Origin of the sequence: Pedobacter sp. GSP4 (assembly GCF_051857575.1) — a bacterium.
GTDB lineage: Bacteria > Bacteroidota > Bacteroidia > Sphingobacteriales > Sphingobacteriaceae > Pedobacter.
This window is the reverse complement of the sequence record NZ_JBPZIR010000015.1, coordinates 1-44,715: the sequence shown is the minus strand read 5'-3', so window position 1 is coordinate 44,715 and position 44,715 is coordinate 1. Positions and strand designations below refer to the sequence as shown.

At 40.3% G+C, this 44,715-nt stretch carries 33 protein-coding genes; 14 read left to right on the top strand and 19 right to left on the bottom strand.

Features of this window, described 5'->3' with window-relative positions:
• From ACS5PU_RS24235 to proS, 5 genes are all read right to left on the bottom strand, one after another.
• Positions 1 to 7,341: PKD-like domain-containing protein (locus ACS5PU_RS24235; protein ID WP_439461738.1), on the bottom strand; the 7,341-nt coding region annotated here is incomplete at its 3' end.
• Positions 7,342 to 7,908: 567 nt separating this feature from the next.
• On the bottom strand, positions 7,909 to 8,523 hold the full coding sequence (locus tag ACS5PU_RS24230) for a Crp/Fnr family transcriptional regulator (protein WP_439461737.1): 615 nt from the start codon (positions 8,521 to 8,523) through the stop codon (positions 7,909 to 7,911).
• 115 nt (positions 8,524 to 8,638) lie between these two features.
• The gene (locus ACS5PU_RS24225; protein ID WP_439461736.1) at positions 8,639 to 9,490 is read right to left on the bottom strand and encodes a TIGR02757 family protein; all 852 of its coding nucleotides are present in this window, start codon (positions 9,488 to 9,490) and stop codon (positions 8,639 to 8,641) included.
• 297 nt (positions 9,491 to 9,787) lie between these two features.
• Positions 9,788 to 10,927: a cystathionine gamma-synthase gene (locus ACS5PU_RS24220; RefSeq protein WP_439461735.1), complete on the bottom strand. Its 1,140-nt coding sequence runs from the start codon at positions 10,925 to 10,927 to the stop codon at positions 9,788 to 9,790.
• Positions 10,928 to 11,110: 183 nt separating this feature from the next.
• Complete coding sequence (gene proS / locus ACS5PU_RS24215; protein ID WP_439461734.1) at positions 11,111 to 12,583, bottom strand: proline--tRNA ligase; 1,473 nt, start codon at positions 12,581 to 12,583, stop codon at positions 11,111 to 11,113.
• 189 nt (positions 12,584 to 12,772) lie between these two features.
• Here proS and ACS5PU_RS24210 point away from each other — a divergent pair, with 189 nt between their 5' ends.
• A complete protein-coding gene (locus tag ACS5PU_RS24210; protein ID WP_439461733.1) occupies positions 12,773 to 13,738 on the top strand; it encodes a hypothetical protein in 966 nt (321 codons plus the stop codon).
• 18 nt (positions 13,739 to 13,756) lie between these two features.
• Positions 13,757 to 15,286 (top strand): OmpP1/FadL family transporter, encoded by a 1,530-nt coding sequence (locus tag ACS5PU_RS24205; RefSeq protein ID WP_439461732.1) that lies wholly within the window; start codon positions 13,757 to 13,759, stop codon positions 15,284 to 15,286.
• Between the two features lie 496 nt (positions 15,287 to 15,782).
• On the opposite strand, the gene ACS5PU_RS24200 is transcribed toward ACS5PU_RS24205, so the two are convergent.
• The 5 genes from ACS5PU_RS24200 to ACS5PU_RS24180 all read right to left on the bottom strand — a co-directional run bounded on the left by ACS5PU_RS24200 (position 15,783) and on the right by ACS5PU_RS24180 (position 25,426).
• Complete coding sequence (locus ACS5PU_RS24200; RefSeq protein WP_439461731.1) at positions 15,783 to 17,180, bottom strand: SusD/RagB family nutrient-binding outer membrane lipoprotein; 1,398 nt, start codon at positions 17,178 to 17,180, stop codon at positions 15,783 to 15,785.
• A 25-nt stretch (positions 17,181 to 17,205) separates the two neighbouring features.
• On the bottom strand, positions 17,206 to 20,214 hold the full coding sequence (locus tag ACS5PU_RS24195; RefSeq protein ID WP_439461730.1) for a SusC/RagA family TonB-linked outer membrane protein: 3,009 nt from the start codon (positions 20,212 to 20,214) through the stop codon (positions 17,206 to 17,208).
• A 226-nt stretch (positions 20,215 to 20,440) separates the two neighbouring features.
• A complete protein-coding gene (locus ACS5PU_RS24190) occupies positions 20,441 to 22,864 on the bottom strand; it encodes a hypothetical protein (protein WP_439461729.1) in 2,424 nt (807 codons plus the stop codon).
• 46 nt (positions 22,865 to 22,910) lie between these two features.
• Positions 22,911 to 24,746 carry a UbiD family decarboxylase gene (locus ACS5PU_RS24185; RefSeq protein WP_439461728.1) on the bottom strand — a complete coding sequence of 612 codons (1,836 nt, stop codon included), beginning with the start codon at positions 24,744 to 24,746 and terminating at the stop codon, positions 22,911 to 22,913.
• Between the two features lie 200 nt (positions 24,747 to 24,946).
• Complete coding sequence (locus ACS5PU_RS24180; protein WP_439461727.1) at positions 24,947 to 25,426, bottom strand: Dps family protein; 480 nt, start codon at positions 25,424 to 25,426, stop codon at positions 24,947 to 24,949.
• Positions 25,427 to 25,711: 285 nt separating this feature from the next.
• Between ACS5PU_RS24180 and ACS5PU_RS24175 the strand changes: the two genes are divergently transcribed.
• The gene (locus tag ACS5PU_RS24175; RefSeq protein WP_439461726.1) at positions 25,712 to 27,226 is read left to right on the top strand and encodes a LysM peptidoglycan-binding domain-containing protein; all 1,515 of its coding nucleotides are present in this window, start codon (positions 25,712 to 25,714) and stop codon (positions 27,224 to 27,226) included.
• 2 nt (positions 27,227 to 27,228) lie between these two features.
• On the top strand, positions 27,229 to 27,873 hold the full coding sequence (locus ACS5PU_RS24170) for a uridine kinase family protein (protein ID WP_439461739.1): 645 nt from the start codon (positions 27,229 to 27,231) through the stop codon (positions 27,871 to 27,873).
• Between the two features lie 169 nt (positions 27,874 to 28,042).
• Here ACS5PU_RS24170 and ACS5PU_RS24165 read toward each other — a convergent pair whose 3' ends face one another.
• From ACS5PU_RS24165 to ACS5PU_RS24145, 5 genes are all read right to left on the bottom strand, one after another.
• Positions 28,043 to 28,702, bottom strand: a complete 660-nt coding sequence (locus ACS5PU_RS24165) for a CoA transferase subunit B (RefSeq protein ID WP_439461725.1) — start codon at positions 28,700 to 28,702, stop codon at positions 28,043 to 28,045.
• Between the two features lie 53 nt (positions 28,703 to 28,755).
• The gene (locus tag ACS5PU_RS24160; RefSeq protein WP_439461724.1) at positions 28,756 to 29,463 is read right to left on the bottom strand and encodes a CoA transferase subunit A; all 708 of its coding nucleotides are present in this window, start codon (positions 29,461 to 29,463) and stop codon (positions 28,756 to 28,758) included.
• A 295-nt stretch (positions 29,464 to 29,758) separates the two neighbouring features.
• Complete coding sequence (locus tag ACS5PU_RS24155) at positions 29,759 to 30,850, bottom strand: PQQ-dependent sugar dehydrogenase (RefSeq protein ID WP_439461723.1); 1,092 nt, start codon at positions 30,848 to 30,850, stop codon at positions 29,759 to 29,761.
• Positions 30,851 to 31,102: 252 nt separating this feature from the next.
• Positions 31,103 to 33,481 carry an endonuclease MutS2 gene (locus ACS5PU_RS24150; RefSeq protein WP_439461722.1) on the bottom strand — a complete coding sequence of 793 codons (2,379 nt, stop codon included), beginning with the start codon at positions 33,479 to 33,481 and terminating at the stop codon, positions 31,103 to 31,105.
• A 1-nt stretch (position 33,482) separates the two neighbouring features.
• Positions 33,483 to 34,016 (bottom strand): DUF4296 domain-containing protein, encoded by a 534-nt coding sequence (locus ACS5PU_RS24145; RefSeq protein WP_439461721.1) that lies wholly within the window; start codon positions 34,014 to 34,016, stop codon positions 33,483 to 33,485.
• A gap of 93 nt (positions 34,017 to 34,109) precedes the next feature.
• Between ACS5PU_RS24145 and ACS5PU_RS24140 the strand changes: the two genes are divergently transcribed.
• From ACS5PU_RS24140 to ACS5PU_RS24125, 4 genes are all read left to right on the top strand, one after another.
• Complete coding sequence (locus tag ACS5PU_RS24140; protein WP_439461720.1) at positions 34,110 to 34,811, top strand: YggS family pyridoxal phosphate-dependent enzyme; 702 nt, start codon at positions 34,110 to 34,112, stop codon at positions 34,809 to 34,811.
• Between the two features lies 1 nt (position 34,812).
• On the top strand, positions 34,813 to 35,280 hold the full coding sequence (locus ACS5PU_RS24135; RefSeq protein ID WP_439461719.1) for a GNAT family N-acetyltransferase: 468 nt from the start codon (positions 34,813 to 34,815) through the stop codon (positions 35,278 to 35,280).
• A gap of 1 nt (position 35,281) precedes the next feature.
• On the top strand, positions 35,282 to 36,544 hold the full coding sequence (locus tag ACS5PU_RS24130) for an aspartate kinase (protein ID WP_439461718.1): 1,263 nt from the start codon (positions 35,282 to 35,284) through the stop codon (positions 36,542 to 36,544).
• Between the two features lie 95 nt (positions 36,545 to 36,639).
• Entirely contained in the window at positions 36,640 to 37,827 is a 1,188-nt protein-coding gene (locus ACS5PU_RS24125; RefSeq protein ID WP_439461717.1) for a class I SAM-dependent methyltransferase, read from the top strand.
• Between the two features lie 233 nt (positions 37,828 to 38,060).
• Here ACS5PU_RS24125 and ACS5PU_RS24120 read toward each other — a convergent pair whose 3' ends face one another.
• The 4 genes from ACS5PU_RS24120 to ACS5PU_RS24105 form a co-directional block, all read right to left on the bottom strand.
• Positions 38,061 to 38,258 carry a cold-shock protein gene (locus ACS5PU_RS24120; RefSeq protein WP_029276380.1) on the bottom strand — a complete coding sequence of 66 codons (198 nt, stop codon included), beginning with the start codon at positions 38,256 to 38,258 and terminating at the stop codon, positions 38,061 to 38,063.
• Between the two features lie 207 nt (positions 38,259 to 38,465).
• Positions 38,466 to 39,101, bottom strand: a complete 636-nt coding sequence (locus ACS5PU_RS24115) for a peroxiredoxin (protein ID WP_439461716.1) — start codon at positions 39,099 to 39,101, stop codon at positions 38,466 to 38,468.
• 155 nt (positions 39,102 to 39,256) lie between these two features.
• The gene (locus ACS5PU_RS24110) at positions 39,257 to 40,354 is read right to left on the bottom strand and encodes a S1C family serine protease (RefSeq protein WP_439461715.1); all 1,098 of its coding nucleotides are present in this window, start codon (positions 40,352 to 40,354) and stop codon (positions 39,257 to 39,259) included.
• Between the two features lie 8 nt (positions 40,355 to 40,362).
• Positions 40,363 to 40,929, bottom strand: a complete 567-nt coding sequence (locus tag ACS5PU_RS24105) for an RNA polymerase sigma factor (protein WP_439461714.1) — start codon at positions 40,927 to 40,929, stop codon at positions 40,363 to 40,365.
• A 203-nt stretch (positions 40,930 to 41,132) separates the two neighbouring features.
• On the opposite strand from ACS5PU_RS24105, the gene ACS5PU_RS24100 reads away from it, so the two are divergent.
• The 6 genes from ACS5PU_RS24100 to ACS5PU_RS24075 all read left to right on the top strand — a co-directional run bounded on the left by ACS5PU_RS24100 (position 41,133) and on the right by ACS5PU_RS24075 (position 44,516).
• Positions 41,133 to 41,351, top strand: coding sequence for a hypothetical protein (locus ACS5PU_RS24100; RefSeq protein WP_215127991.1), 219 nt, complete (start codon positions 41,133 to 41,135; stop codon positions 41,349 to 41,351).
• Between the two features lie 142 nt (positions 41,352 to 41,493).
• On the top strand, positions 41,494 to 41,712 hold the full coding sequence (locus ACS5PU_RS24095) for a hypothetical protein (protein ID WP_439461713.1): 219 nt from the start codon (positions 41,494 to 41,496) through the stop codon (positions 41,710 to 41,712).
• A 130-nt stretch (positions 41,713 to 41,842) separates the two neighbouring features.
• Positions 41,843 to 42,064, top strand: coding sequence for a hypothetical protein (locus ACS5PU_RS24090; protein ID WP_439461712.1), 222 nt, complete (start codon positions 41,843 to 41,845; stop codon positions 42,062 to 42,064).
• A gap of 143 nt (positions 42,065 to 42,207) precedes the next feature.
• The gene (locus tag ACS5PU_RS24085; protein ID WP_439461711.1) at positions 42,208 to 42,405 is read left to right on the top strand and encodes a hypothetical protein; all 198 of its coding nucleotides are present in this window, start codon (positions 42,208 to 42,210) and stop codon (positions 42,403 to 42,405) included.
• A 125-nt stretch (positions 42,406 to 42,530) separates the two neighbouring features.
• Positions 42,531 to 43,877: an adenylosuccinate lyase gene (purB, locus tag ACS5PU_RS24080; protein WP_439461710.1), complete on the top strand. Its 1,347-nt coding sequence runs from the start codon at positions 42,531 to 42,533 to the stop codon at positions 43,875 to 43,877.
• An 87-nt stretch (positions 43,878 to 43,964) separates the two neighbouring features.
• The gene (locus ACS5PU_RS24075) at positions 43,965 to 44,516 is read left to right on the top strand and encodes a NifU family protein (protein ID WP_439461709.1); all 552 of its coding nucleotides are present in this window, start codon (positions 43,965 to 43,967) and stop codon (positions 44,514 to 44,516) included.
• The last annotated feature ends 199 nt before the right edge of the window (positions 44,517 to 44,715 follow it).

The following is a 44,715-nucleotide window of genomic DNA, read 5'->3' as shown; positions in this document are numbered from 1 at the left end:
AGCGGTAGAAATTTTGCTTGCATCAAGCTTATCGGTAATGGTATAAGTCAGGGTGTAAACGCCTGCAGGGGTGTTCGCGGCAACACTTACCGCGCCTGTTGCAGGGTCAAGCGTTACCTTGCCATTGCTGTCGTTGGTTCCATTGGTGATGGTCACATCATTTAATGTCGGCGCTGTTGCAGTTCCGTTGTAAGTATCGTTGCTTAAAACATTCGCCACAGCCGTTCCGCCCGTTACCGAGTTCGCTGAACCGGCATCGTCTTTGGCCAAAATCGTACCGGAAGCAACGGTTACTTTTACCGTAGCGGTTGAAGTTTTTGAAGCATCCAGTTTATCGGTGATGGTATAAGTTAAGGTGTAAACACCTGCCGGGGTATTCGCGGCCACGCTTACCGCACCTGTTGCAGGGTTAAGCGTTACCTTTCCGTTGATGTCGTTGGTGCCATTGGTGATGGTTATATCTGCCAAAGTTGGAGCAGTAGTGGTTCCATTATAGGTATCGTTCGAAAGTACATTCGCCACAGCCGTTCCGCCGGTTACCGAGTTCGCTGAACCGACATCGTCTTTCGCCAAGATCGCGCCAGAAGCCACAGTCACTTTTACCGTAGCGGTAGAAGTTTTCGAAGCATCCAGTTTGTCGGTAATGGTATACGTTAAGGTGTAAATACCCGCCGGGGTATTCGCGGCCACGCTTACCGCGCCTGTTGCAGGGTTAAGCGTTACCTTTCCATTGCTGTCGTTGGTTCCATTAGTGATGGTGACATCTGCCAAGGTTGGAGCAGCAGTGGTTCCATTGTAAGTATCATTCGAAAGTACATTCGCTACAGCCGTTCCGCCGCTTACCGAGTTTGCTGAACCGGCATCATCTTTCGCTAAAATTGCGCCCGAAGCCACGGTTACTTTTACCGTAGCGGTAGAAGTTTTGCTTGCATCCAGTTTATCGGTAATCGTGTAAGTCAAAGTGTAAACACCTGCCGGGGTGTTCGCGGCCACGCTTACCGCACCTGTTGCAGGGTTGAGCGTTACCTTTCCGTTGCTGTCGTTGGTGCCATTGGTGATGGTTACATCGGCCAAGGTTGGAGCAGCAGTGGTTCCATTATAGGTATCGTTCGAAAGTACGTTCGCTACCGCTGTTCCACCTGTTACCGAGTTCGCTGAACCGGCATCGTCTTTCGCCAAAATTGCGCCAGAAGCAACCGTTACTTTTACCGTAGCGGTAGAAGTTTTCGATGCATCCAGTTTGTCGGTAATGGTATAAGTCAAGGTGTAAACACCAGCCGGGGTATTTGCCGCAACGCTCACCGCGCCTGTTGCAGGGTTGAGCGTTACCTTTCCGTTGCTGTCGTTGGTGCCATTGGTGATGGTCACATCGGCCAAAGTTGGAGCAGCCGTGGTTCCATTATAGGTATCGTTGCTTAAAACATTCACTACAGCCGTTCCACCAGTCACAGAGTTTGCTGAACCGGCATCGTCTTTGGCCAATATAGCCCCAGAAGCCACAGTCACTTTTACCGTAGCGGTAGAAGTTTTGCTTGCATCCAGTTTATCGGTGATGGTATAGGTTAAAGTGTAAACACCTGCAGGGGTATTCGCGGCCACGCTTACCGCGCCTGTTGCAGGGTTAAGCATTACCTTGCCATTGCTGTCGTTGGTGCCATTGGTGATGGTGACATCGTTTAATGTCGGTGCTGTTGCAGTTCCATTGTAAGTATCGTTCGAAAGTACATTCGCTACAGCCGTTCCACCTGTTACCGAGTTCGCTGAACCGGCATCGTCTTTCGCCAAAATTGCGCCACTAACCAAGTGAATTGTAACCGTTGCTTGTTTTACGTTGCCTGGGTTTGCTTTATCCTCTATTTGATAAATCAAAGTATAATCTCCAACAGGTGTACCTGCCAAAACGTTTACTTTACCCGTAGCAGGATCGATAGATATGTTTGGATTTGAGCTCGATATTTGACTAATCGTTACATTAGCTAAAGTAGCTTGGTTACCGTTTAACTTATCGTTAACCAAAACATTATTAACTGCAACACCACCACTTACCCCATTTAAAGTACCTTGATCATCAACCGCATATACACCTGTATAGGTTACTGTTTGCGTATCATTGCTCTCTGTTGTTCCCGAAACATCAGAAACATTGCCGTTCAGTGGATTTTTGCCATTAACTGTAGCTGTATTGGTAACTGATCCAGCAGCTTTTTCTGTAGCAGAAATTGTATATGATGCCGTAGCTGTTGTGCTCGCTCCCGGTGCCAGTGTTGTAGCCGCTAAAGTAATTGCTCCAGTAACTTTACTATCGGTTACAACCAGATTGCTCAAAGTAACATTACCTGTATTTTTAACGGTAAATAAGTAATTGATCGAGTTTCCGTTAATATTCAGTGTTGATGTTTTTACCAAAGCAACCGAAGGACTTACAACTAGATTTACATCAGCTATTGCTGTTTTTGCAGTTGGAAGCTCTGTGGTTTTAACACTTGCGGTGTTACTAATTTTTCCTGAGTTATTGCTTGGGTTACCATTGTTATTTAAATCAGACTGCAGTACAGTATAAGATCCACTGTAAGTCCAGGTTTCTCCTTTTTCTAAAATATTATCAGTATTTCCAGTTTTTACAGGATTACTTAAGTTCCCTCCAACCAGCGGATCGTTAACCACCACATTATTTTGGTTGGCATTTCCAGTATTTGCTACGGTTACCGTATAGGTGATTACATTTCCGGCTTTATTAACAGAAGTTACATCTGCAGCTTTGGTTATCGATAGCGATGAACAAACAGGAACATTAACCGTTACGGTAAAAGGATTTCCTACGCACGAACCTGCTACAGTTGCCTTTGGCGTTACTGTATAAACAATGTTTTGTGCGCTATTACTGGTATTGATTAAAGTTTGATTGATGGTATTGCCTGATCCATTGGCTGCACCTGTTACGTTTGTATTGGAATTTACAGTCCAGGTAAATGAAGAAGCAACTGAATTTCCTCCATTAGCTGTATTGTTTATATTATCAGACTGAAGGTTATAGGCGAAATTCCCTATACAATCTAAAGTCTTTGTGTCGTTAAATCCTTTCGGCGTTTGATAGATCGTTACCGTAATCTGTGCGCGTGTTGCACTCTCGCAGCTATTTAAAGTCTGGCTTGCATAATAGGTTCCGTTGGTTAAGGCTGTAGCCGGTGCCAAAGCTGTTCCGCCAGTAGCCTGTGTATACCATTTAACTGATGTTCCGGTGGCTACCAAGTTGGCTACAGTTGCATTGGCAATTTCGCAAAAAGTTTGATTGCTCGCAGTTGGTGCAGGTGTAGCGCTTATCGTTACCGTAATCTGCGCGCGTGTTGCACTCTCGCAGCTGTTTAAAGTCTGGCTTGCATAATAGGTTCCGTTGGTTAAGGCTGTGGCCGGTGCCAAAGCTGTTCCGCCGGTAGCCTGTGTATACCATTTAACTGATGTTCCTGTAGCTACTAGATTGGCTACAGTTGCATTGGCAATTTCGCAAAAAGTCTGGTTGCTTGCAGTTGGTGCAGCGGTAGCGGTTATGGTTACCGTAATCTGTGCACGTGTTGCACTTTCGCAGCTGTTTAAAGTCTGACTTGCATAATAGGTTCCATTGGTTAAGGCTGTGGCAGGTGCTAAAGCTGTTCCGCCGGTGGCCTGTGTATACCATTTAACTGATGTTCCGGTGGCTACTAAGTTGGCTACAGTTGCATTGGCGATCTGGCAGAAAGTCTGATTACTCGCAGTTGGTGCAGCGGTAGCGGTTATGGTTACCGTAATCTGTGCACGTGTTGCACTTTCGCAGCCATTTAAAGTCTGGCTTGCATAATAGGTTCCGTTGGTTAAGGCTGTGGCTGGTGCTAAAGCTGTTCCGCCGGTGGCCTGTGTATACCATTTAACTGATGTTCCGGTGGCCACTAAGTTGGCTACGGTTGCATTGGCAATTTCGCAGAAAGTTTGGTTGCTCGCAGTTGGCGCAGGTGTAGCTGTTCTAACTAATATATTAAAGGTAAATGTTGCACCACTGCAACCGTTATAAACTGGTGTTACGGTATACGTAACCGTAGCATCAGCACCAGAAGTATTAATCAAAGTTTGCGAAATTGGTGCCGCAACTGCACTGGCCTGGTTGGAGAAGCCCGATGCTGTTCCGTTACTTAAAGCCGCTGTCCAAGTATAAGTGGTACCGCTTACATTGCTGTTCGGTGTTACACTAAATGCAGTTGAAGAACAAATGGTCTGACCAGATGCTGAAGCCGTTAAAGGCGGCACCAAATATACGGTAATGGTAAAAGGATTACCAGCACAAGAAGCGTAAGTTGGTGTAACCGTATAAGTAGCCGTTTGTAAACTTGTACCCGAATTATTTAAGCTTTGGTTTACCGAAAGCTGATCCGTACCGGAAGTTCCACCAGTAACATCAGCCGATGATACTACAGGAGCAGACCAGGTGTAGGTTGTTCCGTTAGGCACATCAACCGGACCAAAATTAAAACTGCCCGATTTACAGAAATAGTAAGTTTGGTTCGCTATTACCGGACGTGGCGTTACCATTACGGTTGCCGTGCCAGAAATGGCATTGGTACATCCATTGCCCGAAACAATTGCCCTGTAAATCGTAGTAACCGGAATGTTGGTATAATTTAAGGTTGTGGTGGTATTCGCAATCGAAGTCCAGCTGATGCCATTATCTGTTGAAGATTCCCAACGCACTACTGTTGCCGGAGCCCCTGTTAATGTAAGCGTTCCGTTCGAACCAGAACATACTGTAGATCCTCCTGTAATGGTACCGGTAGAATTGATGGTTACGGTATGTGTTGCCGTTTGTGCACCACAAGGACTGGCAGCCGTTGCCGTTATTGTAGCAGTGCCATTATAAATGGCCGACCAGGTTACCGCACCTGTTGAGCTATTAATTACACCAGCATTAGATGGACTTAGTGCATAAGTAATTCCTGTAGTATTGCTTGCAGTTGCCGAATAAGTTTGCACACTGTATCCCTGGCAGCGTGTTGAGGTTGCGCCTAATGCAAAAACAGGCGTTGTAGCTGCAGGGCTAACCACTATCGAACCTTTAGCATTAATGATTGTGGTAGATGGGAGCGCATAAACTGCCCTCACCGTATAATTATAAGTTCCTGCTGTTGTTACCGTTCCTGGATTAATGGTTAAAATGGTGTTCCCTCCACTTGTTGCAGTACCATAGGTTAATCCTGAAATACCTAAACCAGTTACGGTTACTGTTGGTGTACCTGTAATCAGATACTGGATTGCGACGGTGCTGCCCCCCACACAGATAGACTGCGCATCGGTTCCTGCCCCCGAGGTTAAGGCGATATCAACTGGATTAACACTAGCTGAGCCCGTGTTGTTTGATAATACCGGATCAGCCTGTGGACCAGTTACTGTTGCAGTATTAGTATACGATCCGGAACTGTTCAGATTTGCCTTGATGGTTAGGGTAACTGTTTGGCCTGAAGATAAATTTCCGATAGACCATAAACCTGTACTTGGATTATATGAAGTTCCGGCAGCGGCAACGCTTGATACATAAGTATAGCCCGATGGTAAAACATCTGTTGCTGAAACACCAATAGCATTACCTGTTCCAGTAACCTGCCCTGACGCAACATCCGAATTCTTAACCGTAATGGTGAAGTTTACTGTTCCCCCCTTTGCAGGCGATGCATTATCTACCGTTTTGTTAAGGATCAGATCAATATTACATAAAGCAATAGTTACCGGGAGTGATTGCGAACTCATCCCACAATCTAAAGTTGAAGTAATGGTATAAGAACCAGAAACCGTAGCGCGGTAAGTAGATGAATTAGCACCAGAAATTGCCACTCCATTTAAATACCATTGAAATGGAGCCACACTGTTAGGATCGGCACTTAACAGAGCCGAAGCACAATCTGCCTGTGCATATGTTGGTTTTAATGCTTTTTCAGGAAATGGTGAAAGAAAATTCGACATCGAAAATCCTCCGCCCGATTGAACCATAGCTACTGTTAAGCGGCTATTGCTACTAATAAAAAATGAATTTGGATTGCCAATGTTGCTGTTATCAAAATCAATGGCATATGCACCAGTGCTTCCCAATTGCCTGCGTACCCCTACCCCTGGAATAGTTTCAATATCTGTACTGGTAAAAGCAGGAGAACCACCATTGGTGGTTAAATAAATTTTATCTGTAGGACTTTTGGTAACTACATAGGCAAAATAAGGTAAGTCGGTTAAATTATTGGCCCTAAATTTCGCTGTTTCTGCTTTTAACGAACCACCACAGGCACTCAAAGGTGCTAAAGTAGCAATATCGACCTCGCAATTGTTCGCTGTACCAGAATAGGCAACCACATTTTTCGTTGCTACAATCCTCGATCCAGAAAAAGGATCCCCTACTTGAACATTACCTGTACCTGTGCCTGTCGAAATACCATTTGGAAACGTAACAAAACTTCCTTCAGCAATTAAATTATAGTTATTGGTTGATTGAAGTACCCCACTATGGTCGAAGTTCATCACCGTTACAGTAGTGTTGGCTTCTGTAGCAATAATTGTTGTTTGCTCAGCAGTATTATTTCCTTTCCCCCTGATTACCACATACTCATTACCTAAAGAACTAACAGGTGGAACAGGATTGTAAGCCCCATCACCGCAAGCCTCAGGTGCATCTACGTTTACCCCGGTATTCATTACAGCTGGCCCTGATGTTTCAACCAAACTGCCCAATGTTGCCTGTAAGATATAACTCTGACCTGCATTTAATGTAGTAATAGCTGTGCCATTAAGTTTAACGGTAGTATTATTTTCTATAGCCAGAACACTGTAAACCGGGCGCTTGGTAGAAACCGTTGTAGCAACACCATTTAAATCACCATCCCGATAGTAACCTACCCTAAAAGCATTACCAACAGCAGCATCTCCAAAACTGAATAACGATGCATTTCCTTTGATGTACTGATCATTTGTATTACTTGCTGCGCCCGTTGGAACATCATCAGAAGCTACGTTTCTTACGTTTACGGCAATAGGATTATTACCGGTTACAATTATACCCGCTCCGTTAAGTATCGTATTTAAGCTATTTTTGGTTAAACCTACCGGATCGCCCACAAATCTGTAAACAGCCGGGTTTCCAGGTGTTGGAGTTAAGGTTGTAATCACAGTACCATCACTCTTGCTTATTGTAGCAGAAGTACCAGCTGTATTGGTAGAAACTATAATTTCATTTGCGCTGCTCCAATATTGCCATGGCGCTGGGGCAATGTAATGCGTTTTGTATGTTTGGGCAGTAGCGGTTGCAAAAGATGCGACTAAAAATAATGACAGTATCATTAGTTTAAGAATAGCTTCTTTCCTGTAATTTGAGAGTAGGCGTTGTATAAGTTTAATCATTTTTCCAATCGGAAGTAATAGGGTAATTACTGCATATTAATAACCTCATTCGATGAGCACAAAATCTGACCAAAACGGTTGTTTCTTAAAGAGAATTTCTCCTTTGATGCAATAAAACCTGCTACTTATTAAGCTGATCTAAAACAATTTGAAGAGATAGACACTGTAAAAACGTTAATTTTACGGGTGGCAAAGGGATGCTTTATTCACTGTTAATCTTATACCTCAATCACAAAAATCCGGGATTAAAAATTATACATAAACAGTAAAAACCTGTATTATCAATACTACAAAGTAACTAAAAAAAGAAAACATAAAAGTTATACTTCAAAGCAGGAGAGCCCAATGGGAGTACTTTTTTGATAATAATCAACAACTATCTGTTCACAAGTATCATTAATACTACAGAATTAAAACCAAAATGGAAAAATAATGAATAAAAAGAACAGGCTTAAGATTTAGTGGAATCTTAAGCCTGCAAAACGAAAAAATATTTTAAAAAAGAAATTAAATCTTTGCCCTGATCCTACTGAGCGTTTCGAGCCTGATGGCTAAAAAAGAGGCTATGTGCTTTAGCGACACCCTGTTAATCAGATCAGGGAATGAAACCAGAAACCTTTTATATCTTTTCTCTGCTGATGAGATACGGCATAAATAGGCACGCTCTTCGGCCGAGCGGTAATATTGCTCCATCATTTTCCGGCCAACAATGTTTGCTTCGGCAAAGTTCTCGTACAGATATTCAGACAGCACATGCGGAATGGCAATTAAATCTACATCCTCCAATGCCTGCAGATACTCTTCTGAGTCTCCATCTATCCATAGATTCATGATGGTACCCACTACCTCATTCTCTTTCGCAATCCAGGTCGTAATTTCGCTATTACCATCTTTGATAAAACCTCTAACCACACCCTTCACAATCAAAAAAAGGAATTTGTTACGGTCTACTGGAGATACCAGGTACTTATTTTTCTTGTAACTGATTGGAAATGTATGCTGATTGATACGCTTTTCTATTTCATCGTTGAGCGGATGAAATTTCTTAAAAATTGAGACTAAGGGCGAAAAGTTATTGTATTTCTTCCACCTGTCTTCATCAGATAAATTGACTGCGATCATAGAAATTACTGTTGGGATAGACAGAATCCTACTGAATCTAGTAGAATATTAACGTAAGTATAGGAAGATAGAATTAAAAAATAAAGTTTTTTTTAGCTTTTCTCTATTTTACGCGCTAAAATTCTTTTTCTACTCCTAGGCCGAATAAAGCGAAGTCATATTTAACAGGATCAGCTGGGTCGAACTGCTTTAAATTTTCGGTCAGCTCAACAGCCGTTAGCCAATCTGTCTGCTTCCGATTGATTAAACCAAGCAAACGCCCTACCCTATCCACATGCACATCGCACGGACAGATGAGATCTTTTGGCTGGAGCGTGTTCCAGATCCCAAAATCAACACCTTTAGCATCCGATCTCACCATCCACCTTAAAAACATATTGAGCCTTTTGCAGGTAGATTTCTGCTTAGGAGAGGAAATGTGCTTTTTGGTACGGCTAGGAAAATCAGTAATGGAGAAGAAATAAGCTCTAAAATGGTTTAAGGCCTCTTCAATCGAAAAATGAAGCTGTTGCGAAAGGCAGGCTGCCGAGGCGTAGCCTACTTCCCCTACATTTGAAACAACTTCCAGATAATCGGAACGGAAAACATCATTTTGGGGGATAAATGCCTGCTCCAAACTCTCAAAAGCACTGTAATGCATTTTAAAAAAAGCAATAAAATACAGTAGGTCCGTATCGTTAAATGTACGGTGCTTAAAATTTAACAAACGCCTCAAATCATCATCGCTATGGTTAAGCACAAAATCGTAAGGGGCATTATCCATCCTTTCCAACAGTTCCCTGCACTTATTGATAATGGTTTTACGCTGTCCCCAGGCCAAAACAGCTGCAAAGAAACCCGCTATCTCTATGTCCTGCTTCTGATCAAAAAGATGTGGAATACAAACCGGATCGTTGGCAATAAAATTGGGTTGATTGTATTGCTCTACTTTGTGATCGAGAAAATTCTTTAGTTCTAAAAATTGCATGGTATTTAATCTGTAGAGGTGATATTAAGGTCTCGATTTTGTTTGTCGCATTGAGCCTGTCGAAGCGCATTTATAAATTCCTTTGACAGGCTACCATTGACAGATACCTATAGAAAAAATCCGTTATCTCGATCCGATAGCTATCGGATGGAGCGCAGAGGAATGGAGAGAACTATTAAGAAAGATTTCTCGACTGCGTTGCACTCCGCTCGAAATGACGATCTCAGAGCGGCTGTCAATCATATCGATTTTTATAAAATAAATATGATTGACAATCTATTAATTGCTATTATTTTTTTAAGCCAGTGCATTTTCCAGATCTTCCAAAAGATCGTCGATATCCTCTACCCCAACACTTAAACGGAGCAGGTTATCGGTTACACCAACTTTTTCTCTTTCTTCTTTCGGAATAGAGCCATGCGTCATGGTAGCGGGGTGGTTAATCAACGATTCTACCCCACCTAAAGATTCGGCAAGGGTAAACACTTTAAAATTCGATGAAATCCTAAAAGTTTCGGCCAAATCAGCTCCTTTTAAGGTAATCGAAATCATCCCACCAAAACCGCGCATCTGTTTCTTGGCCACATCATGGTTAGGATGATCTTCAAAGCCAGGCCAATAAATTTTATCAACCTTAGGATGCTTTTTTAAATAATGCGCTATCCGTTCTCCATTCTCACAATGTGCCTTCATTCTCAGGTGAAGCGTTTTAATCCCCCTCAACACCAAAAAGGCATCTTGTGGCCCTGGTGTTGCACCGCAGGCATTGTATATAAACCAAAGATCTTTATATAAAGTTTCATTGCTGGTTACCAGCGCACCCATTACCACATCAGAGTGGCCACCAATGTATTTGGTTACCGAGTGCATCACAATATCCGCGCCCAGATCAATTGGGTTTTGCAGGTATGGCGAAGCAAAAGTATTATCAACCGATAAAATCAAATTCTTTTCCTTGGTAATTTTCGCTATCCCCTCAATATCAATAATCTGCATGGTTGGGTTGGTAGGTGTTTCTATCCAAACCAATTTGGTTTTATCATTAATGTAAGGCAATATATTTTCCGGCTTCGAAAGATCCAAAAAATGGAACTTAATGCCGTATTTGGTAAAAATTTTGGTAAAAATACGGTAAGAACCTCCGTAAAGATCGTTTCCAGTAATCACTTCATCGCCAGGTTGCAACAGCTTCAGCACAGCATCGGTAGCGCCCATGCCGCTCGAAAAAGCCAGACCGTATTTAGCATTCTCCAATGCGGCCAAGCAATCTTCCAAAGCCTTACGCGTAGGATTTGTGCCCCTCGAGTATTCATAGCCCTTATTATCACCAGGCGATTTTTGCCAGTAGGTAGAGGTTTGGTAAATCGGTGTCATTACGGCACCTGTAGTTGGATCAGGCTCTTGACCTGCATGTATAGCTTTGGTTGCGAATTTCATTTTATAGTATCAAGGTATAAAGGACCAAGTATCGAGATAAGATTCCAGAAGATCTATATCTCTGATACTATTTTACATTAATATTTAAATCGTTAGCGGGCAGCATGCTAAAAACTACGCTAACTTATTTTAAAAGCGGTTGCAAGTAGACTCAAGACTCCCAACTTTCGCCTCAAGACTAACCTAATAAGCTCTTGCAAACAACACCCTCTGTGTAGAGGGCTTGCCCGAATAAATACAAACGCCATCTTCCAGTTTATTATCCAATGGGATACAACGGATGGTGGCTTTGGTTTCTTCTTTTATCTTTTGCTCTGTTTCTGGTGTTCCATCCCAATGTGCCGAAATAAAACCAGCCTTAGTATCTAACAGGTCCTGAAACTCTTGGTAAGAATTGGCTTCGGTAATGTGTTCATCGCGATAGGCCAATGCTTTATTGAACATGCTTTTTTGGATATCTTCCAATAGCTTAACAATGTAAATATCTAAACCTTCCTGAGGTACGGTCTGTTTAACTTTGGTATCCCTACGGGCAATTTCTACGGTTTTATTTTCTAAATCACGTCCACCAATGGCAATACGTACCGGCACACCTTTCAACTCGTAATCTGCAAATTTAAAACCTGGACGCTGTGTATCTCTATCATCATATTTTACAGAGATGCCCATTCCTTTTAAGCGCATGGTCAATTCATTTACATAAGCCGAAATCCTGGCCAGGTCTTCATCGCTTTTATAAATCGGAACAATAACCACTTGTATAGGTGCCAATTTTGGTGGAATAATCAATCCAGAATCATCACTGTGTGCCATAATTAAGGCACCCATTAAGCGGGTAGATACCCCCCACGATGTAGCCCAAACGTGATCTAGCTTACCATCTTTACCGGTAAATTTCACGTCAAAAGCTTTGGCAAAATTCTGACCTAGAAAGTGAGATGTTCCAGCCTGTAGGGCTTTACCATCCTGCATTAAGGCTTCAATGCAATAGGTATCTAACGCACCAGCAAATCTTTCATTCGGCGATTTACGTCCCCTGATTACCGGAACAGCCAACCAGTTTTCGGCAAAATCGGCATAAATATGCAGCATGCGTTCTGTTTCCTCAATGGCCTCTTCCGCTGTAGCGTGTGCAGTATGTCCTTCTTGCCACAAAAACTCTGCGGTACGCAAAAACAACCTGGTACGCATTTCCCAACGCACCACATTGGCCCATTGGTTTATCAAAATCGGTAAATCACGGTACGATTGGATCCATCCTTTGTAAGTGTTCCAGATGATGGTTTCGGAAGTTGGCCTTACAATTAATTCTTCTTCTAACTTTGCCGTTTCATCAACCACAATGTTTCCGTTGCCATCATTTTTAAGTCGGTAGTGTGTTACAACAGCACATTCTGTCGCAAAACCCTCAACATGAGAAGCTTCCTTAGAGAAAAATGACTTTGGGATGAATAACGGGAAGTAAGCATTTTGGTGCCCGGTATCCTTAAACATTTTATCTAAAACGGCCTGCATTTTTTCCCAAATTGCATAGCCATTGGGCTTGATAACCATACATCCGCGTACAGCAGAGTGCTCTGCTAAATCTGCTTTTAAAACAATATCGTTATACCATTGGGAATAATCTGCTTCTCTGCTTGTAATTTCTTTGCTCATGTTATGTATTTGGAACGTAATTTGTGTGTTAAAAAGTGTAAAATTAGACGGCAAATTTATAAATTTATGCCTACAAACGATTAACAAATACGATCAATTATTTTATATCGGTTTTGTGACTAAATAAATAGTTATTTTTGCAGTCATTTTATTATATTCGTATAACACACACAACTAAATATAAGCACAATGAAACCAATTAAATTTTTACCCATTGTACTGATTGCTGCCGCTGGGTTGGCAGCATCATGCTCTACATCAAAATTGGCTCAAAATGCGTCAACAGATGATGTTTACAACTCTGTAGCTAGAGCTAGGGAAGTTGAAATTCCTGTACCAACGCAACAACAAGCCAGGGCTCAGGGCCAAGGCCAGGGTCAACAAGAATACGATGAATATTACGGTACCAGTAATCCCTACTACGATATGGATTACTCATCCAGGATAAACCGTTTTTATAATGGTTACAGCTGGCAGGGCTACTATGATCCATATTTCGATAATTACTACTACGGCAGCAGCTATGGCCCATCAAACTACTTAGGCATGGGCTTAGGCTGGAGCAATGGTTATGGCTTAGGCTGGGGCGGCGGTTATTATGGCGGCGGCTGGGGTTACGGAAGTATCTGGAACAATCCTTTTTACTACGGAAACTTTGGTTACGGCTGGAACAATCCATGGGGTTGGAACGCTTGGGGACCTAATTCTTACTACGACCGTTATGGTTGGGGCGGTGGATACTACGGCGGTGGCTGGGGTGTTGGCGGCGGATACTATGGTGGCGGCGTTTACACCAACAGAGGTAGCTACAGAGCAAGACCTGGAAGCGATGACAGAGGTGTACCTAGAAATGTAGCCCCTGGAAGCAATCCGAACTATGGCAGACCAAGCAGAAGCGGTTATGCAGGTAATAACAACGGTGCGGTAGGTTCAACCAACAATACTTATGGTGGCCGTCCAACAAGAAGCAGCAATACTCAGGGCAATTCACCTACTTACAATACCCCTTCTCCACAAATGAGCCGTCCAACAAGAAGTGAAGCTCCAGCTCCATCTTACAGCCCACCATCAAACGGTGGCGGTAGTTCTGGTGGTGGTAGTTCATCAGGCGGTGGCGGTGGTGGTTCTAGACCATCAAGAGCAGGAAGAGGTTAATCAATTTAAACACACAAGATGAAAAAATATATTTTAGCTTCACTAGTGGCTACAGTAGCCACTATGGGAACGGCTTACGCCCAAAGTTACGCACCTGATGCTTACCGTTTTTCGCAAACCAATTACGGTACTTCGGCAAGGTTTAAGGGAATGGGCGGTGCACAAATCGGAGTTGGTGGCGATATCGGCTCTATTAATGCAAACCCTGCAGGCTTGGGCTTATTCACCAAATCAGAATTTAGCATCACACCCGAATTTAATAGTGTATCAAATCAAAGCAGTTTTCTTGGAAATAATATTGAAGCAAAAAAGAGCCAGATTAACCTCAATAACCTAGGTGTTGTTTTTTACAGTCCGGCAGCCAGATTAAAAGGAAGTGATGTTAGCAAGGGATTGGTAAGTACGGTTTTTGGTTTAAGCTATACCCGCAATAATGATTTCTTAAACAATATCAGTTACAACGGAACAAATACCAATAGTTCTATCCGCGATGCTTATGTAGACCAGGCCAACAGTTCGGGCATTAACAATACCGTTGCGGGCGATGCTTACAACAGTTACCTGATCAATAAAAATGCTACAAATTATCCAAACGGGTTTTCGGCCGAACCTTACACAGGCACCAGCTTTAAACAAGATTGGAACGAAGCACGCCTAGGTTCAACATCTGAATTCAATGTGGCTGGAGCACTTAACTTCGGCAACAAGGTATATATTGGTGCAACGGCCAGCTTTGTTAACGTAAAATACACTAGCGATGCCAGCTTTACCGAATCGGGTGTGGTAAACACTTTTGATGATGGCTTAACACCTCCTCAGTATACCGGTAATGAGAATTACTCGCTTACCCATTTCAGAAATCAGGAAACAAAAGGTGGTGGCTTTAATTTAAAACTGGGTATGATTTTTAGACCGGTTAATGAATTAAGGATTGGATTAAACTTCCAAACGCCAACCTGGATGAATCTTGAAGATAATACTTCGGAAACATTGCAGGCAGCACTATCCGGAAATGCAACCAATTCATCTTCATCATCTAATAATCCTAGCAGATACTACACTTTTAGCTATAACCTACGCACACCGCTTAAAGCATCTGCTGGATTGAGCTACGTAATTGCGGGTACTGCCTTAATTTCAGCTGATGTGGATTACGTAGACTATTCATCTATGCGTTTCTCTGCCGATAACAATTCGGATATTTCAACCATTAACAGTTCTAACGATTTTATTAAAAACTCTTACAAAGAAACGGTAAACTATCGTGTTGGAGCGGAGGTTAAAGTGAGCAACGAGATTAGTTTAAGAGGCGGTTACGGTGTAAACGGGAGTGGTATTAAAGGCGGAGACAACAAATTCTACCAAGGTCAATACTACACTGGCGGAATTGGCTATAGGGTAGACAATTACTATTTCGATTTAGCTTATCAGAACTATAAAACCAATTTCAACTCAAGTCCTTACGAATTGAATGATTACACTGAGCCTGTAGCCGATGTTAAAAGCAACAGAAACAATGTTTTCTTAACTTTTGGCGTAAGGTTTTAATAGCGCATTATATTACAATTTTAAAGCACCAGTTTCTACATTGAAGCTGGTGCTTTTTTATGTTCTTCATGCTTATTTAATTCTTATTGTTTCATCACTAAGGATTATAAATCCTTAGCTCATTAGTCGGGCTAGCAGAAACCATCTAATCTAAAACCAAGCGTCATTCTCACGCAGGTGGGAATCGTAAAGCAATATGCTCGTCAATCGGGATTACAAATCCCGACCAGCAGACCAGCAGAAACCATCTAATCTAGAACCAAGCGTCATTCTCGCGCAGGCAGGAATCGTTATGCAATATGCTCGTCAATCAGGGTTACAAATCCCGACTAGCAAACTAGCAGAAACCATCTAATCTAAAACCAAGCGTCATTCTCGCGCAGGCAGGAATCGTTATGCAATATGCTCGTCAATCGGGGTTACAAATCCCGAAAGCCTTAAACAAAAAGGGTACCCACAATCGGGTACCCTAATCATTATTAACCTGTACTAATTTTTAATTCACATCCCACCATAACCTATCGGTAATTTTAGCCTTTTGTTGCGGCTGTGGGTTTGCTGTAATTTCGGTATTGGGATAAAGCACCCTTCTCGGAATTTCAGATAGTGCATTTTTAACCTTGGTTAAGGCCGGAAATCCGGTACGGCGCCAATCAGTATAATTCTCGGCATTAAGAAAGTTCGAGATTGATTTTTCTTCCATAATTAAACGCAGTGCATTTGCAGCCGTAAGCGTCCCCCTCGAAGTGATATAAGTATTCACATCGGTGGTTCCCACCCCTACTTTCGCCATGTGCTGCTTAATACCATCCTGATAAAAAGGTTGTGCAGCTGCGAAACCAGAAACTGCCAGCGTAGCTTCGGCTTTTATAAATAAGGCTTCGGTATAGTTTACCAGGTAATTATTGGCGTTGGCACCAGCATAAAAATCGGAAGGAATAGAATAAGCCTCCAAACTTCCAATTTCATCTAAACCAATCTGCCGGCCTGTATACAAACCTGTTTGCTTAGCGGGTTTAACCATTTTGCTCAGCCTTGGATCGTTTCTGGTGGTAAAGGCATCTACAAAGGTATTGGCCAGTACAAATGTGGTACCCGGCAAAAAGTTCTGCTGCCACGGATTTTCAGCTCCCGCAGCACCGCTGAATGCAATTTTAGCATCATCTGCGTTGCTTTGCATACCATTGTTCAATGCCGTTAAAGCCAATTGGGCCTGTGCCGAGGCCGTATTGCCAGGCGCCTTGCTCAAATGCAGGTAATAGCGTGCTTTTAAAGTATAAGCCAGTTTTCGCCACTTGGCCATATCGCCAGCGTAAATGTAATCATCGCTTCCGGGCTTAAGACCGCCATTTTTAGCAATATCGGCTATTCCATCATCCAATAAAGCCTGAATCTGAACATAAATCTGCTGCTGGCTGTCGTAAGCCGGTGTAGGCTGTGCCACGCCTAAAAAAGCCTGACTGTAAGGCAGGTCTCCCCAGGCATCAGTTGCATAACCCAAAGTATAAGCCGTTAAGATTTTTGCAATGGCCCCATAATTAAAGTTGCCATTGGCAGTAGCTTTGATCTTTAATAAATTAAGGTTGTTCAATGTTCTTACGTACACATTATTCCAATCGCCATCCATGTCTACATTGTACATCAGGTAGGTGCCAAAATTTGGCGCCACCTGGTTAAGTGCCATTACCTGTAGATATTGCTGTAGCACCACACTTAAATTCCCATCGCCCGATGCGTTGATGTTCTGTGAAATCAGCATTTGGATAGGCGGAAGCATCAGCGATTCTTTAACATCGATCGGTCTGTTTGGATCTTCATTTACATCCAGGTATTTTTTGCATCCGGCCAATGCCACCATTAGGGCAAAGCCTAAAATAAAATATATCTTTTTCATGTTATTGCTTTCTAATTGTTAGGGGCTATAAGGTCAGTTTCAAACTAAAATCAACCGATCTTGATGTAGGTGTAGAGAACGAATAAATTCCTTGCGAGCCATTTGACGAACCAAACGAGCTTACTTCCGGATCGCCACCCGTGAAGTGCGGTGCATAAATCCAAAGGTTACGGCCCGCTACCTGAAACCCAATGGTTTTAAAAGGAGTTTTTTGCAACCAGGCAGGCTTGACGTTATAACCGAGGCTAACATTACGCAATTTCACATAAGTACCATCCTGGATTACCGATTCGAGCACGCTGTTGGCACGTTGGTAATAAGCTTGTCCTGTAACTGAAACCGTATTAGGTAAACCTGTTGTTGCATTTACACCTTCAACCACACGTGGCCCGCGGTCTTCGGTAACCTTTGGTGTACCATAGAAATAACCATAGCCATCTACATTATTTTGGATATCGCCACCCTTTTTCATATCGAAAGAGAAACTGAGCGTAAACTGTTTATACCTGAAATTATTAACAATGCCTCCCATCCAATCCGGATTAATGTCTCCGATAATACCTTGCTCATCGGCGGCAAAAGGAAGGCCTCCATCATCAGTAAGCAATTGTCCGGCTGCATTTCTGGCATAGCGGGTACCATAAATCACGCCGTAAGGCTGATTAACAAAAATAAAGGTAAAGCCATTACCAACTTGGTTGAGGTCTTTATAAATTGAAAGCACTTTATTTCTGATCCGGCTATAATTGATGGTTAGGTCCCAGCTAAAATCCTGGGTAGAAATTGGTTTTGCATTTAACAACAGCTCAATACCACGGTTGCGCATCGCTGCAGAATTTACACTTGTTGCGTTAAAACCTGTTGATGGGGCCAAAGCCACAGATGGAATAATACCGTTCTTTGTCCGCTTATCGAAATAAGTAAACTCAATGCCTAAACGGTTTTTAAAGAAACCGGTTTCTAAACCTACCTCAAACTCATTGATACGTTCGTTTTTTAAATTCGGATCGCTAAGCACCTGGCTGATCAAGAAACCCGACTGCCCTTGATAAGGAAAGGTAGTGTTTCTGATTGTTTGCGATTCGTATGGGGTAAGTAAGCTATATGGACCAATACTCGCGTTACCCACTGTACTGTATGAAAGCCTTAACTTACCAAAGTTCATCACATCAGAAAGTCCGTTTGAAAAGAAATTAGAGAAAATAAAACTGGTTGCAGCCGAGCCGTAAGGATAAAACCTATTGTCTTTAGCCAATACCGAAGTACCATCGTACCTACCGGTTAAGGAAAGGATAATAAATTTCTTGTAATCGATATTCGATTGCAGGTAAAAGCCTATTTTCCGGGTGAGGTAACTGGCTTCGGTAAACTTAACCGTAGAAGTAGAACCGATATTATTAAAACCCGGGATCGTGATGCCCAAACCATTGGCATAGCCGTTTTGCGAATATGTAGAAATAAGGTTATTACCCAATAAGGCTTCAACATTAAAATCGCCGAAGCTTTTGTTCGCATTCAGGATCAGATCATTATTATACTGCCTAAAGTTGGTATTGTTATTTACGATCCTTCCGTTAGGGTTAGAAACCGAGAGTAAGGATTCGGTGTATTTGCCCTGCTCTACGTACACATCGGCACCAAAACGCTCGGTAATGGTTAACCAGCTTAAAGGTTTATAATCTGCTGTAAATGTAGGCAGAAAACGGTTAACCACCGATGTATTACTGATATTATCTAACACCCAATAAGGATTGTTACGCGAGAAACGGTATAAACGCTGGCTTCCATCCGGGTTTACCGAAGGCTGCAGATCGTAAGAAACCGGGGCAGAAAAAATAGTCCACACCGGACTTTCCAGGGCATAACCTTCTGGCAATCGGCGGTTTTTGGTATTTGCATAGTTTAAGGAGAAAGTAACATTCAGATCTTTTACAATCTGCGTAGTGAATTTTCCAAAAACAGTGTTCCGGTCAAAAGAAGAAGTTGGTACCGTTCCATCCTGTGCGAAATTGGTGTAAGACAGGAAATAAGAGCTGTAGGCTCCTCCGCCGTTAATGGCTACCGTATTGGTATATGTTTTTCCGGTTTTAAAAAACAGATCAGACTGATCGTACACCTGTGCCGGCTGGCCATTAATTTTTAAGGTATCCATCCTAGCTCCCCACGAGGTACTTGTTTTCTGGTTTACACCATCAAAATACACGCCATTTGAACCAAGCGAATACTTATTCTGGATTTCAGGTAATAGCGGCTTCTCCATCGAAAATGAAGAAGAAAAACTGATCGATGGCTTTTTATTCAGGGCACCCGCTTTAGTGGTAATAATGATTACACCTTTGGCACCATCAGAACCATATAACGCGGTTGCAGCTCCACCCTTTAGCACGTTAATGCTTTCGATGATATTTGGATCAAGATCGGCAATACGGTTGGTGCCCGGACCTGAGTTGAGGTTACCGGTTTCATCATTGTTAACCGGAATACCATCAATTACCATCAGCGCCTCGTTGTTGCCATAAAGGGAATTGGCTCCCCTGATGACGATGCGGGATGAACTGCCCGGCGTACCCGACGAGCTGGTAATCTGTACACCTGAAACTTTACCGGCCAGTGCGTTTACCAGGTTGGGCTCCTTCGATTGCGTAATCTGATCGCCTTTTACCTCCTGCGAGCTGTAGGTTAAGTTTCGCTTATCGCGCTTCACCCCCAAGGCGGTTACTACAATCTCGTTGAGGTTTTGCTGGTCTTCATTTAATGCGATGGTAATATTGCTTTGCCCATTGTAAACAAACTCCTTGGTTACATAGCCAATACCGCTAAAAACCAAGGTAGAAGGGTTCGCACTTTTAATCGAAAATATACCCTTCGAATCGGAAGAAGCCCCGACACTGGTTCCTTTAACTTTTACGGATATACCAGGGATAGGTTGCCCAGATGCGTCGGTAATTTTACCGCTGATGAGCAACGTTTGACCATGAATCTGCAAAACACAGAGCATGGTCAGCGTGAATAAGGTAATCTTTAATTTGGTCATTGTATTCGATTTAGTTAGTAGTTAGACCAAAATTAGTCTTCTCCAAAACCAAATTGAACGATGATTTTAACACGTACCAACCATAAATTAACGCAAATGTTACAATCGTTGTAAATACGTTAATAATTGCAGTTTTCTTTAACCAACTAACCCAAAAAGATTGAGCATGAAGGATATGCCTTAGATTTTAAACATAATTTTGAGGGCGATCTTCAAGGCCTGAGCACTATTGAGCTTTAACCGTGATCTCTTTCTCTCCATAAATTACCCCTGTATCGGTTACACCCTGAACTATAACCTTAAATTTCCCGGTAAGATCTCCTGTGTTAAATTTGATTGGCGTGTCCCCTTCTACCAAGGCCTGATAATTCCAATAAACGGTAGCGAAGTTGATCGGCTCATTTTTATTCTTCACATCAGAAACGTAAAACTCTTTAGGAAGATTGATACCTTTCAGAACAGCAAAATTAGGTTTAGGTGCCTGCGTGGTACAGCCCTGGTAAAAAATAGTCCCTCCTCTTCCATCTGCATAACTATGGCCCGTAATTGGGCTCCTGTTGTTCGTATCGCCACCATGATTGGGGCAGTTTAAAATGTTGTAGCGGCAAACGTAATCGCCACAACTGTTGGCGTAGGCATTTTTGGCGAAATCGGTCCGGTCATCTTTGGTTTTACGGATAAGCACTTCTTTTAACCGGATACCCGAATTAGCAGTTATGTTCAGGCTGTTTTCGCTCATTACGGCCATTTTATTTACAGGGGCTACAAAATCCTGTTGTATAACATAGCTTTTAATTTCCTCCTGCGGATTGTTAATTTTCAGTTCGTATTGATCGTATTTAGTAGTCGACATGCTTAACCAAACCGGCAACTTAGTTTCGTGGATGATTAGACTGGAAAAGGGGATATTGAAATGCCCTACGCTATCGGTATTGATAAAATTAAGGTTTGACCCTGCAATAGTGGTTAAACCCATCGGAATATTTAATGGTTTTTTTTTCTTGGTAATTACTCCGCTGTAATCAATGCTTGAAAGCACTTTGTTATTTGCCTCTTCACTGAGCTGAGCATCTGGCCATTTGTATCTTCTCCAGCCTTTAATCAAGAGTAGGTCATTCAAATAGTCGCGATCGGTTAAGCTCAATCCAAAACTATTGTTCGAAAAACCGTTGAGGTCATCCTTCAGGTAAAAATAATCCATAATATTGGTTTCATTGGCCAGCAAAATCCGATTGGCCTGCACACAGGATATGGAAACCATCCCGGTAACCTCCGCTTTATGGTTATCAGTTATTTTTAATTTCATGGCTACACTATCTCTGGTAAGATATTCTGCCTTATCTAAGCCAATTTCTACCTGGTTAATGTGATCGTAATGCGCAAAGAAAATTCTTTCGGCTATGGGTTTGTAATTGCTGTCTAAAACTGTTAAGGTATGCAAACCAGCCGGCACCGAGTCTAGTTTGAAACGTACTTGCTGAGCGTTGTTAGCGGTTAGGCTTAAAGCAGTTTGAAGAAAAATAGCCGAAAAATTGTGTACCAGTAAATGCACTTTGGTATTGATATTGGCTTCAATCCGCGTTTTAAGTGTACTATCAGCCACACTCGAGGCAGCAGCTAACACAATACCACTACTTAATGCGGCTGGCAGGTTATAACTGATATGCTGTTGTTCGGCCGGCAAAAGTTTAACAGTATACCTTTTAGCTGATGCAGGCTGGATCATAAAGGTACCCATACCCATTGAATTTGTGCCTATGGTATCTAATATCTCTCCGTTTTCGAACAAAACTGCCTTAGCTTTTACAGCAGCGCCTTCATCATCTTTGATTTCAAAACCCACCTTTGCTAACAAGCCGTTAACCAGATAACCGCCCTCTGGATAAAATTTTACCTGGTACTTGGGGCTGGTTAATACCGGAAGGTCAAATTTGCGGTATATTGTATCTCTTCCTTTTTTAATACTCACAAAAAGTAGATTATTCTCTGTCGTAATTTTATCGGCCGGATAATCGATCATCAGTTCGCCAATAACACTGCTTCTGGCCGTTCCGGTTTGTAATACCTGTTTATTTCGGCCTATTTTGTATTTTATCTCCGCATTTTCTACAAAACGGTTATCGCTGCTGAGCACTTTTAACAATACAGTTCCCTTTCCGGTAATTTGATCCTTAAGCTTAAAAATGGAGATCTGTTCTGTTAAAGCGGTTACCGTGGTCGATTTTATGGTTATGGGCTGAACAAAACCGCCATCGGGCTGCCCGTTTATTTTAAGGTTGGTATTGGTTACGAAACGGTACGAACCACTGGGCAACGAATCGGGCAGTGTTAGCGAGCCGAACGAAAACCCTTTGTCCATTAAAAACTTATCCTGAAGTACCACACTGCTGTCTTTATTGTTGATCAGCGATAAATACAGCGTGTGGTATTGTTTAATGTCTGTTACCGTTTTCAGCAGGTAAGCCGTAAACCAAACCTGATCATTATTGGTATACACATTTTTATCAAAGTGCACAAAAAGACCCGATTGGGCTTTACTTAAACCATAATTATTAAGGTTATTGGCCACACTATCCAGCTTTTGGTTTTGCGCCCTTACAGGTATGGCCAATAGTATGAATAAAAAAGAAATCAATAATCTTGAAAGCATAATCTGGGATATGCTTAAAAATCAGATTTTTCTTTTAATTATTCAACTAAATAATACCGTACAAGCTGCCGCCTTTGGTCGCTAGGGCATCCAGTTTTCTTTCAACTTCCATATCCTTGATCAATTCGGGTGCGTGGTGGGGCTTTTTCCTGGCATCAATAATTAAAGAACCCTTGCAGCCCCAATGCTTATTAATTGTAAAATCATTAATACCATAAATATCAGCAGCAGGATTACTTCGGGTAAAAGTTACCCAAACCAGGTTATCGAGGTCTTTCGCGGTAAAATCAGCATCATCGGCGATCACAATTAGCGGCAAACCACTTAAGTCCTGATCGATCAAGGCCATATTCAACATGGCAATTTCTGCCGCTGTTTTCTCCGGATTGAGATAGGCATTGCCTTTTAATACCATAATGCCGGGTATCGCAATTTTGGGCGACTGGAATTCGGCTGTCAATTTAAGTCCTGCCGGTATGCTGTTCCACAGACTTCTCTTTTTGTCTCCCGCAGCTGCGATTACCACTTTAGAACCACTGTTTAAGCCATCACCACTATAGTCTAGCGTATCAATGGTGGTATTGGTATAAAAGTGCACATCACGTGTAAAATCGATCCGTTCTAAAATGTGCGTCAGAAAAGCTTCAATATCATGTGTACTTAGCTCCTGGTTATCCTCTTTGGCAGCAATGAAAACATATTTGGCCAAGCTCAATTGGTTTTTACCGAGAATATGGTTGGCAATGGTTAAAATCTCCTGTGGTCTTCTTTCTTTTAAGTAGGGAGTATAACGCTCGCTACCGATAGCAAAAAGCAATGGATGCACACCTGCAGCATCAACGGCATGTACTTCTTTTAAGCCGTGTATTTCTTGTGGTATGGCAGAACCGGTAATTTCATGAATTAAAGCGCCAAAACTGGTGTCTTCCTGTGGAGGGCGGCCCACTACCGTAAACGACCAGATTGCATCTTTTTTATGGTAAACATTGTGCACCTTCATTAAAGGAAAAGGATGCGTTAAGCTGTAATAGCCCAAGTGATCGCCAAAAGGCCCTTCGGGTTTGTTTTCGTTTGGATATACGGTACCTGTAATCACAAAATCAGCATCGGCAGAGATACAGAAACCCTCATCATCATAAAAATAACGGAAGCGCCTGTCGCCCAGTGCCCCCGCAAAAGTCATTTCCGATAAACCTTCAGGCAAAGGCATAACAGCTGCAAGCGGGTGCGATGGCGGACCGCCCACAAAAATACTTACTTTTAAAGGTTGCCCCAGAGCATTTGCTTTGGCTTGATGCACACCAATCCCCCTGTGGATCTGATAATGCAGTCCAATTTCTTTATCCTGAATATAATCGTTACCGCCAAGCTGGATACGGTACATCCCAAGGTTTGCATTTAACACACCCGGCTTATCTGCATCTTCTGTGTAAACCTGCGGCATGGTAACAAAGGGGCCACCATCCATAGGCCAGTTAACAATCTGGGGCAATTGGCTAATCGTGGTTTTTAAAAACCGGCTCTTTGCCGAAGGCGTTTTGAGTGGCAAGGCCGATAGCGCCGACATGGCAGAACCAGCGTATTTGAATGGATTTTTCAGGGCTTTGATCGGATCGTTCCTTAACGACACCAGCTGCTGCACCTTGGGCAGCGTATCTCTAAAAATAAACTTAGATCTTTCCAGTGTTCCAAATAAATTTGAAACGGCCGGAAAAGGGCTTCCTTTTACTTTTTCGAAAAGAATGGCGGGGCCTTTGTTTTCATAAACCCTTAAATGGATGGCTGCCATTTCGAGGTAAGGATCTACTTCTTCTTTTATTCTGATTAAATGACCATGTTTTTCAAGGTCGGATACGCACTCTGCTAAACTTTTGTATGCCATGCCCAAAGATAGATATTTAGATTTTCTTGGAAACAAAAAAGCCCGTAGATAAACAGATTTTGCATTTTTCTATTTATCTACGAACTTAAAATCGCTGAGCTTGAATGAACTAATCAGCGCGCAGTTTGCAGTTCTCAGCTGGTTTAGATTATCCTAATAAACTATTGAACATTGAACTATTGACTAATGAACCACTAAACTTATTTTTTACCAGCAAAAGACCTTAACATCCAGGTGTTCTTTTCTTTAAACTGCATAAATTTATTTACCATATCGTTGGTACCATCATCACCGGCTTTATCCGAAGCTTCCATTACCTCACGTTCAATTTCGATCAGTGTAGCCATATCATCTAATATTGCTTCAACCATATCCAGATCTTTCATGCCAATGGTATCTACCTCTTTAATCTGAGATTCTTTAATATAATCGGCAAAACGGCTATGCGGTGGTTTACCTAGGGTTAAAACACGTTCGGCAATTTCATCTATGGTAAGCTGGGCATTGGTATACAATTCTTCGAACTTAATATGCAGGGTAAAAAAGTTCTGTCCTTTAATGTTCCAGTGGCATCCCCTTAATTTTTGATAGTGGATATGGTAATTGGCCAAATAATCATTTAAAAGATCTACAACTGGTTTTACTTCCTTTTCATTTAGGCTTATTTCTTTAGCATCCATATTTTGTTGTTTTTTTTAGCGTGTATAATGTCAATTTAACAAACCAGTTCAATAAAAGTTTTAGTCAAAAAACAGCATTTGAACAATACCGTATTTATAAGTTCGTTTAATATTCGGTGTTGTTTAAATTAACAATTTGCAAACATTTGTTAATGAACAAAATATGCATTTTACGTACATTAAGTCATCTTATTTTTACCTAAAAACCAATGTTAAAACTTAAGATGGTTAATAATATTATTCGTATAATTGCTCCCTTTGACTTAGAAATTTACATAAAAATAAATGCATAAAATATATTTATCTGCTGTTGTGTTATTTGCCATGAATATTGCAAATGCCAAAGCCAATGCAGCGAGAGATTCTATCGGTGTAGAAAACAATAAAGGCAAAAAACTGATCGTTCACCAAACCGTAGCAAAAGATACTTATTATTCCATTGGAAGAAGGTACAATGTTTCTCCTAAAGAGATCATGACCTTTAACGACAACAAATACCTCCAGGTTGGTATAATTATCAAAGTACCTACCAATATTCCTTTTACCGGCACCGGTTCATCAAACACCACTGCTGGCACTCCTACGGCTAATATAGTTGAACATACCATTAAGCCAAAAGAAAACCTGAACATGCTGGCCGAAAAATACGGCACAACCATTAATGAAATTAAAAAATTAAATGGATTAACAGGCAATAATTTAAGCATAGGGCAAGTATTAAAAATCCCTGCAAAAAATACCGAACAAGCTGCTGCAGCTCCAGCAACGCCACCGGCAAAAAACAGTACCGAAAGCCAAACAGCCGATGCACCTACATCAGATCAGACCATGATTGAACATTCGGTGCAGCCTAAAGAGTTTTTAGGGAAAATTGCCGAAAAGTACGGAACAACTGTAGAAGAAATTAAAAAAGCCAATAACCTTTCTGGCAACAACCTGCGCATCGGCCAGAAACTTAAAATACCAGCCACCAAAAATATTGATGACAGCAAAATTGTAGCTGCAGCAGAAGAAAAACCTGTTCAAGACAACAAAGCAGCAGATGCCTCAGGTACGCACACCGTACTCAGAAACGAAACCATTTTTACCATTGCCAAGCAATATGGTGTTACCGCTTATCAGCTCAGAAAACTGAACGATTTGCCTGATAATGCCCTTACCATTGGTCAGGTGATTAAAGTGCCCGGAGGTATTGTAGCGGAAGTACAGGTGCCTAAAGAAAAGCAGGCCGAAACAAAAACCAAAGAAACACCGGCACAAAAAGAAGAAAGTTTTATCCATACGGTTGCTACCGGTGAAAACATTTTCTCTATTGCAAAAAAATATAACCTTACTGCTTATCAGATCAGAACAGCAAATAAACTAGATGATAACGCCATTAAGGTTGATCAAAAACTGATTATCCCTAAACCGCCACAGCCAAAATCTGTAAACGATCTTTCTAAAGAAGAACAAGAAGGAAACCCAGACAGCACAATGGTAAAAGACCCTAAGCTGCGCCGCGACCCAAGTGTATATGGCCTTAGCCAGATAGAAGAAAAAGGTACCGCAGTTTGGATTGCCGATCAGGATCTGGATGGGACAAAAATGTTGGTTTTACACCGCACAGCACCTGTGGGCAGGGTGATTAAGATTACCAACCCAATGACCAACCGCACAACCTTTGCAAAAGTTGTTGGTAAATTTACAGAGAACGAATCCACAAAAGATGTTATAATTGTAATGACTAAAGCAGTAGCCGATTCATTGGGTGCTTTAGACAAGCGTTTTTTCTGCAATTTAACTTATAGTGCTCAATGAGTTTGAACAAAAAGCCCTTTATTATTGGTATTGCCGGTGGAAGTGGATCGGGTAAAACATTTTTTTTAAACTGTTTTCTCCATCATTTTAAACAGGATGAGGTAACCCTTGTTTCGCAGGATGATTATTACATCCCTGCCGGCGAAATGACCCAGGAAGAAAATAAACTCTACAATTTCGACCTTCCTTCTACTATTGATAGCGAGCAGTTTTTAAGGGACATTAAACAACTGATAAACGGTGAAGTGGTTTACAAGAAAGAGTATAATTTCAATAATCCGCTTGCTGTAGTTAAAATCTTAGAAATCAAATCGGCACCGATTATTATTGTTGAAGGTCTTTTCATTCTTCATTTTAAAGAAATTGCAGCCCTGCTTGATCATACTATTTTTGTAGATGCCGATGAAAACGTTGCTTTAGACCGCCGTATCAAACGCGATGGTTTAGAACGTGGCTACCCTGAAGATGATGTTTTGTACAAATGGCATAACCATGTTGTACCGGCTTATAAAGAATACCTACTGCCCTACCGCGAACAATGCCATAAGGTAGTTATGAACAATACCAACGAACCTGATGAAATTATAGCCATTACGGAAGCCATTTCGAATGATTTAAGGAACAGCATTTTGGTAGATATAGACTAAAAACCGGCTGTATCATAAATTAAATCCATCAGGATTTGTCACGTTGAGCTTGTCGAAACGCTTTTCCAATGCTTGTAGGTAAGCCCTTGGACAAGCTCAGGATGACATCTTTATCATGATACAGCTTTCCAAATGCTAAATTGAGTTAGACAGAGTGCTTCGCCTCCCACTAATCCAACCTCATCTCCGGAATATCACCTTCTACCACCAACCTACCTGCTGTAGATTGCTGAATAAACTCGATACTTACCCCAGGTGCCCGTTCCAAAAGCTTAAAGCCACCTTCGGGCAGAACATCCAATACGGCCAGTTCGGTTACAATTTTTTTAATGCATTTTACGCCAGTTAAAGGCAAGGTACATTTGGGCAAAAGCTTACTCTCTCCAGCTTTATTGATGTGCTGCATGGCCACAATAATGTTTTTGGCCGATGCCACCAAATCCATTGCACCCCCCATACCTTTAACCATTTTACCGGGTATTTTCCAATTGGCAATGTCTCCATTTTCGGATACCTCCATGGCTCCTAAAATGGTTAAATCTACCTTTTGTGCCCTGATCATGCCAAAACTCATGGCCGAATCAAAAATAGACGAGCCTGGCAAGGTGGTTATGGTCTGTTTTCCGGCGTTGATTAAATCGGCATCTTCTTCTCCTTCAAATGGAAATGGCCCCATGCCCAATAATCCATTTTCTGATTGTAATACCACATTAATGCCTTTCGGGATATAATTGGCCACCAAGGTTGGTATGCCGATTCCGAGGTTAACATAATAACCGTCTTTTATTTCTTTAACGATACGCTGTGCAATTTCTTCTTTTGAAAACATATTTTTTTAATGATAGATTGAAAGAATTTTGAATGAATGAATGTGCTAATCTGCTATTCGACTTCTGACTTCCTTACCGTCCGCTGTTCAATTCTTTTTTCATAATCTTTACCTTCAAAAATACGGTGCACGTAAATACCCGGTGTGTGGATATAATCAGGATCAAGCGCTCCGGCTTCTACCAGTTCTTCTACTTCGGCAATGGTAATTTTACCGGCCATGGCCATTACCGGATTAAAATTCCTGCTGGTTGATCTAAATATCAGGTTTCCTGCTGTATCGCCTTTCCATGCCTTTACTATTGCAAAATCGGCATCAAAGGCATATTCCATTAAATAATCTTTGCCGTTAAAATTGCGGATTTCTTTTCCTTCGGCCACTTCAGTTCCAACACCAGCAGGTGTAAAAATAGCTGGCATACCATATCCGGCAGCTAAACAGCGTGTAGCCAAAGTACCCTGTGGAATAAGATCAACCTCCAGTTCGCCACTAAGCAGCTGCCTTTCAAATTCGGCATTTTCGCCAACGTACGAAGAAATCATTTTCTTGACCTGGCGCTGTTTCAGCATTAAACCAATACCGAAATCATCTACACCAGCATTATTAGAAATACAGGTTAAATGCTTTACCTGCTTATTTACCAAAGCGTTTATACAGTTTTCTGGAATGCCACAAAGCCCAAAACCACCGAGCATAATGGTTGCCCCATCTGATATATCGTGAATAGCCTCTTCGGCTCCAGATACAACTTTATTTATCATCTTATGAATTTTTGGTTAGTCCGCTAAATTACAAATTGCCATCAAAAATACTGCATTTATAATTTTATAAATCCATATTGAAATTTAATGATTGGAATTATTCTAAATAACCATTACCTTTGTGCTGCAATGATTTACGAGAGAGAAGAAAACATATTCATACTGCCCACCGATCCTGAATTTCAAAAAGGAATGGGCTTTATACTAAGTTGTACAGCAGAGCATAAAAAGTGCTGCGAGAAATTTAAGAAAGGCAAACGCTGCAAAAAATGTCCAGGCAGGAAAAAATAATTTCCTACTTTCCTATTTCTACAATTTTATCATCACTTCCGTTACTGGTACAGATGTAAATCTTACCTTCTGGAGATTGGCAAACAGCCCTTATTCTGCCATAGGTATTTACATAAAAATCTTTCGTTCCGGTAATTTTGGTCTGCGCATCATCCAGTTTAAGCTGCATCAGCTTTGTTCTCTTTAATACCGCCAATAACAGAGAATTTTTAAACTGGGGTATATAATCCGAATTATAATAGGCTAAACCACTTGGGGCAATGGTCGGTGTCCAATTAATAAGCGGCTCTGCCACATTATTGATGGAACAAAAAGACTGTTCGCTACTTTCGTTACAAAAACCTTTAATATTTGGCCATCCATAATTTCTTCCTTTTTCAATGATATTAATTTCATCATCCGAATCGGGACCATGCTCTGAAGAAAATATTTTGTTTCCAACCTGAACAAGTCCCTGTGCATTACGGTGCCCTAAACTCCAAACTGGATTATTGGGGTAAGGGTTATCTGCAGGAATGGAGCCATCTAAATTGATCCTTAGAATTTTACCGGCCAAAGAATTTACATTCTGAGGGTTTGCAGTATCAGAAGCATCACCGGTACTGATAAATAGCTTGCCTCCACTGATTAATAAACGCGAACCATTGTGTATAGAAGCCGCAGGAATCTGATCTAACAATATTTGCGGACTGGCTAAACTACCACCAGAATAGGTATACCGAACAACTTTGGCTTTATAGGTGGTACCATAGCCGTAAATTACATAAACATATGGATTGGCAGTAAAATCCGGGTGAAGGGTCATCCCTAGCAATCCACCTTCTCCATTGTTGCGTACTTCGGTAATGGTAAGTAATGGTGTAACCTGACCTGTTGATGGATTTAGCCTACTGATTTTACCGGCCTTTTCGGTAAACCAGATCAAATTATCTGGTCCATAAACCATTTCCCATGGAAGGTTCAATCCGGCAACAACAACTTTTGATTTTAATTCTACATCGGGCAATGTACCTGGGTTTTCATTACCATCATCACCATTCTTTTTGCAATTTGTAACAAGTAGCATTACAAATAGGCAGAGTAGTACTGTTCTCATAGCTGTAACGTTTTAAAAATAACACCGTTACAGCCATAAAGTTTTATATTCTGAGCTAATTATAATCCGTTAAATTGCTGTAAGATATTGCCATCTAGCAGTTTAAAGCAGAATGCTTGCGCTCGTTTCTAAGGCGTGCATAAATAGCACCGCGATTTATCGCAAAATATTAGCTAAGCTGTGTCGGACGGTACATCCAACACCACTACATCAAAAGCCCCTCCATCATCCATTTCCCATCATCCATCTTACCTAATTCAAATACACATAGGTTATTCCATCACCGCCTCTATCCGCATGCTCATCCTCCATCCTATTCACCTGACTGTATTTCCGTAAATATTCCCTGATCATTTTTCTCAGTATGCCATCTCCCTTGCCATGAATAAGTTTAATAGATGGAAAACCCAGCATAATGGCTTTATCCAAATATTTTTCAACTTCGAACAAGGCATCTTCAGTACGTTTACCACGGAGGTCAAGTTCTGCCCTGAAGCCAGAAACAGCTTCGTTCATCCGTCCGGCAAAAGAATTTGCACTGCTTTGCACTACCTTTTTAGCTTCCCTGTTGCTCACTTTCTGAACACGGTTCTTTTTAACCGTCGAACGTAAATCGCCAATGGCCAAAATCAGTTCGTTGCGGTTAATTTCTAAAACCTGTCCAAGGGTTTCACTATCTGTAAATTTAACCAAATCGCCAACTTCAATTTCACCTCCAACAACCACCGGTAATGGTTTTGGCCGCTCTTTCGGAATAGTATTTTTTACCAACTCCTTTTGCAGGTTCTGACGGAGCTCTTTTGTAACCGCTTTATCTGCCTGTTTTTCTTTAATCTCGGCAATGGTATTTTCTACCAGTTTATTTGCGTTTTTGATAATGTTCTGTGCTTCTTGCTTGGCTTCTTTAATCAGCACTTTCTTATTTTCTTCTAAAAACGCTTTGAGCTTTTCATTTTCAGCCACCAGGTTTTTAGCCTTATTCTGCTGGTTGGCCAAACTTACTTTCGCATCATACACATTCTTCTTTTCGCGCTCCAAATCAACCAGCATGGTATCCACACGGTTTTGGTTCGATCCTGTTTTTTGTTTGGCCAGTTCAATTACCTCTTTTGGTAAACCAATATTCTGTGCAATTTCGAATGCATAAGAACTGCCGGGCTTGCCCATTTCCAAAACATAAAGCGGTTTCATTTTGGCGTTATCAAAAAGCATCGAAGCATTTTCCAAACCTGGTGTATTACCTGCAAAAAGCTTTAAATTAGAATAGTGGGTTGTAATTACCCCCTTAACTTTTTTATTGTTCAACACTTCTAGAACGGCTTCTGCCATAGGCCCACCAAACTGCGGATCGGTACCTGTACCAAATTCATCAATCAGCACCATCGTTTTTGGAGAGGCATGCTCTACAAAATAACGCATCTTTTTAAGGTGCGCGCTATAGGTACTTAAATCACTTTCTATGGATTGATCATCGCCAATATCGGCAAAAATGTTTTCAAAAATACCTACTTCGCTATTCGCATCCACCGGAATCAGCAAGCCTGTTTGTAGCATAATCTGCAACAAACCAACTGTTTTCATACAAACAGATTTACCACCCGCATTAGGTCCCGATACCAATACCACACGTGTTTCAGCATCGATGTGAATATTTAACGGCGTTACCGTTTTCTTTTCAGCCGCAAATGATATCGATAACAAAGGGTGCCTCGCATTGATGAGCTTTGTTTTGGGCTCTTTTAACAAACCAGGCATTTCAGCTTCAATATCCAGCGCAAATAATGCTTTAGCACGTACGAAATCCAGTTTGGTTAAAAACCCATGGTACGAAAGCAATAATGGTGAATATGGACGCAGATCATCGGTTAAGGCAATTAAAATCTTAATAATTTCCCTGCGCTTATCAAATTCCAAATCGCGCAGCTTATTATTTAAGGTAAAAACTTCTTCAGGCTCAATATAAACGGTTTGCCCGGTTGCCGATTCATCGTGCACAAAACCCTTAAGCTTCCGCTTATTTTCTGCCAGCACGGGGATACACATCCTGCCATCGCGTATGGTCAAACTGCCGTCGGCTACCCAGTTATTGGCTATGGCCTGTTTGTAAATCGAATCCATCCGCTTCCGTACATCCTGCTCAGTTTTCGAAATAGCCGAGGTAATTTCCTGCAGCTCTTTCGAGGCATTGGGTTTAATCTTTCCTTTCGGGTCGATTACAGTTTCTATTTTCCGGAGGATATTTTTTTCAATGGGTAAATGCTCAAACAGCGCTTCGAGGGTTGGGTATACTTCGGCACGTTCTTCGAAAAAGCGAAGTACCGAAAAAACCGTTTGCAAAGAAGTATATACCTGAAACCATTCATCTTCTAACAGATAGGTTCCTTCTACCCTGATTTTCTCAACCAGCGATTTAATATCAAAAAAAGTATTGATCTGTAACGGCTCCTGGTTTTGCAGGATGCCTTTAAATTCATTTGTTTGCCGTAAAAATTTATCGATCTGATCAAAACGGTTCATCACCTGCATCTTTTGTACCATGGCCTGCCCCATTGGGCTTAAGCAATGCTTACTTATCAGCTGCCTTATCTCTACAAAACCTAAACGTTCTAAACAATTTTCGGGATATAACATATTATTGTACCATTGTTGGGCTTGAAGACGTTGCTAACGAGCCCGCTTTTTTTATTTTAATCAGCGAATCTGCCTCTTTTTTCTTTTTGGCAATTTCCGCTAAAGCCTTCACCTTCGATAAAGAATCTGGTTTCATTTTTTTTCTGATGGCAAGAGAATCCTTTTTAAATTTCTTAACAATAGCTAATGAATCGGCTTTAAATATTTTCTTCTTAATTAATAAATCGGCCAGTGCAGTACCTTTTTTCTGCATGGTCAACATTTTTTGTATGTTTTTATACATGGTCTCCAACTCTTTAGGGTTGGTATTGTACCAGATTAAGCTTTTATTATACTGTGCCGAATCTGTTCCAAATTTCTTGTAAATACCTTTGTAATAACCTGCGGCAACTTTTTTGGCCGAGTCTACCGCATATATGCTGGATAGGTAACCATCTACAATGTGCATGTCGTATAAAATCTTCTCCATTTTATCGGGTTTGATAATATCATCTGGTATGCCTGGTTTGCAGCCAAACCATAATACAGCTGTCATTAAAACCCATATTAATCTCTTCATCCTGAATTAAAGTATTATTTTTTGCCCAAATTGCGGCAAGGTTATTAATTTTACCAAAAATAGTTATAAATGAGCATAGCTGATAATCTTAAACAATATAAAAGCGAAGTTGAATCGGACGGGGTTAAACTGATTGCAGTTTCAAAAACACAACCTATTGAATCAATTTTAGAGGCATACAACGCCGGACAGCGTATTTTTGGCGAAAACCATGTACAGGAAATGGTTGATAAACAGGCGCAGCTTCCTGCAGATATCGAATGGCACCTTATTGGCCACCTGCAAACCAATAAAGTTAAATATATTGCACCTTTTGTTAAACTTATACATGGCGTTGATAGCTTAAAGTTACTTCAGGAAATTAACAAACAGGCTGCCAAGAACAAACGGGTAATCGATTGTTTATTACAGGTTTACATCGCCGATGAAGATACTAAATTCGGGCTTGGTTTTGACGAAGTAATTGAGCTTTTACGCGCGGAAGAATATGCTGAGCTGAAAAACATCCGCATTGTAGGCTTAATGGGCATTGCCACCAACACCAAAAACGAAAAGCAGATTACCGTTGAATTTAATGAACTAAAAGTATTTTTTGACGGCATTAAAGTAAGTTTTTTCCGTAAAGATGATGCCTTTAAAGAAATATCGACCGGAATGAGTGCCGATTATAAAATCGCCATTGAAGAAGGAAGTACTATGGTACGCATTGGCAGCAGTATTTTTGGCAAAAGGGTAATCAAACATTTCAAAAACGACATTACAGCCAATTAATATGGATTTTAACATCAGATTTGCAACGGCTGAAGATTGCCCAAGAATATTAGAACTGATTAACGAGCTTGCCGTTTATGAACGGGCACCCGAAGAAGTAACCGTTACCCTAGACCATTTTGTGGATGCCGGTTTTGGCGAAAACCCGGTTTGGAAAGCTTATGTGGCCGAAGTAGATAATACCATTGTAGGTTTTGCACTTTATTACACGCGCTATTCTACCTGGAAAGGCTGCAGGCTGTACCTCGAAGATTTTATCGTAACCGAAGAATATAGGGGAAAAGGATTGGGTAAGGTGTTGTTTGAAAAAGTTATAGAAGAAGCCAAAAACGGCAATTATAGCGGTATGGTTTGGCAGGTATTAGACTGGAACGAACCCGCCATAAATTTTTACAATAAATATAAAGCACATTTAGAAAGCGGCTGGTTAAACGCAGCTTTCTCTAAAGAACAGATCAAGGCATTTTAATATGGATATTTTTAAGTTTGGTGGTGCCTCGGTAAAAGATGCAGATGGCGTAAAAAATCTGGCCAATATTGTTCGCGATTACAAAAAAGGAAACCTGCTTATAGTGGTTTCGGCAATGGGCAAAATTACCGATAAACTGGAGGCACTTACGCAGGCCTATTTATCGCAAGATGAAAATGCACACGCCATTTTTGAAGAGGTTAAACATTTTCATTTCAACATTATAGATCAGCTCTTTCAGGGCAAACACAATGTGGTGTACGATGATGTGGCCAATACCTTTGTCGAAATCGACTGGCTGATTGAAGACGAACCAGATAACAATCCAGATTACATTTACGATCAGATTGTATCCATCGGCGAGGTGGTATCTACCAAAATTGTGGCTGCTTGGCTTAACGAAACCGGCAATAAAGCACTTTGGGCCGATGCGCGCAATTATATCCAAACCGATAACACCTACCGCGAAGGAAAAGTAGATTGGGCTAAAACTAACCAGATTATACAAAAAGACTTAAGCCCCCTCCTATCCGAAAACATCATTGTAACACAGGGTTTTATTGGCGGCACAAGTGAAAACTATACCACAACCTTAGGCCGTGAGGGCTCTGATTATTCGGCTGCCATATTTGCTTCATGCCTTAATGCCGCTGCACTTACCATATGGAAAGATGTACCGGGGGTTTTAAATGCAGACCCTAAGTGGTTCGATGAAACCGAAAAGATAGACCAGCTTTCTTACCACGATGCAATAGAGCTTACTTACTATGGTGCAACGGTAATCCACCCGAAAACGATAAAACCACTGCAAAACAAAGGTATTCCGCTTTTTGTAAGGTCATTTATCCAGCCAGAAGGTACCGGAACAGCCATTACAAAAGAAAATAATCCATTACCTGTTCCATCTTTTATTTTTAAGGTTAACCAAGCGCTGATTTCTATCTTTCCGAAAGATTATTCATTTATAATAGAAGAAAACCTGAGCAACATTTTTGAGCTTTTCCATACACATAAGATCAAAATAAATACCATGCTCAACTCAGCCATAAGTTTTTCGGTAAGTGTTGACGATCACCCCACTCAAATCGAAAAACTGATTAAAGATTTATCGCAAGAATTTACCGTAAAATACAATAAAGGATTAGAGCTCGTAACTATCAGGTATTACAACCAACAAACGATAGACCGTGTAACCGTTGATAAAGATATTTTGCTGGAAGTGAAAAGCCGCCATACCTGCCAAATGGTGATGAAGAATAAGTAGGGAATTAGTTTCAAGTATTGAGTATCAAGACCGTTGCATCTATACTTTTGATCCTGTTACTCGATACTAGCTTCCAAAACACATAACACCATCAAATGAACAACAACCTTTTAGCTACAGCCGTTCAAGATTACATCAATGCAAACCTAAATGCAGATGTAAATCAGATTGCTTTAGCTAAGAGTCCGTTTGAAGGCATAAGTGCAGCAGAACTGGCTACACAGATCTCCGCTAAAAAGAAATCAGAAAAGAAATTACCAACCTGGTTTAATGCCCAAAACATTTACTATCCGCCAGTACTTTCTATCGAACAAACATCTTCCGAAATTACGGCGCAGTATAAATCTACACTGGCCAAAGGCGATACCTTAATTGATATAACCGGTGGCTTTGGAGTTGACAGCTATTATTTTTCAAAAAAAGTAAAAGAAGTTACACATTGCGAAATCAATCCCGGTTTATCTGCAATGGCCAAACACAATGCTACAGCGCTGCAGGCAGATAACATCAGCTTTAAAGCAGAAGATGGAATTGCTTATGTTAAGGCCGCGAACCAACACTTCGATACGGTTTATGTAGACCCTGCAAGAAGAGCCGAAAAAGGAAAGGTTTTTATGCTGAAAGATTGTACGCCCGATATTGTAGCCAACTTGGACGCATTATTGGAAAAATCGGAAAGAATAATCATCAAAACTGCTCCTTTGCTCGACATCACTGCAGGTCTTTCCGAATTAAAACAGGTAAGCGAAATCCACATTGTGAGCGTGAAGAACGAATGCAAAGAACTTTTATGGGTAATTGACAAAGGTTTTAATCAGGACACCAAAATTATTGCCGTAACCTTAAATCAGGAAATTGAAAAAAAATTTTCCTTCAATAGGCTATCCGTTAATGAGACTGTCGAATTTGCAACCACCTTAAATAGCGGCCATTATTTATACGAACCAGATGCTGCATTGTTAAAATCAGGTGCATTTAATTTAATCGGCACAGCCTATAACCTATCCAAACTGCATCCGCAAACGCAATTATACACTTCTGCTACAATCAATACTGACTTTCCTGGCCGTATATTTAAAATTGAGGAAATTTTAACTACAGGAGCCCTCAAAAAGCTTGTTAACTTAACCGGAAATGTAATCGTTAGAAATTACCCTGCAAAACCCGAAGAGCTGGTCAAAAAGTATAAAATAAAACCCCATCAAGATCAGTTTCTGATTTTTACCAAAGTAGCCAATGGAGATAATGTGATTTTAAAGGCTTCGATTATTCAGTATTATTAGCCTCAGTTTTTGTGCCGTCTCACACCTACAGATCGTCATGCTGAACTCTTTTATTAGTAGTTCTATGGTCTTCAAAGGTCTAATAGCTACTTAGTGGTCAGCATCTTTCCTGCTAAAAGCTCCTGAAATAAATCAGTTAGCTATCTAAATCAGGTTGACGCCGTTCTTAATACAAAAAGCCCTTCTTTCGAAAGGCTTTTTGCAGGGATGAAGAAATTAAGTATAAATATCGCTTAAACCTTCTTAACGTTTACGGCCTGTAAACCTTTTCTGCCTTCAGCTACTTCAAATTCTACTGTGTCGTTTTCTTTTAAGCTTTCGATTCCACCTAAAACATCTTTAAAATGTACAAATAAGTCTTTATTGTCTTCCTGCACAATAAATCCAAAGCCTTTTTGAGTGTTAAACCACTTAACTTTTCCGGTTGCCATAAAAAAATAAAAAATTGTATAAAATAAATAAACTTCTACGCTTTGATTCTTATTTAATTCAACCAATTGACCATTAAAACGAATAAAACAATCAGATTAAGCGCTAATATTGAAACAAAACTATCAAATATAATAATTTAAGGATATAATACAAGCCCATTTTGGCCAATCAACAATAATGTTGCGTTCCTTAAAAAAATGACCAAATTATTTATTGGGCTGTGGCGTAGTGCGTAAATATGGCTTTATAACCTTATGTCCTTTCGGAAACTTAGCAGGAATATCCTCCGTTTTAATGCTGTTCACCACAATTACATCTTCACCATCCTTCCAATCAGCAGGTGTGGCTACGCTATAATTGGCCGTAAGCTGTAAAGAATCGATTACACGCAATACTTCGTTAAAGTTTCTACCGGTCGATGCTGGGTAGGTAATGGTTAACTTAACCTTTTTATCGGGACTGATAACAAATAATGACCTTACGGTTAATGTTTCTGAAGCATTTGGATGGATCATATCATAAAGATTGGCCACCGTTTTATCCGGATCGGCAATAATCGGGAATTCTACCGATGTATGCTGCGTTTCGTTGATATCGTTAATCCAACCTTTATGCGATTCTGCCGAATCTACGCTTAAAGCCAAAACTTTAACATTTCTTTTCTCAAACTCGTCTTTAAGCGCTGCCGTTCTGCCCAGCTCTGTTGTACAAACAGGGGTATAATCGGCCGGATGGGAAAACAATACGCCCCAGCTATCGCCTAAATATTCGTAAAAATCTATTTTGCCTATCGAGGTATCGGCCTGGAAATTTGGTGCGGTATCACCTAGTCTTATACTCATAATATGATTTAATTAAAGTTGATTTAAACAAATCTAACAAATACTATACTAAATACATAGACATTATCTTATTTTAAGACATCCAGATTATAAAACAAAAAACCCTGAAGAGTTTAATCAACAGGGCTTCAAGAATATTAATTTGTTTGGGGGTATTAATTGTAAGCTTTGATCATGAAAACATAATCCTGAAGTTTTTCAATCTGTTTTGTACGTTTCAACCCAGATAATGCACTTTTCTTATTGACAGAAAGCTTATTTTTCCCTAAAGAATCTTGAGGAATAGCACGCATCGCCTCTAAAATATATTTTGATTTGACAGCAAAAGCAGCACCTTCAGTTTGATCGGGCTTACTGCTGATGATGCCCACCAAGTTACCATTGTTATCCAATACCGGGCCACCGCTGTTACCAGGATTTACAGCAATTGCAACTTGATATTGCGTGGTATCGCCCACAAAGCCGTTTTTCGAACTTACATAACCTTCGCCTAAAACGGCATCATCCTTTGGATAACCCAAAGTATACACCATTTCGCCGATGCTGCTTGTACTTCTTTTAACTGTATAGGGCAAAGTAGATAGGTTTGCAAAATTTTTATCGCTGATCTTTAAAATAGCAATATCGTTCTGTGGATCGGTATATACTGATTTAACCTTGAAAGACTCTCCTTTACTGTTTTGAACGTAAAGCGAATCTGCACCATTAATTACGTGAAGATTGGTTAAGATATATCCATTAGAAGAAATGGCAAAACCCGTACCCCCAACACTATTTTGAACTGCAGGTTTTCCAACAACAGCAGATGTGCTGTTTATTTTTCTAATCAGGCTATTTTGTGTTTTTATGGCTTTATTTACCTGGCTGCTTAGCAATACCAGTTGTTCTTTTTGCCTGGTATTATGCTGGATGGAATAAACTGAAACCAACGACAGTACCAAAAAAGAAGCGGCTATGGCAATTGCCGATTTATGTTTGCGCCACAGCTGAACCACACGCGATGGATGCGGCCTCAGCGCCGAAGCCAAACCATCCACATCAATTTCTGAATGAATCTGGTTTAACTGCGCTTTCAAATGAACCTGGGCAGCAAACATCTCTATGGATTCTAAGAAAAACTTATGCGAAACCACCTTATGATCCACAGTGGCATCATTACGGCGTAACTGTTCAAAAGCTTCAGTTTCCTGTGCATTAAGCTTACCTAATAAGTAATCTTCAATAATTGCATCTAACTCCAAATCGTTTCTCATTTCACTATTTATGCTTGAAAAAATATTTTCTTTAACCTTTGCAGGCATTTGTACTTCTGTGTTTTTGCATTATCGGTATTGGTGTAACCAAACTTTTCGCAAATATCCTGCATGGATAAGTTGTGGATATAAAAATCCTGAATAATAGTTTTACAGGGTTCGCCAAGATGATCCAACGCCGATTGCATTTTTACAAAGGCCAGGTCTTTCTCTTCGTGCTGTTCAACATCTTCCTCAACGGCAAACACATCCTCATAATCGGTAATGTTGCCGGCTTTTTTACTGTTTAAGCTTAGTTTCTTAAGCCAAATCCGCCTGCAAACAGAATAAATATAGGTTTTCAGTTTACTGCTGAGCTCGAAATTACCCTCCTTAATTTTGTTATATAAAATAATAATCGCTTCCTGATAAACATCTTTTGCATCATCTTCGTCGCCATTATTATTAAGGATAAACTGCAAAACCATTGCATAATACGCCTTGTATAACTTGTTAAGTGTATCGGCTGAGTTATTTAGAATACCTAAAATAACCTCTCTATCTGTTGGAACTGAACTCTTTAAACTGTTATTCACTAGTTAATACATTTTTCTATAAATAGTAACCCAATATTAGACAAAAAAATATTTATAGCTACTATAAATGCTTAATACAAACTTAAGCTTAACGGTAACCCAAATAGCAAGAAAAAATATTTTCACTTTTTTTCAATTTATCGGGTTACCTTTTTACCTTTGCGGCATTAACAAGAAAATTAATTACTTAAAAAAATTCAAAAATGAAAAATGCATTCAAATTAGGCTTTTTAGCTTTAGCTTTATCTTTATCAGTTGTTGCTTGTAACTCAGAAAAAAAAGCTGAAGGTACTGATACTACTTTAACTGATTCTTCTACTATCGTTACTGATACTACTGCAAAAGATACTACAGTTAAAGATTCTACAGTTAAAGATACTACTGTAAAAACTACTACAACTACAGAAGAAGTTAAACACTAGTCTAACTTTACCATATAAAAAAGGCTTCCAGTTTTGCACTGGAAGCCTTTTTTATTTTTTTTTATTTTTTTGGGTTACCTTTTCCATTTACCTGTATTAAGAGGTAAATTAATTAATTTACTTAAAACAAAAATTATTCAAAATGAAAAATGCATTCAAATTAGGCTTTTTAGCTTTAGCTTTATCTTTATCAGTTGTTGCTTGTAACTCAGAAAAAAAAGCTGAAGGTACTGATACTACTTTAACTGATTCTTCTGCTATCGTTACTGATACAACTGCAAAAGATACTGTAGTTAAAGATTCTACTGTAAAAGATACTACTGTAAAAACTACTACAGAAAAAACTGAAGTTAAACACTAGTCTAACTTACTTATAAAAAAAGCCTCTTGATGTAAAAATCAGGAGGCTTTTTTGTTATGATCCATAATCGGGTTACCTTTTAAGGTTTTGGGTATTAATAGTATAAGTTTAACCTAAAACATTATAAAAAATGAAAAATGCATTCAAATTAGGCTTTTTAGCCCTTGCTTTATCTTTAACAGTTGCTGCTTGCGGATCAGACAAAAAAGCTGACGGTGCTGACACAACAGTTACCGATTCTTCGACAATTATTACGGATACAACTGCAGTTGATACTACTGTTAAAGATTCTACAGTAAAAGATACCACAGTAAAAGCTACTACAACGACTACAGAAGAAGTAAAACACTAATTTTATTTCAAAAATTCACCAAAAAAAGGCTTTGATTTCAAATCGAAGCCTTTTTTATTTAAAAATAAGGGCGAAATTTTTAAGTTTTTTATATAAATTAGCGTGTAATTAATTTTTAAAACCAAACAAATCGAAAAAAAAAAATGAAAAATGCATTTAAATTTGGCTTTTTAGCTCTAGCGCTTTCTTTATCTGTTGCGGCTTGTAACTCAGAAAAAAAAGCTGAAGGCGGTGATTCATCTGCTGTAGATACTACAGTTGTTGATACTACTGTTAAAGATACTACAGTAAAAGATACAACTGTAAAAGACACTACTGTAAAAGATACAATTAAAAAATAGTTTATCTTTTCATCAAAAAAGGCCTTAGAAATTCTAAGGCCTTTTTTATTTATATTAATTTGCAGAAATCAAGACCTTAAATCCATCAATTGTAGTAAATTTGCGGCAAAAATATAATCCGCATAATGAATTTAACATCACTACAGGCTATTTCACCAGTTGATGGTCGTTACAGAAAAACAACCGAAAGTTTAGCTGCTTACTTTTCAGAGGAAGCATTGATAAAATACCGTGTTTTTGTAGAAATCGAATATTTTATCGCACTTTGTGAAATCAACTTGCCTGGACTGCAAAATTTTGATAAAAACCTTTATGCAGCATTACGCAAAATCCACGAAAATTTTTCGGAGGCCGATGCTTTGGAAATTAAGGAAACCGAAAAAGTTACCAACCATGATGTTAAGGCAGTAGAATACTTTATTAAAAGTAAATTCGATGCGCTATCACTTCAAAACTACAAAGAGTTTATCCATTTCGGTTTAACTTCTCAGGATATCAATAATACAGCCATCCCCTATTCGGTTAAACTTGCGCTGAACGAAAGTTATTATCCTGCCATTCAAAGTTTAATAGAAAAAGTAAATGCATTGGCAACCGAATGGGCAGCTGTACCCATGCTGGCACACACCCATGGGCAACCTGCTTCTCCAACCAAATTGGGTAAAGAGTTTTTGGTTTTTGCCGATCGTTTAAGTATCCAGCTAGAAAGCTTAAAAAATATTCCGAACAGTGCCAAATTTGGCGGTGCTACCGGAAATTTCAACGCCCACCACATTGCGTATCCTGAAGTGAACTGGGTAGACTTTTCCAATCAATTTGTAAATGAAACGCTAGGTTTAACACGTGCGCAACATACCACACAGATTGAGCACTACGATCAATTTGCGGCACAATGCGATGCGTTGAAACGTATTAACAACATCATTATCGATTTAGACCGAGATATTTGGACCTACATTTCGAAAAACTATTTCAAACAGAAAATTAAAGCTGGTGAAATCGGATCATCGGCCATGCCACACAAGGTTAACCCTATTGATTTTGAAAATGCAGAGGGTAACGCTGGAATTGCCAATGCCTTATTTGAGTTTTTTGCGGCAAAACTTCCAATTTCACGTTTACAGCGTGATTTAACTGACTCGACCGTATTAAGAAATATTGGTGTTCCTTTTGGTCATACCTTGATTGCCATCAATGCAACCTTGCGCGGCCTAAACAAAATCTTATTAAACGAAGCTGCTTTACAGGCCGATTTAGATGAGAACTGGGCGGTTGTTGCCGAGGCTATCCAAACGGTTTTACGTAGAGAAAACTTCCCTAACCCTTACGAAGCGTTAAAAGAACTGACCAGAACAAACTCAAAAATCAATGCTGCAAGTATTGCCGGGTTTATTGAGGGATTAGCGGTTTCTGAAGATGTTAAAGCGCAGTTAAGAACCATTACGCCATTTAATTATACTGGCATTTTCTAGTTGAATTAAATTGACGCTAAGCAGACAGCTGTACAGCGCTTTATTAATGACTAATTGTTAATTTTGTTTATTCAAATTGATTAAGACATGACGATTAACGTATATACAGAACAGACTCCGAATCCAGCTACCATGAAATTTATGGTAAATAAGCTGTTAATAAATGGCAGTGAAGATTTTGCAACTAAAGAAAGTGCAGAACACTCACCTTTTGCAAAGGAGTTATTTAAGTTCAACTTTGTTTCTGGCGTTTTTTTCGCCAGTAATTTTGTTACGATTACTAAAACAGAGGACGCTGAATGGGCAGATATCGAAGCGATTTTAAAAGAATTTGTTAAAGGCGCTGTAGAATCTGAATTAAAAATTAAGGAAGCAACTGCTGATGAGGCACCTACATTTGAAGGTTCTGAAACAGAGATCAAAATCCAACAGATTTTGCACGATTACGTTCGTCCGGCTGTGGAGCAGGATGGCGGAGCAATTACCTATAAATCTTTTGATGAAGGTGTGGTAACGGTTGAATTACGCGGTTCGTGCAGTGGTTGTCCATCTTCTACCATTACCTTGAAATCAGGTATCCAGAATCTTCTGCAAAGAATGGTACCTGAAGTTACAGAAGTGGTTTCGGAAGCCCTATAATTTGTGCATTTTTCATAGTATATAGTAAAAAGGTCCTGATGAAAATCGGGACCTTTTTTTTATGTGAACCTCTTTCCCGTCCTTTAGATTTGTATTGGTCTTTTATTTTAAGGATTACAAATATTTAATTTGCTTAAATTATTAATCAGATTACCTAAAGCGGTAGCGGCACATTAAAATGTCGTCAAGGTTTTTATGC

Excerpts from the sequence above, each read along its gene's own strand:
- ACS5PU_RS24200 (WP_439461731.1), bottom strand. The coding sequence starts at position 17,180 with ATGAAAAAGATATATTTTATTTTAGGCTTTGCCCTAATGGTGGCATTG.
- ACS5PU_RS24165 (WP_439461725.1), bottom strand. The coding sequence starts at position 28,702 with ATGTTTTCAAAAGAAGAAATTGCACAGCGTATCGTTAAAGAAATAAAA.
- ACS5PU_RS24180 (WP_439461727.1), bottom strand. The coding sequence starts at position 25,426 with ATGGATGCTAAAGAAATAAGCCTAAATGAAAAGGAAGTAAAACCAGTT.
- ACS5PU_RS24210 (WP_439461733.1), top strand. The coding sequence starts at position 12,773 with ATGAAACCAATTAAATTTTTACCCATTGTACTGATTGCTGCCGCTGGG.
- ACS5PU_RS24220 (WP_439461735.1), bottom strand. The coding sequence starts at position 10,927 with ATGAAATTCGCAACCAAAGCTATACATGCAGGTCAAGAGCCTGATCCA.
- ACS5PU_RS24190 (WP_439461729.1), bottom strand. The coding sequence starts at position 22,864 with ATGCTTTCAAGATTATTGATTTCTTTTTTATTCATACTATTGGCCATA.
- ACS5PU_RS24230 (WP_439461737.1), bottom strand. The coding sequence starts at position 8,523 with ATGATCGCAGTCAATTTATCTGATGAAGACAGGTGGAAGAAATACAAT.
- ACS5PU_RS24175 (WP_439461726.1), top strand. The coding sequence starts at position 25,712 with ATGCATAAAATATATTTATCTGCTGTTGTGTTATTTGCCATGAATATT.
- ACS5PU_RS24140 (WP_439461720.1), top strand. The coding sequence starts at position 34,110 with ATGAGCATAGCTGATAATCTTAAACAATATAAAAGCGAAGTTGAATCG.
- ACS5PU_RS24125 (WP_439461717.1), top strand. The coding sequence starts at position 36,640 with ATGAACAACAACCTTTTAGCTACAGCCGTTCAAGATTACATCAATGCA.
- ACS5PU_RS24155 (WP_439461723.1), bottom strand. The coding sequence starts at position 30,850 with ATGAGAACAGTACTACTCTGCCTATTTGTAATGCTACTTGTTACAAAT.
- ACS5PU_RS24120 (WP_029276380.1), bottom strand. The coding sequence starts at position 38,258 with ATGGCAACCGGAAAAGTTAAGTGGTTTAACACTCAAAAAGGCTTTGGA.
- ACS5PU_RS24205 (WP_439461732.1), top strand. The coding sequence starts at position 13,757 with ATGAAAAAATATATTTTAGCTTCACTAGTGGCTACAGTAGCCACTATG.
- ACS5PU_RS24095 (WP_439461713.1), top strand. The coding sequence starts at position 41,494 with ATGAAAAATGCATTCAAATTAGGCTTTTTAGCTTTAGCTTTATCTTTA.
- ACS5PU_RS24160 (WP_439461724.1), bottom strand. The coding sequence starts at position 29,463 with ATGATAAATAAAGTTGTATCTGGAGCCGAAGAGGCTATTCACGATATA.
- ACS5PU_RS24145 (WP_439461721.1), bottom strand. The coding sequence starts at position 34,016 with ATGACAGCTGTATTATGGTTTGGCTGCAAACCAGGCATACCAGATGAT.
- purB (WP_439461710.1), top strand. The coding sequence starts at position 42,531 with ATGAATTTAACATCACTACAGGCTATTTCACCAGTTGATGGTCGTTAC.
- ACS5PU_RS24135 (WP_439461719.1), top strand. The coding sequence starts at position 34,813 with ATGGATTTTAACATCAGATTTGCAACGGCTGAAGATTGCCCAAGAATA.
- ACS5PU_RS24090 (WP_439461712.1), top strand. The coding sequence starts at position 41,843 with ATGAAAAATGCATTCAAATTAGGCTTTTTAGCCCTTGCTTTATCTTTA.
- ACS5PU_RS24150 (WP_439461722.1), bottom strand. The coding sequence starts at position 33,481 with ATGTTATATCCCGAAAATTGTTTAGAACGTTTAGGTTTTGTAGAGATA.
- ACS5PU_RS24100 (WP_215127991.1), top strand. The coding sequence starts at position 41,133 with ATGAAAAATGCATTCAAATTAGGCTTTTTAGCTTTAGCTTTATCTTTA.
- ACS5PU_RS24075 (WP_439461709.1), top strand. The coding sequence starts at position 43,965 with ATGACGATTAACGTATATACAGAACAGACTCCGAATCCAGCTACCATG.
- ACS5PU_RS24185 (WP_439461728.1), bottom strand. The coding sequence starts at position 24,746 with ATGGCATACAAAAGTTTAGCAGAGTGCGTATCCGACCTTGAAAAACAT.
- ACS5PU_RS24085 (WP_439461711.1), top strand. The coding sequence starts at position 42,208 with ATGAAAAATGCATTTAAATTTGGCTTTTTAGCTCTAGCGCTTTCTTTA.
- ACS5PU_RS24130 (WP_439461718.1), top strand. The coding sequence starts at position 35,282 with ATGGATATTTTTAAGTTTGGTGGTGCCTCGGTAAAAGATGCAGATGGC.
- proS (WP_439461734.1), bottom strand. The coding sequence starts at position 12,583 with ATGAGCAAAGAAATTACAAGCAGAGAAGCAGATTATTCCCAATGGTAT.
- ACS5PU_RS24110 (WP_439461715.1), bottom strand. The coding sequence starts at position 40,354 with ATGAGAAACGATTTGGAGTTAGATGCAATTATTGAAGATTACTTATTA.
- ACS5PU_RS24225 (WP_439461736.1), bottom strand. The coding sequence starts at position 9,490 with ATGCAATTTTTAGAACTAAAGAATTTTCTCGATCACAAAGTAGAGCAA.
- ACS5PU_RS24195 (WP_439461730.1), bottom strand. The coding sequence starts at position 20,214 with ATGACCAAATTAAAGATTACCTTATTCACGCTGACCATGCTCTGTGTT.
- ACS5PU_RS24115 (WP_439461716.1), bottom strand. The coding sequence starts at position 39,101 with ATGAGTATAAGACTAGGTGATACCGCACCAAATTTCCAGGCCGATACC.